This window comes from Belliella filtrata (assembly GCF_022549775.1).
Taxonomy (GTDB): Bacteria; Bacteroidota; Bacteroidia; order Cytophagales; family Cyclobacteriaceae; genus Belliella; species Belliella filtrata.
In genome coordinates, this window is record NZ_JAKZGP010000001.1 from 173015 (window position 1) to 230685 (window position 57671).

Sequence of the window (57671 nt, forward strand, 5' to 3'; positions counted from 1 at the left end):
CAATATCACCAATGTATGAAGTAAAGTTACCTTGCATGTCTATAAAATAAAAGTAAACAGCAATTGCATAATCGTAAAAGCGAATCGAAAGCTCATAGAGTAGCCAACTTGGGTAAAACCATTTCCTAACAGGCTGCCACCACTTTCCAAAAATCGATTTAAGTTGCTTGTTGCCACCTTTCATTTTTTAATCTTTTGGGCAAAATTAATGCAAAAGGAAGACCTGCTATTTGATCTATATCAAATTCGGTTTTTGGGGTTTCTTATTCTACTTAAAGTTTCTAAGGTAATTCCCAAGTAAGATGCAATGTGGGTGAGAGGTATGCGGTTTGTGATGTCTGGGTATATGCTTAGTAGTTGTCTGTATCTATCGTCTGCTTTGTTAAACTGAATGGTGTACAATCTTGCACAGAGCCCCAACATCGTTTCTGTTACTACTTTGCTAATAAAGCGCTCAAAATCATGATATTTATCTGATAATTCATCTATTATCTCTTTGGAATATTCAAGAACTATAGCGTCTTCAACGAATTCGACATAATGAGGGCTTGGGTTTTGACTGAAGAAACTAACTATAGGTGCCATAAATTGATTTTCGAAAGAAAACCAATCTGATATTTCTTTTCCATCTTTCAAGTAATAAGCTCTGGAGCATCCTTGAACAATCAAATACGCTTTTTTAGAAAATTGCCCTTCTCGTACGACAACTTCACCCCTTTTGTAATTGCTTACTTTAGCATTTCCAATAAATTCTTGTCTGCATTCATAAGATAGTGGTGAATAATTTTCTCCTACGGCATTTAAAACTTCTTCTAGATCCATTTTTCTATTCCTCTGTGGCTACATAAAAACTACTTCTGCGATTGAAGGAGTTGGTGCGTTTTCTCCATACACTTCAAAGTCTGTCTTACAAATTCAGTTCAAATCCACCTCCCAAAATTTTCACAATCAGTCCTTAATAGACGACAAATATACCCAAATGATAAAAAGGATTTGTAAAGGTACTCTGAACCACAAATAAGTCAATCCATTTCCTTCAAAAGTCCCTTTTTGATAATCAATTTGTTTGACTGCTGCATATATATTTGACGGAAGGATCATAATAAAAAATATGATTAACAGCCACGCAGTGATTACCCTGAAACTTGGAATAAAAAGTCCTATGGCGGCAATTATTTCTATAATTCCTGTAAGATAAACAACCTCTGTTTTGTAAGGAATAAAGTCGGGAAGCATCATTGTCATTCCTTTTGTAAATACAAAATGTGCAATTGCTGTAAACACAAGCATTGTCGACATGGCAATTCGGCCAGATAAAGCGACCTCTAAATTGCCACGAAAAATTTTCGTAGCCAATAATGAAATAAGAAATACACTTAATAAAACTATTAAAGGTTTCATCCGTCTTTTTTTAACAAAAATCTGGTTAATTGAGAGAAAAAACCATGAACTTGAGTTAATAAATTCGTTTCCGTATTCTGCTCAAAGCCTGAGGTGTAACTCCTATATAAGAGGCGATGTATTTTAAAGGTATGTGTTGCAATAGGTGCGGTTGTTCGACAAACAAATTCCGATATCGTTGTTCTGCTGTTTCATTCAAAAGTGAAAGTTCTCTTTTGGATTTTTTCAGGAACAGGTCTTCACTTGCATATCGTCCAATTGTATTTCCGATTCCTGTTTCGCTGTAAATCTCTTGTAGGTCATTATATGTCAACCGCCAGAGTGTAGTTTTTGACAAGGTTTCTATCTGATAATCTGACACTTTTCTAGTCAAAAATGAGTCATAACCACTTACAAAGTTATTTTCAAATACAAAAGCAAACGTTAAGCTGTTCTCCATCTTGGGAATATAAAAACGAACCATGCCTGTCTCAATAAATGATAGGTAATTCTCAACATGTCCGGCATTTAATAGGACGTGTTTTTTAGGAAATTCCTTTCTTACAAGCTTTGAAGAAAAAACCTTCCAGTCTTGGTCAGTTAACTTAATTGTACTTTCAAAATATTTTCGAATTTGTTCCATTTTTTACTTAAATATTCGGGAGTCATATTTAGATATGATGTTAACAGGTGTTGCGGTACTCTTTGTGTAAATTCTGGAAAGTTCTCAATAAAATGATGATAAAACTGTTCTCCTGAAAAATCATATAGATATTTTGACCGAAGCTGTGAAGCAGAATAGCCCTTTGGTAAATCAGTCTGAATATATTTATTTTTAACTCCAATTATTTCGCTTTTTTGTTTCCGTAATGTGAGCAAGATGATGGTTACAATGCCAAGCATATATACCGATATTCTCATCTACTCTAAACGTTTTGCCTTGTTCAGGATGAATAAATACCCTCTCAAATTGATCGTTGGTTAAGCTTTTAAGTATAGCGGTCCACCTTTCGTGGATTCCTTCTAGCATTTTTAAGGAAGGATGTATCGGCATTTTTTTCGTGTCAGTTAATTCTGCCCAAAGTTCCTCAAAGTAAGGTTTTATTACTGGTTTGTCTTCTGTCAAAGCCAATTTCAACCGAATCAGACTATTCATATGGCTATCAGCACAATGATGAACCACTTGTCTAAGTGTCCACCCATTAGGTCTGTATTGGGTATCAATTTGTGTATCTGTTAGGTGAAGAACCTCACTTGACATCCTCGCTGGGAAAGTAGCAATATCTGCAATCCAAGCTTGTAAATGGTCTACTGTAATTATTGTTGGTTTACCAAACTTACCAATAGGATACTTTAGTTTTTCGATGTTCATATACATTATTTTACCTTATTGATTGAATGCTGAAAACAGCAAAGCATGCTTCATCTGATGATTACCCTCTCAATAATCATCTTGATAGAATCTTATCTACCAAAAGTTTAGTAAAGTGGGCCACGGGTTGATTTTGTGATCTTTATGATGATAGGCCAGTACGCTGAGTCTATCAAGGATTAAGCCTCTCTAATACCTCATTCTCCAGCTGGTAATTAAGCCTTCTCTTACAGTGAATAAAAAGTTAGCCTTGTTTGAATATCCGATACTAGCATATTGACCTTTGACCACCACTTGATTTTCACTTTCTACTGTATACACTGGGTTTTGAAATTTTCCTTTTCTACTGATAATGTCGGACTCCAGCCATTTTGAGGCTGCATCTGGACTTTTCATTTGGCCAAATGTACCGTAGGCTTGTGTAAATTTTGGAGAAAACTGGGACCTAATTAATTCTGCACCTTCCACTTCCATTGCTTCGATAAGTGCTTTTACAGGTTTTATAATTTCTTCTTTATCCATTTCTTCTTTATTTATTAGATTGGAATTTTGAGTTTGAACATCATTAGAATGAGCACAATATGCACAATAACCTAATGATATTACATTCTATTCGTCTAGTACAAGATTATTAAGGCCACCCAATGTTTTTGTCAATTTTTCTTTCAATTGATAAAGTGATTGTTTATCAGTTTTGTCAAATCGAAATAATCATAAGAAAACTCAATCTTAATCATTGGATTTTTTTCCAAACAGTCATTTTTTAAAACCAGCTGTTTCATAATAATAAACTACCTCAATTTAAGAAATTTGGCCCAAAAGGTGTATCATTTATCAAAAATCCTCGGGTTGACTTGAGGCTTTTCATCTTATATAAATAATCGATTGTCCAATAGGTAAAGACCTTCGGGGTTCTTGGAAACCCCAAAAGACTTGTATCTCTAGTTCCTTTACGAAAAAAAAGCCTCTGAAAGATCAGGGGCTTTTTTAGTCTACAATCTTCGTGTCTTCGTGCCTTAGTGGCAAATTCAGTTACCTATGAAAAAGGATACTTCCCTTTCTCGATCATGTAATCTGCTATCTGCCTTCTCAAGGTCTTAGTATCTACCAAATCCATCTTGGTAAAGCGCTTCAAACCCATCAGCATGACTTTCTGCTCATCTCCTTTGGTAAATGAACCTATAGCTTCTTTGGCTGCGGCATTGATCTTATCTACAGCACCTGCTAGATAGACTTGTGCCATAGCAATCTGATGCTTAGCAGCTTCTTCTCCTTTGCTTTTGGCAAGCTTCTCTGCTCTGAGGATGGCAGACTCTACTGCGTAGATCTCTATCATCACATCCGCCAGATTCATCATGATCTCTTGCTCGGATTCTATTTTGTCTTGTAGGGCCATGGCCGCTTTGCCACCGACCATCAAGAAGACTTTTTTCAATCGCTTCAGTACATCTTTCTCCGCAGCAAAAAGCTCTGAAGTATCAATGGTCTCAAAACTCGGCACTGAGGTCAATTCTTGTGATACAGCCATGGCAGGTTCGAAGAGGTTGATCTCGCCTTTCATGGCTCGCTTCAAGACCATTCCTACCATCAGCATGCGGTTGATCTCATTGGTACCTTCATAGATCCTCACAATCCTGGCATCTCTATAAGCTCGCTCCATCGGTGCATCTGCTGAGTAGCCCATTCCCCCATATACTTGGACTCCTTGATCTGCTGCATAATCTAGCACTTCTGATCCGTGTACCTTGGAGATGGCACATTCTATCGCAAATTCCTCCACACCTTTGAGTTTGGCTTCGTTTTCATCCATTCCAGCTGCTACCAGTGCATTGATCTTATCCTCAATGTCCTGACCCACACGATAGGTCAGAGATTCTGATACAAATGTGCGGATAGCCATCTCTGCAAGCTTGGACTTGATGGCTCCGAAAGTATTGATGCTGACACCAAACTGCTTTCTCTCTGTGGAATACTTGATACAATTGCTGATGATATACCTGCCACCATTGAGGATACCAGATCCAAGCTTTACCCTGCCTACATTGAGGATGTTTACGGCGATTTTGAATCCATTTCCTCTCGCAGAGAGCATGTTTTCTACGGGTACTTTACAATCATTGAAGAACACCTGTCTGGTTGAGGATCCTTTGATACCCATCTTTTTCTCCTCCTCATTCATCGTGATCCCTCCGAAGGATTTCTCTACGATAAATGCCGTGAGATTCTTGTCATCTTCGATTTTGGCAAAGACAATGAAAACATCTGCAAATCCTGCATTGGAAATCCACATCTTCTGTCCATTGATTAAGTAGTGATTCCCATCAGCTGTAAGTGTGGCTTTGGTCTTGCCACTGTTAGCATCCGATCCAGCGTCTGGTTCGGTAAGGCAATAGCATGCCGCCCATTCTCCTGTAGCTAGCTTTGGAAGGTATTTAGATTTCTGCGCATCATTTCCGTAGAAAAGGATAGGTAATGTTCCAATTCCTGTGTGAGCACCATAAGTGGTAGAGAATGAACCCGCCGAACCAATGATATCCGCTATCAGCAATGAGGTATTGAAACTCATACCCATGCCACCATAATTTTCAGGAACAGAAATACCAAGTAGTCCAAGCTCTCCTGCCTTCTTGAAAATCGAAGGTACCAGGTCTGGATTCTTCATACTGTCGATCTCTTCGATATTCGGGGTGATCTCCGTATCGATAAAATCTTGGCAAGCTTGTGCCATCATCCGCTGTTCTTCACTAAACTCTTCAAAGATGAAGATATCGTCGGCCTCAGTTTCCTTTATCAGAAACTCGCCGCCATTAATTGATTTTTTGGTTATTGTATTCATAATTAGAGACTTTAGATTCAATACGTAAGACATAAGACAAGCCATAGCCCTACAGATAAGTCATTATTTTTTTTAGATATGAGATGTGAGATATGAGTTGTGAGCTAGTTTGAAATTTTAGTTATAAGAGAATAGGTCATTTTTTGTAATCCATTAATTTCTACATTGAATTCATCAAAATCACTTAGACTCAAAAACTCTTATTCCAATGAGATAATTAATTGAGTTTCTAATTCACATAAAGATCCGTATGCAATTCCAAGAAATTGAAGAAACTTCTTATTTCCTCTTCTTCCTGCTCCCTCAGCAATGTTTGAAGGTACTGAAACAGAACATCTTCTAATTTGAGAAGTCAAACCAAACATTCCCTCTGAAGGAAAAAATTTTGTTGCTTTATATACACTTAAAGCTAGTTTGATGAATCTCTTCCAAATTTTCAATTCTTTATGATTATTCATAATTCTAGAGGTTAAAGTTTGAAAATTAATTATCCCTAATCCATAATTTTACATTACTATTAAATCTTATATAGACCAAAACGGCGTCACTTCTCATATCTCATTTCAATAATTCAAACACTCCTGCTACTCCTTGGCCACCACCGACGCAAGCTGTGACCATGCCGTACTTTTTGTTTTGACGTCTTAGCTCATTGAAAAGCGTAACCGAAAGCTTGGCTCCAGTACACCCTAGTGGGTGACCAAGGGCAATGGCTCCCCCATTCACATTGACGATGTCAGGATTCATATCTAGAGATTTCATCACTGCTAGGCCTTGAGCTGCAAAGGCCTCATTGAGCTCTATCAAGTCGATCTTGTCCAAGGTCAAGCCAGCCTGTTTTAGCGCTTTTGGCACGGCTTCTTTTGGTCCTATTCCCATGATACGAGGCTCTACGCCTGCCACAGCATAGGACATCATCCTGGCTATAGGCTCTAAGTTGAGTTCCTTGACCATTCGCTCTGACATCACTACCACGAATGCCGCTCCATCAGATGTCTGAGAAGAGTTTCCGGCTGTCACAATCCCACCTTGCTTGAAAGCTGGTCTCAAATTGGACAAAGCTTCCATCGAGGTTCCCTTACGTGGGCCTTCGTCTGTATCTACTGTGTACTTTCTGGTTTTTCTTTTGCCATTGTCCAAAAAAGTCTCTTCTACTTCCACGGGCACGATTTCATCTTTGAACCGACCTTCTGCGATAGCAGCAAGTGCCCTGTCGTGTGACCTTACTGAAAACTCATCTGACTGCTCTCTGGTGATATCGTAATCTTTGGCAAGCTCCTCTGCAGTCAAACCCATACTGAGATAATAATCAGGAGTCTGTGAGGCAATCTTCCAGTTCAAGGCAGTCTTGTATCCCATCATTGGTAGAAGTGACATGGATTCAGTACCCCCAGCGATGATACAATCAGCCATACCAGCTTTAATTTTCCCCACAGCCAAAGCAATTGCTTCTAATCCTGATCCACAGTACCTGTTGATGATAAATCCAGGGTTCTCTACACCCAGTGCCAAAAGGGAGATCATTCTTCCCATTTGCATGCCTTGCTCTCCTTCGGGGATAGCGTTTCCGACGATCAGGTCATCTACCATCTTGGACTCAAGTCCAGGAGTATTGGCTACTAATTGTTTGATCACGTCTGCTGCCAAATCATCTGGGCGATAAAATCTAAAACCACCCTTTTTGGCCTTTCCTACAGCCGATCTATATCCATTTATGATGTATGCTTCCATTTTGTTTAATTTAAAAGATGTTCTTTAATTGATAGTATTGCGCTCTTTGATTCGTAAGAATCGAGATACTAGAGATTAGATTTTTTTCTTATAGGGATTTGATTTCACGTTAGATTTAAGGCCAATAAGCATTTTTTGAATTTCGTCAAGATTTTGATTGATAGAGTCAAATTTATCTTGATTCAACAGCCCTACTATTCTAGCAATGATAGTTTGAGTTTCTAGTTCAAAACTTTCACCAAGAATAATATCGAGACAATTTGTAAAAGCCTTCGAAGAATTTCTTGCTACACCTTCAGCAATATTAGAAGGAATTGAAACACTAGATCTTCTCATCTGAGAAGACATACCAAGTTTCTCTTCTCTAGGAAATAGTGCTGTAGTCTCATAGACTTTCACAGCCAAATCAACAGACTTATTCCAAACATGCAGGTTTTTAAAATTATGCCACAATTTCATGAAATATCAGTTTAAAATTTATACCTATTCCATCTACTCGTCACTATCCAAATTCTCGCCTATCGTCTCTAATTCCTCAACGGCTTACCTTTGAACAAGATACTGTGGATCCTTTCTAGGGTTTTTTTCTCACCGGTGAGGCTTAGGAAAGCTTCGCGCTCTAGATCGAGTAAGTATTGCTCACTGACTAGGGTCGGTGAGGAAAGATCTCCTCCAGACATTACCCAGGCAAGCTTTCTAGCAATCTTGGCATCATGATCTGAGATATAGCTTCCATACTGCATGCCTGTGATACCAGCTTCGAAGAGTGCGAGTGATGTTTTTCCAAGTACTTTGATATCCGTGCGCTGAGCTGCTTGCGAGTATCCAGCTTCTGCTAGTAGGAGCACCTTTGATTTGGCTTCAGCGAGTTGGCGCTTTCTATTCAGTGTGATGCCATCCTTAGCCTGTAAGTAACCCAGTCCTCTCGCTTCTTCTGCTGAGGTAGAAACTTTGGCAGTGGCTATGTTCATGAAATATTCCTGTAGCCTATTCAATTCTACATCTCCTTCTTTGATCTCATTCGAGAACCTTAAGGTCATCTCCTTGGTACCTCCACCAGCTGGAATCAATCCCACGCCAAACTCTACGAGTCCCATATACAATTCTGCGTGGGCCTGAACTACATCTGCATGAAGAGACAGCTCACATCCACCTCCCAAAGCCATGTTGTGTGGAGCTACTACTACTGGTACAGAAGAATAGCGTGCCCTCATCATGGTGTTTTGGAAACCCGCAATCATCAAATTGATCTCATCATATTCTTGATCTCCAGCATACATGAATAGCATGGCAAGATTTGCTCCTGCGGAGAAATTAGGTCCTTCATTGCCTATTACCAGACCTTTGTAAGATTTCTCTGCCATAGATATGGCCGTATTGATTCCTTCTATTACTTCTTGGCCCAGTGAATTCATTTTGGTATGGAATTCTAATCCGATCACATCATCACCAAGGTCGTAGATTGAAGAACCTGCATTGCCCCAGATCTTCTTATCTGCTGATTTGAGGGTATCAAGGATGATAAAATCCTCAATTCCTGGTATGGCTTTGTAAGATTTGGTACTGATATCATAGTATTTTTTCTGACCTCCTTCTACCTTATAGAATGTGCTGTGACCAGCTTCTAGCATTTCATGTACCCATGAAGCTGCTTTTTCACCAGCTGCTTCCATTTTGTCTACTGTATCTTTTACACCAAGTACATCCCAAGTCTCAAATGGCCCAAGCTCCCAACCAAATCCTGCACATACAGCTTGATCTATGCGATAGGTCTCATCTGAAATCTCTGGAATTCTATGTGAACAGTATTTGAACAAATCATAGAATGAAGCCCTGTAGAATTCACCTGCTTTATCATCAAAGTTGAGCAGAAATTTGATTCTCTTCTTGAGGTCTTCTATTTCCTTAGAAGCTTCAAGCGCCTTGAACTTGGGTTTTTCGGCATCTTTGTACTCAAAGGTTTTTAGATCTAGTTCCTTAAGCTCTTTGCTTCCGTCTTTGTGACGAATCATTTTAAAGTAACCTTGACCTGTTTTGTCACCCCACCATTTGTTCTCATAGAGAACTTTGACAATGTTGGGAAGCTGGAATTTGTCCTTTGATTCATCATGATCTAAAGCTTTGTAGAGATTATTGGCCACATTCACTGTGGTATCAAGCCCCACTACATCCATGGTACGAAAAGTTGCGGACTTAGCCCTACCTATCACTGTTCCAGTCAATTTATCTACTTCTGATACACCTAAGCCCATTTTCTCTATCGTGTGCATACCTGATATAATAGCATATACACCGATTCTGTTGGCTATGAATGCTGGAGTATCTTTACACAATACAGTCTCTTTGCCTAAAAATCTATCGCCATAATCCATCAAAAAGTCGATCAGTGCAGGGTCAGTCTTTGGTCCAGGGATAATCTCAAGAAGTCTAAGGTATCTTGGTGGGTTGAAAAAGTGTGTCCCTGCGAAATGTTTCTGAAAATCTTCCGACCTTCCTTCACACATCATTTGCATAGGAATTCCTGAAGTATTTGAAGTGATGAGTGTACCAGGCTTGCGGTGTTTCTCTAACTTTTCGAAAAGAGACTGCTTGATATCAAGTCGCTCAACAACTACTTCCATGATCCAATCGTAATCTTTGATCTTGGCAAGATCATCATCAAAATTACCTGTAGTGATCAAATCGACATTTTTTGAATCATACAATGATGCGGGCTTCGTTTTTAGCGTTTGTTGCAGTGCATTGTTTACGATTCTATTTCTTACTTCCTTACTTTCTATCGAAAGTCCCTTTTTAGCTTCCTCTTCTGAGAGTTCCTTGGGAACAATGTCTAGGAGGAGAACTTTCACGCCAATATTTGCAAAATGGCATGCTATCCTAGATCCCATCACACCCGAACCCAAAATCGCTACTTTCTGAATGCTTCTTTTCATCATTTTATGTTTGATTATTTTAATGGTTTTACTTTTTCACAACTCCTATAGAAAACAAACTCCCCTTAACGAAAGATTGTTGACTTCACTTCTCAGCTTATCGACAGCTCCAAAGTGAACGAACTTATCAATGTTCATACACATTTTCCTGCTGTGAATCAGGGCTAATTGACTCCGATTGGTTGTACTCTATTATTAGATTTAATTTTTCAAAGACTTTAAAAAATGTCTGCAATTCTTCATCGCTGACTTGCTCTCTTACTTGCTGGTTGAATGCCTTTATAGTGCCAACGGAAATTTCCTTTTTACGTTTACCTTCTTCGGTCAAATATATTCTGACAGACCTTTTGTCCACAGCATCTGGCTTTCTATAGATAAGATTTTTTTCTTCCATGGTTTTGAGCATGCGGGTGAGGCTTCTTGCTTCCAATCCCATCATAGGTGCTATCTTCGTTGCTGGTGTGCCTTCTTTGGAGTTGATATTAATCAAAACATAGCCAATAGCTGCTGTAAAATCTTCCTGAGCTGCTTTTTGGTTGTACATTCTAGATATGGCATGCCAAGAACTTTTAATATGAAAATCTACCGTTTCTTCACGTTTCATAGGCAATCACTTTATTTTTCATGCCTAATTTACAAAAATTTGTTATGCATACATACTATTTTCGGAAAAAAGTTATGCATGCAGCATAAAAGGATTGGAAGATTAATGAGTAGTAAATAGATGAGCGTTTAGAATCGAGAGACAATGAATGAGGAAGAGCGAAATAAAGTAGAAGTATGCCTGCGGCGAAACATGTAAGCCCTAAGTTAATTAAAACAATTCAGTTCATGAGAATGAAAGTTATTAATAAAACTACGGGATCACTTCTTAATTCGATAGATCGATCAGGCACAATCCTTTCATTTTTCCTAAAGCTTCATATGTAGAGCCTTTCAATCTCTTTGGCAAATTTGCTGTGGATGACTTTTCGTTTCAATTTCATGGTGGGTGTAAGTTCTCCAGATTCAACCCCCCAAGGTGTGTCTAGCAATTCAAATCGCTTGATCTGTTCCCATTTTCCAAAATACTTGTTCAAAGTTTCAATTTCCCTTTGATATTTTTCAATTATCTCAGATTTACCAACCATTTCATGATCCGAAGTGTATGGTATGTCTTTGTGCTTACAGTATTCCCGTAATCCATCAAAACTTGGTACTATCAAAGCTGCTGGATAGTTTTTTCCTTCACCTACGATGATGATTTGCTCGATAAGTGTGGATTCTTTGAACTTGTTTTCCATAGGTTGAGGAGCTATGTATTTCCCTCCAGAAGTTTTGAACATCTCCTTTTTCCTATCTGTGATCTTCAGGTAATTCCCTTCACTTAATTCGCCAATATCTCCTGTATGAAACCAGCCATCAATGATCACTTCCTGCGTCAGTTCAGGCTGCGTATAGTAGCCTAGCATGACATTTGGTCCTTTTACAAGGATTTCCCCATCTTCAGCAATCTTCACTTGTACCTCCTTGACTAGCCTACCGACATATCCAATTTTGATTTCATTCAAGGTACAAATAGAAGTAGATACCACAGGAGAAGTTTCTGTCAAGCCATATCCTTCACAAACGGGAATTCTTGCACCCCAAAATACCCTGGCTAGTCTTGGCTGAAGTGCTGATGCTCCTGAATTAATTTGCAAGATATTTCCTCCCAAAGCTTCCCTCCATTTGCTAAAAATCAACTTATTGGCTATGCTTAGCTGTAGATCATACCAGAAACCTTGTGATTTACTAGGTTCAAATTTTAATCCTAAGTTCAAAGCCCAAAAGAACAACGATTTTTTTAAACCTTGGAGCTCATAGCCTTTGGCTACAATCTTATCATATACTTTTTCCAATAATCTAGGTACCGTATTGAAAACTTGCGGCTGAATCTCTTTTAAGTTGTCTCCTAGCTTCTCCATACTTTCTGCATAGTAGATAGATACGCCCATATACATAAAGCAAAAAGAACCCGTACGCTCATAAATATGGCAAAGTGGTAAGAAACTCAGAGCTTTAGATTTACCTCTTGGTACCATCATCCTATCTTCCACTGCGAGAAGGTTGTGAATTACATTTCGATGAGTAAGCATGACTCCTTTTGGCCTTCCTGTGGTTCCAGAAGTATAGATAATGGTAAACATATCATCGATTTTCACATTATCTTTTAAGCTTTCTAAGTCAGCTAGATTTCCAGATATTCCTTGTTTCGATATTTCTTCCCAGTATCTACATCCTTCAAGTTGGTCAAAAGATAGAAGTTCTATGGAAGTTCCTGCAGCTGCTTCTTTAGCCTTTTCAAAAATCTCTTCACTTCCTACAAATGCCATTTTCACAGAAGCGTGATCAAAAATATAGCGATAATCTTCCGCAGATATTGTCGGATACATGGGTACTGATATGGCTCCTATCTGTTGCAAAGCAAGATCAACAAAATTCCATTGAGGTCTATTCTCAGATATAATGGCAACTTTATTACCAGGTAAAATCCCTTCTGCTATCAATCCCAAACTCAAATTATCGACAATTTCTTTGAAATTTTTTGATGAATAAGTTTTCCATTTTTCATTGACCTTTTCTGCTAAAGCAACTTCGCTATCATAAGTAGCGATCTGAAAAGGAATGATATCAAAGAGTCTGTTGATTTGCATGATTATTTTGGTTTTTGATCTAGGTTATCAAATTATCAAAAATGTATGAGTAATCCAATTAAAGATTTTGAACTCAATAGAATGCTTTTGAAAAATAGAGGACAAAAGAAAAGGAAGTGAAGAGTTATCCACTTCCTATTTTAATTAACAGGTTAATTTTTTAAAAGATCAAGTTAAGGTTATTATAGTGTGGATTTGTGGACAAATATGTGGAGATATTTTACGCACAGGGCTAATTGATAATTTTAACTGTTTATCCACTTTTTATACACAGTCTTTTTGATCTTAACTTACTGATTATGTATCTATTCGATTTTACTTTTCAAATTGGTGTGTATAATCTTATTTGAGATAATTGTCTGTAACTTTTTGTGTTTAGAATTGTGGATTACTGTTTATGATTTATCAGTTATCCTCATATTTCTCTAAAAGTGGGATAGTTCGTTTTAGCTTTTGGGATAAGTAGGTAGATATGCTCATGTTATCTACACTTATCCACACGTTTTTACATGCTTATCTACATACTTGTTTCCTCTTCTTCTACAGGTTCTTTAACATCAATTTCTGTAGCTGATTCGTTTTCATCATCTGTTATGATTGGCTCGGAGATGACTGGTCTCTTGGTTCTTGGTATTACTGTTATTTCATTTGTCCATCCTGCTTTCAATGGTATATCGTAGGATTTTGGATCATCAGGATTGGTATAGTACCATACTTGTTCTGCTTGTCTATTTTCTCTCATGTTTGAAGGATCCCACTTTCTGTTTTTATTTTCATCTACTATTACTCTAAGTTGATAAGTAGCTGGTTCTAAGTTTAGGAAAGAGTGTTTGTTTGTTTCAGTTAAATATACAGTTTTGTATATTTTACCTGATTTATCTAATAATTCAAGTATTAGAGGTCTTTTTTCAGAATCTATAGTAACCAATAGCTCTGTTACTAATGTCTCTGGATTTAGTTTCTTATAATTTGCCTCTATTTTCTTTTCATTGAACATATTCTCTATGTCAAAGAATGTAGAGTCAGCTGCAAAGATTTGAAATGTACTATTGCTGATGCTATCTGGTATAGGAATATCTATTTTGATCTTTGTGAATAGACTACTATCTGGAAGATATACCCATTTGGGTTCAATGGGAATTATAGATGCTGAATCATACTTGACAAACAGTGAATCATATTTGATCTCTTTGATTGGTTTGTTGAAGCTAAATTCTGCTTGAATTTTTTTGAGAAAAGATGTGCCAGTATTAGTAGTGGTTTCGAGTGCTTCTTTTCTTCTATCACTTTCTTCAAATTTCAGGTATATCAAAGTATCTACTTTGAAGCCGACAGAATCTCTTAGATTTAATGCTATCTGAATGCTGTCGTTCCTAAGTGAAGTATGATAGAATCTTAAGTTCTTTTCATTTTTTCTGTAGAATAGCTCGTTTCCAAAATCTTTATGATCCACCTGTATAGATACTGGGTCTTTACTTAATACTACATCATAATTTTCCCCTGTAGTAGATGCCCTATTAATTCTTAGATCGCTTAAGTCTGCTTTTGATAAGAGGAATTGTACATCGTTGATATCATCATTGATAGTGATAGTGTCCCCAAAAAATGCATAAGCCTCTGATTTGTCTTCGGCCTTCAATGTATTGTTTGAATCATGCCATGCATATGCCCTGTATTCTCCTGCTTTGATATTGGTGATCTCGAATCTACCTGCTGTGTCTGCAGCTGCTATGTAGTATGGTGGTGCTAGAAGTACGTCTGTGGTATCATTTTTTTCATATAGTCCTATGAGTACATCTTTGATGAATTTATCCTTTTGAGGAAATACATAGGATACCCTTCCAGTGAACTTTAGACTATCTATTTCATTTCCTGTGGAGAATACCAATTTTAAGTTTTCTGCTGGATTTCCTTCAGTAATGTCTTGTATGGATTTTTGAAAATTGAACACATAAGTCGTGCTATCTTCTAGTTCTTGATTTAGTTTGATATTGACTTTATTTTTAATAGCTGTCGCTACCATTTCGTCCTTATTGATTCTAGGTGTGACTATGATTTGTTTATTGGCATTTTCCAGTTTTATGTACTCATTGAATTCAAGCTCTATAGTTGTTGGCTTTATATTTATGGACTCATTAGAAGGCTTCATACTTATAAGAATGGGTGGATCTTCATCTTTTTCCCCTCCCATGGGTGTACTTACCTTTGCACAAGATTTTATGCAAATTATGATGATAATTGCCAATATATATTTTATGAATTTCATTTTTTCTTTAAAATAAACATTATGCTAGAGTAATTATTATCGCTTTTGGCTGTTGCATTAGATTTCCAGCCATTCATGAATGCGTTAAGTGGTGCTAGTATCTTATTTTTTGAATCGTAAGACGCTGATAGAAGTGATACATAATAGCTATCAAATAGCATTGGTTTTTGTGCTATTATTTCTAGCTGATGAATTGATGCGAAGTTCTGCATGCTTACTTGATCAAAGTGGTACAAGTGTCTCGGGACATCCCATGCTGCCCAATTTTCTTGATATGCATTAGCATCATGTGATTGATGATTGGGTACTGCTATGAATAAAAGACCATTATAATTCAGTTTTTGAATGAGATTCTCAATAGTCGAATTGAGATTGTGTATATGTTCTAGGACATGAAATAATGTAATGGTATCATACCTGTTATTATCATCAAGCTTTTCTATCGAATCAAAGACATTGATATCAAATTTATTGGCTATCGCTCTGGCATCTTGATTGGGTTCAATACCGGATACGTTCCAACCATTGACTTTAGCTTCTTTCAAGAAATAACCAGTACCACATCCATAGTCTAAGAGACTTCCTTTTGAAGGTGTGTACTCTTTGATCCATCCAATCTTTGTTTTGAGTGTAATTTTTCGAACCTGTTTGTATATAAGGTTGATGAGGTTGTTTCCTTTGTCTTTGTGTGAAACGTAATTATCGAATTGATAGTACTTCCCTATATCATTTTCGCTTGGTCTTGGATTGGTAAAAATAAGTTTACAATCTTCACATTTGCATAAAGTGAATGTTTCCTCAGATACAGCGTGATCTTTGATAGTTTTAAAAACATGAAAATGCCCACTCAAGCAAAGTGGGCATTTGGTTAATTTTTGATACATTTTATCTTCCTAAGTAAACAGTCAATATAGATAGGTCAGCTGGAGATACTCCAGAGATTCTTGAAGCTTGACCGAGTGTTTCTGGCCTGATTTTATGGAGTTTTTGTCTTCCTTCTGCGGATAATGCTGATACAGTTAAGTAATCAAAGCTCAATGGAATTCTATAGTTCTCCATGTTGTTCAATTTTTCCACCATTTGTTGTTCTTTGTCGATGTAGCTTTCATACTTGATTTGTATCTCAGCTTGGTCTATTACATCTTCCTCATATTTGGCTACGTATGATTTCAGCTCTTCATCGAGAGTTGCAATATCTCTAATACCAAGTTGTGGTCTTTTGATTAGCTTATCGACAGTTACTTTTTCTTTGATTGTAGCTGTTTCTAAGTTTTCTAAGCCATCATTGATGAGGTCTGGACTCAATCTTTTTTGTTTGAGATCGTTGATTAATTTTGCTGTATTTTGTTTTTTTGACAACACTTTTTCTAATCTTACATCATCAGCAAGTCCTATATCATGCCCTATTTGAGTTAATCTAAGATCTGCATTATCTTGCCTCAGTAGAAGTCTGAATTCCGCTCTAGAAGTAAACATTCTATATGGTTCTTCAGTCCCCTTATTGATTAGATCATCTATAAGTACGCCAATATAGGCATCTGATCTTTTTAGCAGAAATGGATCTTTTTCTTGTACTTTCAAAGAAGCATTGATTCCTGCTACTAAGCCTTGTGATGCAGCTTCTTCATATCCTGTAGTTCCGTTTATCTGACCAGCAAAATACAAGTTCTCAATCAATTGAGTTTCTAGTGTCAATTTCAATTGTGTAGGTGGAAAGAAATCATACTCTATTGCATATCCTGGTCTGAACATTTTTGCATTTTCAAAACCAGGGATTTTCCTCATTGCTTCGTATTGCACATCTTCTGGAAGTGAAGTCGAAAATCCATTGATATACATTTCTACAGTATTCCACCCCTCTGGTTCTACAAAGATCTGGTGTCTTTCTCTTTCAGCAAATCTATTGATTTTGTCTTCAATAGAAGGACAGTATCTAGGCCCCAAACCTTGAATTCTTCCATTGAACATTGGAGACCTATCGAATCCTGTTTCTAGTGTTTGGTGTACATTTTTATTGGTATAGGTAATCCAGCAAGTATGTTGATTTTTTAAGGGTTGTGTTTCATCAGAGTATGAAAATTTTTCGGGTTTTTCATCTCCATATTGAATCTCCATTTTTGAATAATCAAGTGATCTACCATCCACTCTTGGAGGTGTACCAGTCTTCATTCTACCCGCTTCAAAACCCAATTGTACCAGTTGTTCTGTTATTCCCTTTGCTGCTCCTTCACCTGTCCTCCCTCCTCCAAATTGCTTTTCACCTATATGAATAAGTCCATTCAAGAAAGTACCATTTGTTAGTACAACTGACTTTCCTTTTACTTCAAGTCCAATACTTGTCCTTACTCCTATTACTCTTTTGTCTTTGGTAATTAGTCCAGTAATCATCTCTTGCCAAAATTCTACGTTTGGCGTCTGTTCCAATGCTAAACGCCATTCTTCTGCAAATCTCATCCTATCATTTTGCGTTCTTGGAGACCACATGGCAGGACCTTTCGAACGGTTTAACATTCTAAATTGTATCATAGATTTGTCAGAAATTATACCTGACATCCCTCCTAAGGCATCAATTTCCCTTACAATTTGTCCTTTAGCGACACCTCCCATTGCTGGATTGCATGACATTTGCGCTATGGTATTCATATTCATAGTACACAGTAATACCTTAGAACCCATCTTTGCCGCGGCATGTGCAGCTTCACAGCCTGCATGCCCCGCTCCTACTACTATGACATCATATTCTGGAAACATATTATATTTATTGAAGTGTTCCACGTGGAACACTGTATTTTTAATTTTTATTTTACTATAAGTGTTCCACGTGGAACACTTTATATCTCTTGAAAGATAGATATAGATTGATCTTCTTTTAATCTCATTTCTTTGGCTTCACTTTTGGTTTTATCTTTATATCCCATAAGGTGAAGTAATCCGTGGCTTAGTACTCTTAGTAATTCTATTTCGAAAGGAGTTTTCTCGTCTTTGGCGTTGTCTTCGACTCTGTCCAGACTTATGAAAATATCTCCTTCTATAGTATTTTCTTTCTCAGAATTATCAAATGTAATGATATCTGTATATGTGTCGTGATCGAGATATTCTACATTAATCTTATGTAAATATTCATCTGAACAAAAGATATAATTCAAATCTAAGATTTTATAGCCTTCTGAAATTGCTATTTTTTTTAGCCAACTTTTATGTTTAAGCTTTTGAGTTAGCCTGAATTTTCTGTCCTCATTAAAAAAAGAAATAGCCATACTTACATATAAAATGTTAAAATGGTTTTTCTTCCCTCATCTTCGAAAGTAACATCATCTGATAAATGCTTCATGATGAAAATGCCTCTTCCTCCTGCTTTTTCTAAGTTTTCAGGTTCTGTCGGATCTTGTAATTCATTGTAATCAAATCCTTTACCTTCATCTGTTATGATAAACTTAACTTGATCATCTTCAAAATGAAGTTCCAGATCGACTGCCTTGCTCGAATTGCTTTCATTGCCATGCAATATTGCATTACTGACACATTCGGTGACTGAAATCATAATATTTCCATAGATATCGTCATCGATATGGAACCTTTCTCGGGCATTGTCGATGAAGCTCTCTATGATTTTTATGTTCTCAATCAGAGATGGGATTGAAATTTTAATAGATTTCATTAAGCTTTTGTTGATGAATGAATATTTTTTTTGATTATTTCATTTTTGTAATTCTATCATTATCGGACAATGATCCGAGTGCATTGCCTCTGGTAATATCAATGCTTGCATCACTTTATCTTTGATTGGATCTGTGACCATATGGTAGTCTATTCTCCAACCTAGATTTTTTGCTCTTGCCCCTGCTCTATAACTCCACCATGTATATTGATGTGGTGAATCGTTATGTTGCCTGAAACTATCGTGGAATCCATTTTCAGTAAACTTATCCATCCATGCTCTTTCCTCTGGTAGAAAGCCTGATGAATTTTTATTTGATACTGGATTATGGATGTCTATAGGTTTGTGACAAATGTTGTAATCACCACTGATGATCAGATTTGGTATCTTTTTTTTCAAATCTTGAGTATAGCCATATATATCATCTAAGAATTTGTACTTGAAGTCTTGTCTGATATCTCCAGTCGTACCGGATGGGAAATATGCGCTCATAAAGGAAAAATCTTCAAAATCAGCTCTGATGATCCTTCCTTCATCATCATAGACTGGAATAGAAAGTCCATGTTCTATGTGCTTCGGTTTGATTTTACTTAATATTGCTGTACCACTATATCCTTTTTTTACTGCTGGATTCCAGTATATATGATATCCCATGTCTTCGAATATGCTTTTGTCAATTTGATTTTCTAAAGCTTTTACTTCTTGAAGACCAATAATATCTGGATCAGTAGCTGTTAACCATTCAGCAAATCCTTTATTGAGAGCTGCTCTGATCCCGTTTACATTGTAGGATACGATTTTCATGGGTTTAAGATGTTTAATTTTGTGCTAATAAAGAAGCTTATTAGGTTATTTCGATTTCAAATTCTTGTTCAAAGTATTCTATTACTTGGATTTTTAGAAATTTTTCTTGGTCTATAGCATTCAAGTGCGGTAATTTCTTTAGTAACTTCCAATGAGGCCAACCTTCTTGGTCTATATATTCTAACTCATAAAAACCTGCAAGACTTAATACTTTACATATTGCAATGTGCATTAGATCTTGTTTTTGCTCTTTTGTAAAGGTTTTATTTCCTTGACCTAGTTCTTGTACTCCTATCAAGAAAAGTACTCCATTTAGATCAGCGGGTTTTTTACCTATCAATTCATGTATACCCTGAAGTAGTTTGTTCCACCGTTTTTCTAAATCCAGTTCTTTTTTAAACATTCTTGTGTTGTTTTTCTAATTCTTCCCAGTATTCTACTGCTCTTCTTAAATGAGGAATTACTATAGATCCACCTATCAAAGTAGCTATAGAGAATACTTCAAATACTTCTTCTTTCTTCAGGCCAGCTTCAAATGACTTTCCTAAATGATATTTGATACAATCATCGCATCTCAATACCATAGAGCAGGCTAAGCCTATCATTTCTTTGGTTTTGATATCAACAGTACCTTCTGCATAAGCATTGGTATCTAGGTTGAAAAAGCGCTTGATTACTTTATTGTCAGCTGACATGATTTTTTCATTCATGCGGCTTCTGTAATCATTGAATTCCTCTATTAAATTCATTATATTCCCTTGGGTTTTATTTAACTAGCAAATATAACAGGTATTTTGCTGCCATGATGATCTAACAAGCCTTTTTGGATATGCGTTTCACATTTTGGGAAGATTTTTTAGCATTGGTTTTTCCAAAAACCTGTGCAAGTTGCAATCAGAGTCTATTTGACTTTGAAAATACACTGTGCAATTCATGTATTGCGACTTTGCCAAAAACAAATTATCATCTTCAGCCAAAAACAATGATTTGGTAGTCAAGGTGATGGGTTTGACAAAGCCTAATCTGGTAATGTCTTTTCTTAGATTTTCTAAAGAAGATATGAGTCAAAGACTTTTGTATCAACTGAAGTATAAAAACAAGCCCGAGATTGGGATTGAATTGAGTGTATTTTATGGTTTTTTGTTGAAAGATGCTGGCTTAGATTTACAATGGGATGTGATCACTGCAGTACCACTTCATCAAACTAAGCTAAGAAGAAGGCAGTATAATCAAAGCGAATAATTTGGTGTAGGCTTATCCAAATCTCTAGTGAAACCATACGTGACTTTGATTGAAAGGCACACTTATACGCAGACACATACGAGCAAATCAAGAGTAAAGAGACTTGACAATGTAGCATCAGTTTTTGGTGCCAAAAAATCTGAGAATGTAAAGGATAAAAGAATCCTGCTAGTAGATGATGTGATGACGACTGGTGCTACATTGACAGCCTGTGCTAATGTGTTGCTAGATGCTCAAGCTCTAGTCGTTGATATGGCTGTGATAGCTGCGGGTAGATACTAGCCAGACATTGTAAAGATTTTTAATTCGCTTTTACCAACTTCCACCAGCTCCACCACCACCAAAACTTCCTCCACCAAATCCTCCGAATCCGCCACCGCCGCCAAATCCACCTCTTCCTGATGAGAAATCTCCAAATTTTCCTTTACTTCCTCCTTTGAGCATATTTGCCAATAATATGGTTGTGAAAAGATCAACTCCTCCACCTTTACCTCCCATGTGATTGTCATTATCTTTTCTGTTTCGGATCAATGGAAGGATCACAAATAGAAAGATAAAAAACATAAACATGATCAATGCACCTCCAGAATTACCTGATGAAGCTACTTTATTAGCTTCATATTCACCTGAAGCCAGTTTGAATATCATATCTGTTGCCTTATCAAAGCCTGTATAATATTCTTCCATTCGGAAATTGGGTACAATGAGCTGTTCTACGATTCGCTTGGCTAGTACATCTGGAACTACACCTTCCATTCCATATCCTGTGGCAATGAATACCTTTCTATCTTTTATAGCGGCTAAGATCAGCACACCATTGTCCTTGTCTTTTCTTCCTATACCCCATTTATCTCCAAGCTGGAATGCATAGTCACTTATATCATAAGGACCCACTGAATTGATTAATACGATACTCACTTGAGATGAGGTACTGTCATTGTAAGCCACAAGTTTATTTTCAAGTCGCTGAACTTCGGCAGTGCTCAAAGTATTTGAAAAATCATTTACTAGTCGAGGTGGATTGGGTTTTTTTGGAAAATCATCTTGAGCGTAACTGTTGAAAGTTAAGCAAATCAAGGTTAAGATGATTAAAATAAGGTTTTTATTCATGTTTTTATCCAAAGGATATTTCATCAGGTAGTTCGTTGATGTCTCCCTTTTGATCAAAAGGGAAATGATGCTGAAGCTGTTTGCCAGCCATTTCTATTCCCATACAAAGCCCGTCTGTATAATTTGATGCTTTGAAATGTATGGTCATGTTCTTTTTAATGTTTTCCCAGAAATCATCGGGCACCACACTATTGATGCCTGCATCTCCTAGGATGGCAAATTTGTGATCTGCTACAGCAAGATAGAAAAGCACCGCGTTGCGGTGCTCTGTTTGGTGCATCTTGAGTGTTTCAAATACTTCTGCTGCACGATCTAGGACATCTTTACAGTGATTTTCTATATGGACTTGAATTTCTCCAGAAGTTTTTTGTTCTGCTGCTTTGATTGCATCGATGATTTTGGATCGGTCAGCTTGACTGAATAGTTTTTCGGCCATGTTTATTTTTTTAGAATTCTACAGCAGGAGCATTTTCAGCCCCAGCGGAAGCTTCGAAATAACCTTTTCGCTCAAACCCGTACCATCCAGCAAACAAGTTATTTGGAAACTGTCTCAGGTTTGAGTTATAGCTCTGCACAGATTGGTTGAAGTTTCTTCTTGCTACAGCTATCCTATTCTCTGTGCCTTCTAGTTGAGCTTGAAGTTCTAGGAAGTTTTGATTGGCTTTGAGCTCTGGATATCGCTCTACTGCAACCAGTAACCTGCTTAATGAACCACTCAATTGATCTTGAGCTTGCTGAAATTTAGCAATATTTTCTGGAGTCAAATCATCAGCTTGTAAGTTGATCGAAGTGGCTTTCGCTCTTGCTTCTATCACTCCAGTCAAAGTTTGCTGTTCAAAGTCAGCATAACCTTTCACGGTATTTACCAAATTTGGGATTAGGTCAGCTCTTCGTTGATACTGAGTTTCTACTTCAGCCCATTGCCCATTGATGGTTTCTTCGGTTTGCACAAAAGTATTGTATACGCCTACTGATTTTGTGTACACAAATAGCCCAATCAGGGCAATGATAATAATAGGAATTAATGCTTTTTTCATAGTTGTTTTATCAAACATTGCAGGATATTGACGTAAATTTACTAAGGATGTTGCTTTTAATTTGCAATATTGTCAATAAATAATCCCTTCGGTGTTGATAATGAGGTTTTTTAGGTAGATATAAAAAGTAGTTCCTTTGCCTACTTCGCTTTCTACGAAAAGATTTCCATCATGTGCTCGTATCTGCTCCCTGATGAGGTAAAGTCCTAGCCCTTTTCCTTCTACATGAGAATGGAATCTTTGGTACAATCCAAACATCCTATCTCCATACCTTTTCAAATCTATCCCTATGCCGTTGTCTTTGAATTCTATGACTGTAAACTCATTGTTTTCATAGGTTTTGATTTCAATCTGAAGTTGTCTATTTGGGTCTCTGTATTTGATGGCATTTGTTGTAAGATTTGTAAGGAAGTTTTCCAGATGCGAATAGATATAGTTAATGCTATCTGTATTAGAAAAATCTTTGGTAATCAAGGCCCCTGATTCTTCGATTTGCTTGCTTAGACTAGTTTCGATATTGTTACTCAAAAGGCGAAAGTCAATTCTATCGATTTTGGGCAGTTTATTCTTTTTGATTGCTACTACATCTATAAGGTCTTGAAGGGTGTTGTTAAGGATATTGGTGGCAATTTTCAGGTTGTCGATGATTTCCCTATTTTCTGGATCTTCTGGTTCAGTTCCATTGTACAGATCAAGTAATGCAGTGATGTTGACTATCGGTGCTCGTAAGTTATGAGATATGATATATGCAAATCTTTGAAGTTCCTCATTTTGTGATTTCAGGTCTTTTATCAGCTGACTGCGTTCTTCCTCGGATTTTTTTGATTCTGTTATGTTTTGTGTCACAAGCAAAATTCTATCTATTTCTTCTAGTTCGTTTCGTAATGGTACTGCATTTTTAAGGTAATGTTGATTTTCTATACTTATTTCAAAAGTCACCGAAGTGCCTTCTAATGTTGGTGACAATTGATCTTCGATTTTGTGTGCTATGTCTGTAGAATACCTGTCAAGAATAGATTTTTCTAAGAGATCAACAGGATCAATACCTTGTTGCATATATTCTTTTCCATCTGTGTATACACATGTAAAATCAGTGTCTAAAACTTCAATCGTTCCATTTGGAAAGTTGATAGCTATACTTCTATACAATAGCTCTGAAGTCAAGAGTTTTTTCTCATAGCTAAGTCTGCCCAACTCTGCCCCAATTCGGTCAGCTAGTATTTTCAAAACAGATTCATAGACTGGACTATAGTGCATCGGTTGGGAGTCCATCAATACTAGCATACCAAGATTTTGACCGTTGATATCGGAAATGGTAACTCCCATGTATGTATTGATGTTTAAATTTTTTAACTCAAGATCATTTGGAAATTTTTTTGAGGCGTTAGTCAAAATAATTAGTGGTTCCGATGAATCGATACAAACTTCACAGGGACTATGTGTCAATTTATAGGAGAAGTTTGTTTGCTTTTCCCCATTGCTATGAAATGAAATAACATTAGCTTGATCATTGTCGCTATCTATTTCGGCAATGAAACAATACTCCGTACCTAACTTCTTTGATAAAAAGTTAGTTAAAATATCAAAGAAATCTTGACCATTATATTTTGAGGTTTTTTCAGTAAGTTCTGCTAAGATATTATGAACAAACTCTTGGTCAGGTATATTTTCTACAATTGCTTGGAAACTATTAGCGTCTATAGATTTAGAACTAAATCTGATTTGAAAAACCTTCTGATTAAAATAGCTATAGTAGACGCCTTCAAAATTAGCAAAACCTTGAGCTATACTATCGATTAATGCTTTTTGAATTCTCTGACCATCTACAAGTTCAAATATATTTTCGCCGATCAGCCTAGATTCGTCTTCTAACCCTAAATTGGAGAGAAATGCTTTATTTGCTGAAAGGATATTTCCCTCTATATCATAGTGAAATATGGAAACTGGGTTTTCGTTGAAAAGTAATTTGTATTTTGCTTGTTGTTGGAAAGCTTTTTCTTCATTAAGTTTACTTTGTGTGATATCGATAAATAGGCCAGCCCAAATAGATTCATTTTTATATTTTTCCAACTTATTTGAGGCTCCATGTATCCATTTGATCTGACCATCTTTGGTTTGGATTCTGAATTGAGATTCAAATTTTTGATTATTTAGGTAAGCATTTTTGTCAGCTTGAATAACCTTATCTAAATCATCTGCATGAATAAGGTTTTCTAAAGCCTTTTCATCTAAGAGTATCTCGGAGGGCTCAATTCCAGCGAGCTCTTTACTGCCTTCACTGACAAAAATATATTTATGCTTTCCACCTGGATAAGCTTTGAGCATGTATACTATCCCTGGAACTACAGCGGTGAGCTCATCTAAGACAGACTTGTGATCTAACAAGTTCTTTTCTATCTCTTTTAGTTCAGAAATGTCGCCGAGAACACCAATGATGATTTCGTCTTGGCTTTCTTCTTTTTGAATTTTTTCTACTTCATCTTGCAAAAATACATAATGTCCATCTGCATGTAAAAACTTGTAAATAAGTAGGTTAGTCTGTTTGAAGCCGTGATTGTAAGCTTTTTTGTCTTCAGGGTGTATAAGTTTTTTCCAATTTGAATGAGTAAAATTTTCAAATTTTGAAGCTTTATAACCTAACACTTTCTCAATAGCACCACTAAGTTCCATTTGGCCCGTTTTGGTATCAATCTCATAGTATATAAGATTGCTTCGGGAAGGTTTTGGCAGTCCAGCGTGACGTGATGAGACAGGATCATGATACTCCAATTGAAACAGGCTCACTTTGTTTGCCAATATTTCTTTGGTTAGGTAAAGTCTGTCTGGAAAAATACAAATACTTTTTGAAGCTGAATCTTGGATAAGCTCTTGAAGTGAATTTTCGGCTATGAATGGAAATCTATTTAGGATAAATTTTTTCCAATCAGTTTCTTGATTTTTGTTTTTAGAAAGGTGAAATACATTGTCTGCAGTGATCAACCAAGCATAAGGTATATGGTTTGGGTTCGCTTGAGGAGAAATCAAAGCTGTAATAAGATAGGTATCATCTTCTTGATTGATGATATAACCTTCAATTTGTACAAATTGAAAGCTCCTGTTTTTGATGATTATGGGGCATAAAATCTTTTCACCAGTACCCAAAGCCTCAAATAAAAACTCAAAAATTGAGCATGGCAGCGTTGGAAAAAGACTTCTAAAGAAGCTTTCCTGATAAAATTTTTCGTCGCCATTGATCAATTCTCTAACTTCAGAAGAAATATAAAGTAGCTCAAAGTCTCCTTCTTTATACCTTTTCAAGGTAAAGAGTATATTGTCAAAGCTATTTTTAGTTGAGTTATTTTTCATTGCTGCAACATAAAATAGGATAAATTTGGATTGGAATTGGGTGAATGTAAAAATAAACAAACTTATCTACAATATTTATTTTTTGAAGAGTTCATGGTTTTCACTTACTTAAATCATCCGTCTTAATTTAAATGTGAAATTTAGCTCTTTTACATTTGAATTATCATTTGAATCAGGTCTTAAAATTGTAATTTTGATTTCTCTACCAGCTTCAGATTTGAAATATTTTATGATTTCTGACAATTTCCAGAAATCGATTGGGACATTATTTATTTTAATAATTTCATCAAACTCTTGGAGACCTGCACTACTGGCTGGAGAAGAATCCCTGATTTTGGCTATATAGATTCTTCCACTTTCAAGAGACAATTGCTTGGGGGTGATACCACTCATGTCAAACTCAAAAGAATTAGAGAACGATGCTGACCTTCTGTACAAAAGTCGTTCCCTTTGATAATCAAAGATCATTTCCATTCTGCAGAGAATTTCTGACCCAAGACTTCCTTGTCTACCAGATTCTTTGATAATATAACTGAAATCACTTTCTTCCGGAAATGAAGTAATCAAGTTATGGAACTTTAAACCATTGATATTGAGTCGTTTTGACCTTCCGACAAGCCCATATAGATCACCGCCCAAAGATCGCCCAAGATCTGATTCCAAATGATTTGGAGGAATCCTTATAATGCTTGAAGTTTCGGAGTTGAGCAATAGTCCGTGATTGGCGCCAGTATCGATAAGGAGCTTTGCATCTAGTTTTTCTCCTAATACTTGTGTTATGTCACTTTGGATATATGGTTTGCTATTTTCAATTTTTAGCGGTGTTTTTCGAAAACCAATCGGACGCCATTTTAGCCTATTCTGCTTGTAAAAGGTTAATTGACTTTGATCGTAATTGACCTTTATGGGATTATTTTTGAAGAACTCATATCCTACTACCCCATAGATAGGCACACCTGTAAGTTTCTCAAGTTCAAAGAAGTCTTCATCCAGCACTAATACTGTTTGATATTGGCCGAGTATATTTTCCATATCTAAGCTGTTGCTTATGGACACAGATGCCGTCAGTACTGTTTTGCCATCAGCACCTACCAGATTGAGTTTCCTACTGTATTGTAGGCCAAGCTCATCACCAATTTTCTTACTGAATAGGATATTACTTCTGATTCCTGTGTCCAAGATAAAATTCAAGGGCTCGCTGCCATTGATTGATATAGGAATAATGATTAGGTTATTATCACTTAAAAATTTAACTGTGACTTTTTTCTTATCTTCTTTCATAAAAAAACCAGGCAGTTGTGCTGAAGCAACTGCACTTATCATAAGGTAGCAGATCGTTACGATATGTTTTAAGTATTTGGTCATGGGTTTATTTCGAAGTTCTTATTCTCTTTTAAGATAAGAATAATAATTTGACTTAATTGTTTACGACAGATTTTTATAGTTATGATTCTATCTTTTCCATTTACTGACCTTCTGCTTTTCAATTAATACCTTCTGGATAGTTTTATTGCGATGTCTTAATTTAGAATATATGGCTAATGATTAAGTTTTAGGGAAAATACCGATAAAGTTAAAGAATAGTGTAAAGGTGGATTGAAATCAATCTAAATTATCATAGATAGAATCTATAAAGTTGAAAAAATCTAAAAAATCATGCATCTTAGTTCTTTAGATTCAAAAAAGCATGGCAGAAAAGACGGTAGTAGAAAAAGCAAAGAAGATTTTTGAGAATTTCTTGTTGAGGCAAGGCAGTAGAAAGACACCAGAAAGGTACTCTGTTATGGACGAATTGTATGCTTTACCACAAGACGAACATATAGATGTGGAGGGTCTTTTTCTATTGATGAGAAATAAGGGATATTCTATCAGCCGTGCTACAATATACAACACACTGGACTTGCTAGTCGAATGCGGACTTGCTGTTAAGCATCAATTCAAAGATAAGGTAGCCTTGTATGAGCAGGCGCTTACCTATAAACATCATGATCATCACGTCTGCAATCAGTGTAGAAAAATCCGAGAGTTTTCAGATGAGCGGCTGAACCTTATCAAAGAGGCAATGGGTAGGGAGTTTGAGTCTGCTATTTCAAGCCACTCATTGGTACTATATGGGGACTGTCAGATTCAAGATTGCGATAACTTACAGTTTTGATTCTTTTTTGAATACCTTTTTGTAAATGGGTTTTCTATACAAAAACTGTAGGTATAGGGCTGGATAAAGGAGGAGAGTCAGCCATGCATAAGGCGCTTGGTATGATATTTCATCAAGGATGATACTCCCATTTTTAGCCTTGATTATCCGATGCTTATGTTTCCATTTTTTTAAGAAAAATGGCAGTTTAATTCCTTGATCTATAAAATAAAACTCCTTGCTATCTGTATGATCTTTTGTGATTTCTGAAGTCCATACTTGCTTGAAAAATATAAAATTCAACTCCATTGAGACTATATCTCCTTCCACAGAACCATCGAATCTTATCAGCTTGACGGGAGGAAAAGGAGGGCTCAATTTTTTGAAAAGACTTTGGTTGAAGCCTTCTTTTACGGTCAAATAGGATTGATCTACTTTTGTAGAAATACGGATATGCTTCATGCAATTATAAATCTAAATTCAAGTGAAATGTTTGAATATTAATGGATAAAAAAAGCCTCATCAATTTACTGATGAGGCTTTGATAAAGGTTCTGCTTTATTACAGATTATTTTTTGTTTTTTACATATTTTTCCAACCACTGATGTTGCTCCCATAAGGTGTGAAGGATAGATTCTTCAGCGGCATAGCCATGTGACTCATGTGGAAGGAATACAAGTCTGGTAGTTGCACCATGTCCTTTGAGTGCATTGTAGTACCTTTCTGACTGAATAGGGAAAGTACCAGAATTGTTATCGGCTTCACCATGGATCAATAGGATAGGAGTTTTTACTTTATCAGCGTGCATGAAAGGAGCCATGTTGAAATATACTTCTGGAGCTTCCCAGAAAGTTCTTTGTTCATATTGGAAGCCAAAAGGTGTCAATGTTCTGTTATAAGCTCCAGATCTTGCAATCCCCGCTGCGAAAAGATTGCTATGTGATAGTAAGTTAGCAGTCATAAATGCTCCATACGAGTGACCGCCTACACCTATTCTATTTCTATCTCCGATTCCAGATTCTGAGATGAAGTCTATGGCAGCTTCTGCATTTGCTACTAGCTGATCTAGGAAGAAGTCATTTGGCTCAAGATCGCCTTCGCCGACAATCGGCATTTCTGTCTGATCCATGATTGCATAGCCCTGAGTCACCCAATAGATTGGTGATCCCCAGCTTAGTCTTGTGAACCTGTACTGAGAGCCTCTCACTTGAGCGGCAACTTCGGCTGATTTGTATTCACGTGGATATGCCCACATTACTACTGGTAGTGGCCCATCAGTAGCTGAATCGTAACCTTCTGGTGTATATACAATAGCGGATAGATCAAGTCCATCATTTCTTTTGTATTTCACCAATTGCTTGGTGATACCCTTGATGGATTCATATGGGTGATCAAAATTGGTGATTTGAATAGGGGCTATTCTTTTCTTGGTATTCACAAGCCAATAGTTCGGCTGAATATCAGTACTCTCTTTTACGGTAATGAATTCTGTCGCATCTGCATTCAAGACTTTAGCAACTCTCTCATAGTAAGGAGCCTGAGATCTCCATAAAATCTTCTCAGTTTTAGTTTTGGCGTTGAAAATAGATAAGTATGGCATGCTGCCTTCTGGAGACCCACCTTCGCTTGTCATAAAGATATCGTCACCTTTTCTCATAATTACAGACCTGCCATAATCGTTGGTTACGAAAAGTGGACTTCCTGGATCATTATAAATATCGTCAGATGATCTTTCGATGATTGCACGCTTTTCACCGGGTTTGGATGGGTTGATTACATTGACAATTTGCTTTCTAGTGGCTGACCATCTTTCATTGAATATGGCAAAGCTGTCATCTGACCAGTAGATTCCACCATATCGATAAGGTGTACTGATAAGTTTGGTCTTTGAGGCTGTAAAAGGAGCATTGAGTGTATATACTATATCTCTCTCTTCCATTTCTACTCGACCATCTCCACCATCTTGAGTTTCTACCCAATACAGCATAGCTGGCTTGTCTGCTCTCCAGTTGATAGACCTCGGGCCAGTTACTGTAGCATCAAATCCTGTAGGTCTAACTTCATCAAGTGGCAATTCAGCAATAGTTTTTACGTTTTTGCCAGCCATGTCCCAGACTTCAACATTGTAAGGAAATCTAGAAGCGGGAACTAAGTAAGAGAATGGTTTTTTGATGATATCTACCATTATATATTTACCGTCAGGTGATACGCTTACAGATTTGAATAGCCCAGGTGTACCATATGGTGTCGCTTGTCCATTGATATCAATTAGCATAAGCTGCGAATCAGCAAAGTATTCGAATAAACGCTCGTCATGTGCATTCGTTAGTAAATCTTGGTAAGTTCTTGAAGGAGCAGCATTACCTGAAGTTTCTTGAATGGTAGGACCTACTGGTGCTAATGGTGCTTTTGGCACCTCCCCTCTTTTAGGGTTGACAGCTTTAAGTAAAATTTTGTTATCAGGAGTCCAGCTGATAGTGCCACCCATTACATCATTAACAATCTCATCAGTTAATTTTTTTGCCTCATAGCTTGTCAAATCAACTAACCATAAGCTAATTCCAGTATTTGTGGTATTGGTCACAGCGGCAAACTTTTCGTCTTTACTTATCGCAAATCCTCCAAGCCTAGCATTTTCTGGAAGGCCTTTGATTGCAAACTCATCACCAGACTTGGTGATTTTGACTTTTACATTCTCAATTGCTCCAGTTCTACTCGGACCATTAGTTGCAGGATTGATTCGCATGCCGGCGATACGAAGTTCGGGTTGCGCCAAGTCTTCTATGGAAGGGTTTCCAGATCTTTCGAGCAGAAGCATGAAGTCTCCCGTACGGCTAAAACTTACCGATGGAGTGGATGGTGCCTTTACCAAATCAGCGATTTCCTTTGGAGGTGTCTGGTAAGTTTGGGCATTTTGAGCCAATGATTGTGGGGCATTGATCCATAGACCAAAACATACAATCAATGATGAACAAATAGTTTTTCGTAATGAATATAGCATATCGTGAATTCTTTATTTAAGAAATTTACTACTTAATCCACAGTTTCGCTATTCTTTTTGATTTTGAGATCGATGAAGCCCATAAGCGGTCATATATATGGCTAAAAATAAAAATGGGGATCATTTCTGAACCCCATTTTCTTTAAACATTGATTTTACATTATTTTCCTGTAGCCCCTACCGAAATCATCGCACATCTAAAACCGATGTGATTCGTTGCCGAATCTTGGTGCATGAATCTTCTCGTGCCTGGTGAAAGCCAATACGCTACATCTCTCCAAGAACCACCTTTGTATACTCTGTAGTTATCATCTATGAGTGTGGTGCCGTAATCTTTAGCTTCATCATAGATTCCATCTTTTCTCAATGGGTTGAGATCATCAAAATCAGTGAAAGATAGTGGTCTATATACATCTTGAACCCACTCATTCATATTGCCTGCCATATTGTAAAGACCAAAATCATTTGGTGGATAATCGTAAACATTTGCTGGAATGATATCTCCATCATTTGACACCCCACCTGCTATACCAGCGTAGTCACCTCTTCCTCTTTTGAAGTTGGCAAGCATTTCACCTTGTTTTCCTCTTCTTTTGATATTGTATGGGTTTCTTACTCCTCTCCCATCCCAAGGATAAATTCTTCCATATTCTTGGTTTTCATCCATGTATTGGGTTCCGATCATTGCTTTGGCTGCATATTCCCATTCTGCTTCGTTTGGAAGTCTGTATTCAGGCATAGCTACACCTCTTTCGATCAGTTGATTTTTGTTTAATGTACTATCTATGCCTTGTTTTTGACGCATCAATTCATTGACATATTCTGTTCTCCACTTGGTGTAGGCATTGGCTTGACTCCATGTAACACCTGCTACTGGGTAGAAATTAAACCCTGGAAACCTGTAGTAATAAGTGTCATAAACATCATTGTAAGACATTGCACCTTCCCATACCCTATCAGATGGCTCAAGCTTGCTTATTGAATCTGCACTAACATTTTTTCTCATGTTGAAGATGAATTCTTTGTAATCATTGTTAGTGATCTCTGTTTCATCCATATAAAAAGAGGCGATGGTAACTGTACGTTCTATGTTATCTCTAAATGCCATGATGTCTTGCTCTTGAGAACCGATCACAGCCCTTCCACCTTGAATGTATTTCAAGTTGGGTCCTACTACTTGTTTTGCCATTCTAGTGACTACAAAGTTGGTACTGTCGTTTGCATCAAAGCTAAACTGTGCACCTGTAGTGGCACTTGTTTTTCCTGGTTTGGCGGCAGTCCTTCTGCCATATCCAGGTGTTTTATTACAAGAAGACAGGATGCAAACTGCTACAAAAAGCAGAGCGGTAGCAATTAACCCGAATTTATTTTTTCCAAAAACCATAAACTTGATCGTGTTTTTTGTGCACAAATAGAACGCTAATATATAATGTATAATATCTTATCACAATATTATTTTTTTTATCAAACGATTAGTTTGAGCCGAATATCCCCTTTTTTGACCATATGATGCAAAATTTCAATTCGAAGTAACAAAATTAGTTCTATTAAAATATTTTCATTTTTTTTCAATTTTCATCTCACTCAGCCATTGTTTGGCCTTTTTGATGGTGGTTACTCCATTGATAGTGAGGATCAATCGGTTTTTGTGCTCTTTCATTTTACAATACTTGGGCTGTGTGCTTACGTATCTTAAAATATTACCAAATATTTCTGACTTGAAGTATTTTTCTTTGTGGGACGGTAAGAAATAACATTTCATGATACCGTTTTTTAGCGTAAGCTTTTCAAAACCCAGTGCTTCAGCATGCCATCGTAACCTGACTGTCTCAAATAGATCATTGACCACCTCAGGTATAGGCCCAAATCTGTCTTGGATAGATTGGATATGCTTTTCTAGTTCTGTTTCTTTTTTGATATTGTCAAGCTTAGAATATAAGCTTAACCTTTCTGAAATGTTGCTTACATATTCCTCAGGAATCAATATTTCCATGTCTGTTTCTATCACGCAATCTTGTACGAGGATTTCAACTTTTTCTGCCAAATCTACCTCAAAGAGTGCCGCAAACTCATTTTCCTTCAGCTCTTGTACAGCTTCATCTAATATCTTATGATACATGTCAAAGCCTAGGTCAGTGATAAAGCCACTTTGTTCAGCTCCCAGCAGGTTACCAGCTCCACGGATGTCCAAATCCCTCATGGCCACTTTGAAACCATCACCTAGGTCAGAGAACTCTTCTAGCGTCTGCAGTCTTTTTCTTGCTTCAGAGGTTAGTCCTGAAGTGGCAGTAGTAAGCAGGTAGCAGAATGCCTTTTTATTGCTTCTACCTACCCTACCTCGCATCTGATGAAGATCACTCAACCCAAACATATGTGCTCGATTGATGATGATGGTGTTGGCATTGGGAATATCAAGACCTGACTCGATGATGTTGGTAGACACCAATACATCGTATTCTCCTTCGATGAATTTGACCATAATTTTTTCCAAAGCTTTGCCGTCCATTTGACCATGTGCACCAGCTACCCGAGCATCTGGAACTAGCCTCATGATCATATTGGCAATAGTGTCAATCTCACCGACTCTATTATGTACAAAAAATACTTGACCACCCCTTCTCAACTCAAAAGCTACTGCATCTCTGATCACTTCTTCTTCAAAGCTGTGAATCTCCGTGGTCACTGGCTGCCTATTGGGTGGAGGAGTAGCGATCACAGAGAGGTCCCTGGCTCCCATAAGTGAAAAGTGTAATGTCCTTGGAATTGGCGTAGCTGTAAGGGTAAGCACATCGACATTAAGTTTCATTTCTTTGAGTTGATCCTTGACTTTTACGCCAAACTTTTGCTCTTCATCTATGATCAAAAGTCCGAGGTTTTTGAACTTTATGTCCTTGTTCACAATTCGGTGAGTACCGACCAGGATGTCTATCTCTCCAGAAGTGACTTGCTTAGTTATCTCCTTGATTTCTTTGGCAGTTCTGAAACGATTGATGTAATCGACTTTTACTGGAAATGCAGCCAGTCTTTCCATGAATGTCTGGAAATGCTGCATGGCCAAGATAGTCGTTGGTACTAATACTGCTACTTGTTTTCTATCGTTTATAGCCTTGAATGCTGCCCGTATAGCTACTTCGGTCTTTCCAAAGCCCACATCTCCACAGACCAATCGGTCCATTGGGTATGGTTTTTCCATGTCGACTTTGATATCTGCTGTAGCTGATGCTTGGTCTGGAGTATCTTCGAATACAAATGAGCTCTCTAGCTCTACTTGTAAGACAGAGTCTAGAGAAAATTGGAATCCCGGTGCATTCCTTCGTTTGGCATATAGGGCAATCAGGTCTTTGGCAATGTCTTTGACCTTGCTTTTTACTTTTTTCTTTTTGTTATCCCACTCTGGAGAGCCTAGCTTAGACATGGATGGCGCAGTGCCCTCTTGTCCAGAGTATTTGGAAATTTTATGTAAAGCGTGAATGTTCACATAAAGCAAATCATCATCTCGAAAGACCAGCCTCACGGCTTCTTGAGATTTTCCATTGACATTGACTTTTTCTAGTCCTGCAAATCTTCCCACCCCATAATCTATGTGTACGATATAATCGCCAGGATGTAAGGCTTTGATTTCTTTCAAGGTCAAAGCTTTGGATTTGCTAGACCTTGGTTTGGTTTTGTACCTGTGAAATCGCTCAAATAGCTGATGATCAGTATAACAAGCGAGTTGAAGAGATTTGTCCACAAAGCCTTCTCTAAGACCAATCATCAGAGATTGGGTTTGTAATGTGGGGTCAAGTTCTTGAAAAATATTATTTAGCCTGTTGATCTGCTTTTCATTTTCAGAACAAATGATATTGATCCAGCCTAGTTTTTCATTTTCTACTAGGTTTTGGACGAGTAGGTCGAAGTTCTTATTGAAAGAAGGCTGTGGCTGAGCCTCAAAGGTGAATACTTCGGCATCTTTATTATAAAACTTGTGCCCAAACTCTACTTGTACAAAGGACTGGCAGATCTTCTCAAAGCTGTCAGCGTGATCAAACAAATCATCAGGCTTGGGAAGAAGTCTGTCCGATTTTGCTGTTTCTTGTTCATATAGCTTTTTGGCCTTTTCAAAGTTTTCATCAATCAGGTCAAATGTAAGTTGAGTATCTTTGAACCATACAGTGGTGTCGTTTGGCAGAAATTCCAAAAAAGATTGCCTTACTTCTTGGAGAAGTCTAGTTTGTACATTTGGGATGATGCTAATGGCATCAATGGGATCTACAGAAAGCTGAGTCTCTGGGTCAAAAGTCCTGATACTTTCAATCTCTCTTCCAAAAAGTTCTATCCTGTAAGGAAGGTCGTTGGCATAGGAATAGACATCGAGGATACCTCCCCTGATCGAAAATTGCCCCGGCTCATAGACGAAATCAGTTTTTTCGAAATCATAGGTGGACAAAAGTTCAGAGATAAATTCCATGTCTACATTTTCACCTACACTTGCAGTGAAAGTGTGCTCTTTGAGTGAGCGCTTATTGATTACTTTTTCGTATAATGCTTCCGCATAAGTGATTACCACCTCATTTTTATCTTGTTTCTCAGAGATTTTATTAAGAATCTCTGCTCGCATGAGGATGTTTGCATTTTCTACTTCTTCAAAATGATAAGGCCGCTTGTAACTCGAGGGAAAAAGTAAGGTGTTGTTTCGTCCAAGGAGTTCTTGAAGGTCAGAGTTGAGATAGGCCGCCTCTTCTTTGTCGTGTGCGATGATTAAATGAAACCCCCCAAGCTGCTTGAAAATGGTGGTAAACAAGATCATGTCAAGACTACCCGCCAGACCTTTGATTTGGAATCTTCGGTTTCTTCGGTATTTTAATTTTTCAGAAAAGTGCTTTACAAAAGGGTCATTGTTGTAAAGCGAAAGGAAAGCAGATTTATCCAAAACGATTGTGGGTTTCGATGTTCAATTCTTTGGCAAGTTAGGAAATTGAATCGTTTCTTGCCACAGGATATTTTTGATACGATAGGATACAAATATCCTGAACCTAAGTTGAGTTAAAATGTTTATGGAGTAAGATCAATTTTGTCATGAAAGATAATCAACAAACCTGGTTCCAGAAACTTGAGAATTTGCATCCCTATCAGACGATGGTATATTTGGGAATGATAGGCAGTGGATTAATTTTTCTATTTCTTACTGTTGCTTTTTTGGCTTCAGGATATGGAGGGTTTCCTTCTATGGGAATCAAGCTTCCTAAGTCGTTTGTGATCAGTACTTTTGTGATTATGCTTTCAGGGTATACCGTATCAAATGTTTCTTTGTATTTTAGAGAAGAGCGATTGAGGAAATTAAAAAATAATTTATTCACTACTTTTTTGCTCGGAGTGATATTTACCGTATTGCAGTTTGTGGGTTGGCTAGAGCTGAAGCAAATGGGGGTAGACTTTAGAGGGCTTCCTAGCGGTAGCTTTTTATATGTTTTGAGTGGTATTCATGTCTTTCACTTAGTAGGAGCGATGATTTTTGGGTTGATCATGGTGCTGCAGTATAGTCGCAGAGAAAAGGACCAAGTAGGTCAGTTGATCACACTGACCAATCCTTTTGAGAAAATGCGCATTTCCTTATTTGCGACTTATTGGCATTTTATGGACTTGATATGGTTGATACTCTTCTTGGTTTTTGTATTGTCATTTTGATCATTTCAGTTTCTTTTTAGGTAATTTAGCCTTATTCTTAAGAAAATAAACCGAATTTCTATCCGAAAACGTACAGTTTCGATATGGACTAAACAGTGGAGTATATATTATGGAGAACAAAAACTACGAAATCAACATTAACCCAGACTGGATCAGGAAGTATCTCAAGAAGATCATTTTAGGGATCGCTTTGCTGGTGCTATTTGCTACAAGCTTACGCACCGTAGGTCCAGAAGAGGAGGGGGTGGTTATACAGCTTGGAGAGTATAATAGGACAGTACAACCAGGGTTAAATTTTATCATGCCTTTTGGGATAGAGCGAATGTATAAGATTCCTGTACAACGGCAACTTAAGCAGGAATTTGGATTCAGGACGACCAATTCGAGTCAACGCTCTGACTATGCCAAATCAGCATATGGGGATGAAAGCATGATGCTTACAGGAGACCTTAATTTAACTGATGTAGAATGGGTGGTACAGTATAGGATCACAGATTCTTATAAGTTCTTGTTTAGGGTACGCAATGCTGAAAAGACACTTAGAGACATGTCCGAATCTGCCATGAGAAAGATCGTAGGGGATAGAACGGTCAATGAAGTCTTGACAGTAGGTAGACAAGAAGTAGCTTCCAGTGTAGAGGTACTACTACAGCAGATGTGTGATGAGTATGAAAATGGCATACGCATAGATCAAGTAGTCCTACAAGACGTAAATCCACCAGAGCCAGTAAAACCTTCTTTCAATGCTGTCAATCAAGCACAGCAGGAAAGAGAGACACTGATCAACCAAGCAGAGGCAGAATACAATCGGGTAATCCCACGTGCCCGCGGTGAAGCAGAGGAGACTATACAGCTGGCAGAAGCTTTTGCCCTGAATCGGGTCAACCGAGCTATTGGTGAAGCTGAGAGATTCAATGCACTTTATGATGCATATGTAAAAGCCCCAGAGGTGACCAAGCAAAGGATTTACCTGGAAACTATGGAACGTGTGCTTCCAAAGATTGGAAACAAGATCATCGTAGATGAAAAAGGTAATAATGTATTGCCACTATTGAACATTGACAAAGTAAAAGCCCCAACAAAATGAGAAAGAATAGAATTGGATATATAGTACTAGGAGCTATTGTGGCTTTGCTGCTTTTCAATAGCTATTTTATCCTTGATGAGACACAGCAAGCTATCGTAACACAATTTGGTAAGCCAGTAGGTGAGCCAAGAACTAGCCCTGGAATTAACCTGAAGACACCGTTCCTTCACAAAGTACAATACTTTGACAAGCGCTACCTTGAGTGGGATGGTGACAAGAATCAGGTTCCAACCAAGGATAAAAAATTCATCTTTGTTGATACTTATGCCAGGTGGGAAATTACCAATCCACTACAGTTTTTTATCAGGCTTAGAGACGAAAGATCTGCGCAATCAAGGCTAGATGATATCTTGGATGGTGAGACTAGGAATGCTATCGCTAGTCACGATCTTCTTGACATCGTACGTTCTTCGAATAGAGATCCGGAGATCACAGAGGATTTTATGGAGGAGATAGAAGTGCTAGAGGATATCTCTGTGGGAAGGGACAAGATTGAAAAGATCATCCTAGAAAAAGCCAATCAGCGAACCACAGATTTGGGCGTGAGGATACTGGATTTCAGGTTCAAAAGAATGAACTATGTGGATGAAGTAAGAGATAGGGTTTATGATCGAATGATTTCAGAAAGAAATAGAATCGCAGATCAGTTCAAATCAGAAGGTCAAGGCCGTGCCAGAGTCATAGAAGGGAATAAGGAGAGAGATTTGGCACAAATACAATCAGAAGCATTCAAAGAGGCAGAGGAGATCAAGGGTCGTGCAGATGCAGAAGCTACCGAGATCTACGCCAGGGCTTATAACAAAAACAGACAATCAGTTGAGCTATATAAATTTGTCCGCTCGATGGAAAGTTTCGAAAAATCTATGGACGAAAACACCAGCTTAGTGCTTTCCACAGACTCTGAGTTCTTCAGGTATTTGAGGCGGTTAAATTAATCGTGTGATGAAAAAATGATTATCTGCAATTATACTTCGGGCTGCTATAGCTTGAAGCAAATTGCGGATAATCTTTATTTGATTCTTTTTGTGTTTTTACCTTTATAGTGCCATGTTTTGTGGTATGTTCCAAAATGGAACTAACCACTTTTTCCTCAAGCTCCCCTGACTTAAAAATGTTTCCATTATGTTTTGTTATAGCGGGTCGCCGAGTACCGAATAAATCGGCTATTTTCTGTTGTGAAAGCCAAAACGTTTCCTGTTCAAATTGAATCTCAATTTAAGTATCTGTATCAATTGTTTGATATATAACTATTTCACTCATGTTCCAAATGTTTTTTGACTGTCAAAGATTCTTTACAAACAAAATTTGGTTTCAGGTCACATTTTTTACAACAATGATTTACTAGAAAAAAATCTTGTTTTTGCGGAGTAAATGAGATCTCCTATTATTATGTCTTCTTCTATAAAACCTTAGATATGAATCCCTTAAGCTTTCTGAAAACCATTTATCAATCACTTAAAATAACAAAAAAAACCTTAGACATTCTATAAACATCTAAGGCTTTATCAAGAAGAGCTCACTTCTTTTTAAGTCAACAATATTCAATAATCATTGTGCTACTATTCCATTCAAATTACCTCCTACCAAATTCAGCATTTGCTTCATCTAGGAAGTTGACGAAGTTTTGGATGTTGGTATCGTATGCTTTTGGTCTTACTAGAAGCTCCTCATTATGATCCAGGATCACATAGTATGGCTGGGCGTTGTTGTTGAAGCGTGTGATTTGGAAGTCAGCATTTTGTTTGCCAATGGTCTTTTTTTCCTTACCGTCATATTCAGAAGTGTACCACTCAGACTCAGGTAGCTCAAAACGTTCGTCAATATATAGCGCTACCACTACGAAATCTTCATTTAATCTTTTCAAAACCTGTGGGTCAGACCATACACGGGCTTCCATTTCTCTACAGTTCACACAGCCGTGACCAGTAAAATCTATAAAAAGCGGCTTGTCCGCTCGTCTTGCTGCTACTAAGGCTTGCTCATAGTCAAAGTAACCTTGTATTCCGTGAGGTAGGTGCAGAAGCTCTGCATATTTAGGAACCTCGTCCAAGGTAACAGCTTCAGATACCGTTAGTCCTTTGGTCGCTGTGATGTCGAAATCGTGAGTGGCCATGGGCGGAAGATATCCGCTTAGTCCTTTGAGCGGAGCGCCCCATAATCCTGGGATAAGGTACACCACAAATACAAACGTACTTATGGCGAGCATCAGCCTTGGTACACCAATATGATCCATAGGTGAGTCATGTGGTAGCCTGATTTTTCCCAATAGATAGAATCCAAGAAGTGCAAATATCACGATCCAGATGGCCAGATAGATGTCTCTGTCCAAAAGTCCCCAATGATATACTTGATCTGCTACAGAAAGGAATTTGAAGGCAAGCGCTAGCTCTAAGAATCCCAATACCACTTTTACAGAATTCAACCAGCCCCCTGATTTTGGTAAGGAGTTCAGCCATTCTGGAAAGATGGCAAATAGTGTAAATGGTATGGCAAATGCCAAAGAAAATGCAAACATGCCCAAAATAGGCTTGAGCAATGCACCACCCGCAGAGCTTATCAAAATCGAACCAACGATAGGTCCTGTACAAGAGAATGAAACTAGCACAAGTGTAAATGCCATAAAAAAGATGCCCGAAAGACCACCTTTGTCTGCTTTGGCGTCTACTTTATTAACCAAGTTACTTGGTAATGTAAGCTCGAACATCCCTAAGAACGCGAAGGCAAAGAAGATGAATACCAAGAAAAAGAAAATATTCGGCACCCAATGTGTAGAAAGCCAATTGGCAAACTCGGGACCTTGTATCGCTGCCACGGCAGTCCCAGCAATGGTGTATATCGCAATGATCGATAGTCCATACACAAAGGCGTTTTTGATTCCTGCAGCTCTTGACTTTGATCTTCCTGTAAAGAAAGTCACTGTCATGGGGATCATTGGAAATACGCAAGGTGTCAGTAATGCCGCTAGACCAGCAAGAAACGCCAAAATCATAAAGCCAATTAAGCTTTCTTGATCCTCATCGGCTGCTAGGTCTATAAAGCTTCTTTCCTCAACCTTATCTTGCTGCACCTCATTACCAACTGTGGAGGTGGTGTCAGCCTTTTCATCGACCTCCGTAGTGTCGGTTTTGGTTAAATTAGGTGCTTGTTCCTCTGATTCAGAAGTAGAAGCTACTGAAATGGTAGTAGCTTTGGAGCGAATGGAAAAATCTTCATCAAACGGTACACACTGACCTGTGACATCTGTACACATTTGATAGCTCAGAGCTCCGATTATGTTGATTTCTTCGCCTGTGATTTTGATGATTTGTTCGAAAGTACCGTTTACTTCAAAGTAGGTGACATCACCTTCCCAAATTTCATCATACTTTTTCTTAGGATTGATTGCTTTGAGTTTATTGACCAAAGTAAACCCCTTTGACTTCTGCTCATCGATGTCTAGTTCTGTGAGCATAGGGCCTAAGTCTGGATCAAAATCATTGGAGTAAATGTACCAATCTCTTGGAATCTGGGCTTTGAATACGATTTTGACTTCATCTCCTACTTTGAGTTCCTTTTCATTCAACTGTATCGACCAGCTAGGTGGAGATATCATTTGTGCAAAAGATAAAGTGCTTATCATCAGAAGAAATGATAAGATCAGAGATGATTTAAAGCTTTTTGACATGATAATAGATGAAATGCTAAACTGAATCTAAAAATAAGAAAATTGACAAGAAAGTTCAGTGTTTAATGATATAGGTGGTAAAATTTGAAAAATCCTCCATGATTTTCATGTGTAACATGGAGGATTTTCAGGATTATTTGCTCGCCTCGTCTTTGAAATATTTGAAAAACAAAGCAATGGTTTCTATTCCCATGTAATAGTTTTTTACACCATAATGTTCGTTTGGTGAATGTAGTGCATCAGTATCCAGTCCAAACCCAAGAAGAATAGGATCTAGCCCAAGTTCTTTTTGGAACAGTGAACAGATAGGTATGGATCCGCCTTCTCTTGTAGGAATGGCTTTTTTTCCAAATGCCTCTTGAATGGCCAAATCAGCCGCTCTGTATCCGGGGGTCTCCGTAGATACTACTGCAGCTTGACCTCCGTGATGAGGAGTGACTTTCACTTTTACTGAAGCTGGGGCTATGGCCTTGAAATGTTCTTCAAATAGCTTAGAGATTTCTTTATGGTCTTGATTCGGGACAAGTCTCATGGAGATTTTTGCGTAGGCTTTGGAAGGTAGCACTGTTTTGGCACCTTCTCCTGTGTATCCACCCCAGATACCATTGACATCGAGCGTAGGTCTGATACCTACCCTTTCGATGGTAGAATATCCCGCTTCACCATGCACATCATTGATATCTAGTTCTTTTTTGTAAGCTTCTAGGTCAAATGGGGCGTCATTTAGTGCTTTTCTGTAATCATCAGCATAGGTCTCTACTTTATCATAGAACCCTGGAATGGTGATATGATTGTTTTCATCTTGCAGAGAAGCGATCATTTTGCACAAGATATTGATCGGATTAGCTACTGCTCCGCCGTATGTTCCAGAGTGGAGGTCCCTATTTGGGCCTGTGACTTCAACTTGCATGTAAGCCAACCCTCTTAGACCTACTGTTACAGAAGGGTTTTCCAAAGAAATCATGTGGGTGTCTGACACCAATACCACATCTGCTTTGAGTTTTTCTTTATTTTCTTTGACAAAAATATCCAAATGCTCAGAGCCTACTTCTTCTTCACCCTCTATCATAAACTTGATGTTGCAAGGAAGCTCATTATTTGACATCATGGCTTCGAATGCTTTCACATGCATGTAGAATTGTCCTTTGTCGTCGGCAGATCCTCTAGCAAAAATAGCTCCTTCTGGATGTCTTTCAGTTTTCTTGATCACTGGTTCGAAAGGAGGAGAATCCCATAGCTCATAGGGATCAGCTGGCTGTACATCATAGTGACCATAGACCAAGACAGTAGGTAGCTCAGGATTGATTATTTTTTCTCCATAGACAATAGGGTATCCAGCGGTTTGACAAAGTTCCACTTGGTCTGCACCAGCTTTTTCCAAACTTACTCTCACAAATTCCGCTGCTGCAAAGACATCGTCTTTGAACTTTGGGTCTGCACTTACAGAAGGTATTTTCAATAAGTCTATGAGTTCATTTAAAAACTTCTCTTGATTGTCTTGGATGTACTTTTTTACTGACATACTTGGGTTTGTTTTAGTTTATTTCAAAACATCATAAGTCTGATCGTCTTATGATATTTGGTCTCATGAACCAAAGATCTCCGCATGGATGTATGATTCAATGATTGACTAATTGCCTTCAAAATTACGTGATATATCAGGATTTGCCTATTTTAGTCAAAACTTTTATCATGAAAGCTATCATTTGTCAAGCCCATGGATTACCCAGTACCCTAATCTATGATGAAATTCCTGAACCTCAGATTGATGATCACGAAGTATTGATCCGTGTGGAGGCATGCGCTTTGAACTACCCAGATATCTTGATGATCCAAGATAAGTATCAAGTCAAGCCAGATTTGCCATTTTCTCCAGGTGGAGAAGTTTGCGGGATTGTGGAAAAGGTGGGTTCAGAAGTTACTCATCTTTATGTAGGACAGCGTGTATTGGCACTTTGTGGATGGGGAGGATTTGCAGAAAAAGTGAAGGTAACTGCCGAAAGGGTTTTCGAAATAACAGAAGAGATGGATGCTGTATCAGCAGCAGCTTCTTTGTACACTTTTGCTACAGCATATCATGCGTTGAAAGATAGGGCAATGTTAAAAGCTGGAGAGAAGATGCTGGTTTTGGGTGCTTCGGGTGGTGTTGGATTGGCAGCAGTTGTATTGGGCAAGTTGATGGGAGCGCATGTGATGGCAGCTGGGTCTTCTCTGGAAAAACTCGAAATATGCCAAACCTATGGTGCAGAGGTATTGATAGATTACAACAAGGATGATTTCAAGGAAAGGATAAAAGAAGCTACGAAAGGAAAAGGTGTGGATGTGGTATTGGATGTAGTAGGAGGAAAATATGCTGACCCAGCCATGAGGGGAATGGCTTGGAAAGGTCGGTATCTCATTGTAGGATTTACCTCGGGAGACATTCCAAAGATTCCCTTCAACCTACCCTTACTCAAAGGTTGTGCAGTTCTTGGGGTGTTTTGGGGTAGGTTCTCCAAGGAAGAACCTGAAGCTCATCGACAAAATATCAAAGCACTTACTAAGCTTCTTCAGGAAGGTAAAATCAAGCATCATGTCTATAAGACTTATAAGTTAACAGAAGCTCCTCAAGCCATGGAAGACATGATGAATAGGCATATCGTAGGAAAAGCAGTGGTGCAGGTTTCAGGAAATTAGACTTAATAGAAGATCACGGTTTTATTTCCAAATGCGAGCACTTTGTGTTCTAAGTGATATTTTATAGCTTTTGAAAGAACGACTTTTTCGATATCTTGACCCATTTGGACCAGGTCCGAAATGGTGTTGTGGTGACGTACCCTTGCCACATCCTGCTCAATAATAGGCCCTGCATCCAACTCTTCTGTGACATAATGCGCTGTAGCACCGATGATTTTCACACCTCTAGCATAGGCCGCATGGTAAGGCTTAGCGCCTACAAACGCTGGCAAAAAGGAGTGGTGAATGTTGATAACTTTGTTCGGGTAGGCTTTTATGAAGTCTTCGCTCAGAATTTGCATGTATCTGGCCAAGACCACAAAGTCCACATCGTGTGTTTTGAGGAGTTGTAATTGTTTTTTTTCAACTTCCTTCTTTTTTGACTTATCCACAGGTAAGTGTACAAAAGGAATGTCAAAAGCTTCTACTATAGCCTGAAGATCTTTGTGATTTGAGATTACCAAAGGAATCTCTACATCAAACTGACCAGCATGGTACCTGCTCAGAATATCAAAGAGACAATGAGAAAGCTTGGAGACAAAAAGTGCCATTTTGGGTTTTCTGTCATTGAAGTAGAGTTGAAAGTCCATAGCAAATTTTGAGGCTATTTCTTTTTCAAAAGTTTCGTGGATTAGCTCTTTTTTCAAAGCAAAAGTATCTAGCTCCCAAGATGCACGCATGAAGAACATGCCCAGTTCTTGATCTACATGTTGATCTATTTCTAGGATGTTTCCTTTGTTAGAATATAAAAATTCAGATACGGCTGCTACGATGCCTTTTTGGTCGGAGCATTGAATGATAAGCGTTGCGCGATTCATGATGGATTATTTTCGAGTTCGAAAAATAATGTAAAATAATATAAATCCAGAAACCGGGATTGGAATTTCTGGGTTAAACTAATTTTACAAAATAATTTATGGTATTTTCGGATAATATTAATTGTAATAAAGCTGTCCAATTGAAGGCAATTGGATTCACAGATGCCTGTATGAACAGCTTATTACAAGTTTTCAAAGTTTAAAGCAAGATGATCAATAGGATCAAAACCACAATCAAAGCTCCTGTCGAGATGTAAAGACCATTACCTCTGTTTTGAGCTTCTTTTTTCAATTCTCTCAATTCTGATCGTACTTCTTTTCTTTCTTCTTTAGTCAACTCTGTAAAATCCATTGCTTTAATTTCATTTACCCTAGATTCGATCTCCTCTAATCTGATTTTGTCTTCAGCGGATATTTCTTCTGTTTTGATGGCAGATTTTTCTTTGGCTAAAGAGACGCTGGTGTTCAAACCCAAGAAAAGTAGCGTAACGAATGCGATTTTTAGTATTCTATTCATATGTAAATAATTTGTTTTTAAAGATGATATAAAATAGCCATGTCAATTTCATCGGGATTTGCCCAGCGTGCTTGCATGGCTATTTCATTAATACAAAGTTTGAACTATCACTTCAAACTCCCAATCATATCTTCAGGTTTCACCCATTCGTCAAACTGCTCATTGGTTAAGAGTCCAAGCGCGATGGCAGCTTCCCTCAAGCTAGTTCCTTCTCTATGTGCTTTCTTAGCAATGGCTGCTGCATTTTCATAGCCAATATGTGGATTAAGAGCCGTTACGAGCATCAATGAGTTTTCTAAGTGTTGCTTGATAAAAGGTGTGTTTGGCTCAATTCCTATCGCACAGTTGTCATTGAAAGATACGGCTGCATCACCTATAAGTCTAGCAGATTGTAGGAAATTAGCAATCATCATTGGCTTAAATACGTTCAGTTCAAAATGTCCATTGGACCCACCGACAGAGATAGCAACATCATTACCCATTACTTGAGCAGCGACCATGGTCATGGCTTCCACTTGAGTTGGGTTAACTTTTCCAGGCATGATAGATGATCCAGGCTCATTCTCTGGTATTAGAATTTCGCCTATTCCAGACCTTGGACCAGATGAAAGCATTCTGATATCATTGGCGATTTTCATGAGACTTACTGCGATTTGCTTCAATGCACCATGAGCTTCTACGATTGCATCATGAGCTGCTAGTGCTTCAAACTTGTTTGGAGCAGTGACAAGCGGTTGTCCAGAGAATTCAGCTATTTTTTTCGCTACCAGCTCTGCATATCCCTTTGGAGTATTGAGTCCAGTACCTACTGCGGTTCCTCCGAGTGCAAGTTCGGACAAGTGCGGCAGGGTATTTTTCAATGCTCGTAATCCATGATTTAGTTGTGCTACATATCCAGAGAACTCCTGACCAAGTGTAAGTGGAGTGGCATCCATAAAGTGAGTTCTACCGATTTTGACCACATTCATGAATTCTTCCGATTTGGCCTGCAAGGTATCTCTGAGTTTTTCAATACCCGGAATGGTGGTCTCCACGACCATTTTGTAGCCTGCGATATGCATGGCTGTAGGGAAAGTATCATTTGATGATTGAGACTTGTTCACATCATCATTTGGGTGGATTTTTTTCTTTTCATCTTCTAGTGAACCTCCCAAAAGCACGTGAGCCCTGTAAGCGATCACTTCGTTGGAATTCATATTGGACTGTGTACCAGAGCCTGTTTGCCAGATTACCAATGGAAACTGATCATCCAGTTTTCCTTCTAAAATTTCATCACATACTTTAGCGATGATCTCGGCTTTATCTTGTGCCAATACACCAAGCTCTGCGTTGGTAAGAGCTGCTGATTTTTTCAAAATAGCAAAAGCACGAATGATTTCGATAGGCATGCGGTTTCGCTCACCTCCGATTTTGAAATTATTGATAGATCTCTGTGTTTGTGCTCCCCAGTACTTGTCAGCAGGGACCTCTACAGCACCCATGGTGTCTTTTTCTATCCTAATACTCATGATGTTTTTAAAATTTTTAGTTTGATTTCAATTACTTCTGATTCAACAAAAGACGGTAAATTAAAAGTTCTATGTTTTCTGTCTTGATCAGTAGATTCATTAGTCCTTTCTCTTCAAGGGATGTGGAAAACATGGAGTTGCTAAATTACTATCTCGTTGGGATAATCCATAGCGTTTGTTTGGATTTCCTCAAGAGATAAGTTTAAATGATATCTATACTTTCCTATTGCAGCTACCCAGAAGAGAGAAGTTCTAGGCAAGTGTGCTTCCCCACCTATCCAAAAACTTTTAAAAGCGCTATTTGTTCCATGCTATTGAATACTCTTGATTAACGCCCTCAGGCGCTATAAAACTATAGTTGCTTTCGAAATTAGGATCACATGGAAGAAGATTCCGTGTAAAAGATTTTTTCCAAGATTTTTTTGCCAACTAGATTCCCTTGTTTTTGCCCTTCTACTATACCATCCATATAGTGAATTCCACCATAAAACCTTGAAATAGCAGCTTCTTCGGCAGCTTGAGTAAAGGAACTGAAGCTTCTGGCTGGAAGTCCATATTTCATTTCCACGGTATCTGTATAGGCAAAACCATCTCCAAAATAGTTTGTCAGGATAACAGCAGAAGCGGTAGAAGCCACAGAGTGCCCGCTGAGATACTCAGGAAAAGGAGGGGTCTGTAGCAATGGAACATATTTTGGATCAATGTGTTTACGGATGGCTGTCTCAGGCCTTATTCTATTACTTCTGTATTTTTCATCCCAGCAGGCCATAAATGCATCTTGTAGCGTTATTGCTAGGATGGTGTTGATTTCCATCACTTTATTGAACTCTAATTTGGCATCTTTGCAGGCAATATTGGCAATTCCCATCCAATGGGCTCCGGGTGAGATTTTTTTTAAACCTATCATCAGGTGCCCCCTATCTTCCAAAGCAAAGGGATTACAGTCCCAAAATGATGCGATTATCTTTTTTTCTTCTGTAAGATCCTGAGAGTAAACTTCTTCTGCCAACTTTAAGAATTCAGAATCTCTCTGATCTGAAAATGCAATAGGGGGTATTGGGGCGAATTGGCTTGCTGAATCTAGAAAAAATGGGCGAATAGTGTGAAAATAGGGTTCTACAGGAGGGAAATATCCTGGAGGTGTTGGATACCAGCTTCCCTCTGTTTTTATAGGGGTATAGCGTGGTAGGTTGCTGGTTTGGTTATATTTATCAGAAAGTGCAAATGTCAAAATCTCTTTGCTAATCGATATGGCATAATTTTCCGAATCAAGGATTGTCTGTGGAGAAAACCCCAAATCGATGTGTTTGGCTTTGAAAATTTCTATATGTTCTGCATGTTGGAATCCAGATGGCTGAATAGAAGATGCAGTATGCAGCATTGCCAAAACAGCACTTATCTGAGGATGAATATGGGGATAGCTGGTGTTTTCCACAGATATTACTGGGTAATCATTGATTTTGGATAGAAGAATATTTGTAGTAGAATCATTCAATGCCACTAATCCAGAAAGACTTATATAGGCAAAAAACCTCGCCGCCAATGGAGGGTTGGTGACATCATGTACCATGACTTCAGTTACTTGGCCTATGACCTGAGAGATTTCATAAGGAGAAATACTTACGGGCTCATTAGAAGAAGATTGGCAAGATAACTGGGCAAGCAGTATCAATCCTGCGAGGTTAATATTGAATGCTGTTTTTAGTAATTTATAAAGCATACTTCGTTTTGGTTATTTCTGTTCCTTTTGATAGTAGCTCGTAGCTTCAAATATTTTTTTGTTGAGATCATAAATGTCTAGGCAAGCCAATTCCAACTTCTATTCTTTTGCATCCCAACTTGGGAAATCCATAACTCAATCTTTAAATTCATAGCGGACAATTCCTCGTCCAATTATATTGAACAAGAATGTATTTTCATTCTTTTTGACGATATTTCTCGTATCTCCTATCAATTGTAGCCCTGATATGTTTTGGGGAATATATTTCAAATCTCCATTTTGATCTATTTGAAACAATAACCCATGATTGGCATCTATTTTTCCGATTCTCAATCTACCAGTTTCTGTATTTCCAGCCATCAATAGATATTTTATTCCTGTATCAGGGCTTTGAAAATGGTGAATAGCATGAACTGGTGCAAACTGAGCCTCTATTGGGATTTCTTGAGGTCTAAATTTGCCATCAGTGCCCAATTTGAACACAGCAGTTTTTAGGTAATTTGCCATCAGGTGCCCAGCTCCTTTCATTTCTTCCTTATCAAATATATCTTCAATCTTGGCAGAGGAAAAACTTTCATAACTGGGGAATTTAGCTCTTTTGTTCGTAAACTGTTCCAATAATTCATCTCTTGTCAAGAAGGGGTATGATTCTCCCTGTATATAAAACGTAAGTATGGGATCGACTGATCCATTTTGGTCAAAATCTTTGTAAAATAGCTCAACCGGCTCACTTGGGTTAGCTTTTACTTGACTGTTTGACCCATAATTTCCCACGATAATCTCTTGGTTTCCATTTTCATCTATATCCTGAATGGTCAATGTGTTCCACCAACCTTTATACTCTTGGTCAAAGTAGTCTTCTGTAGCAAATACAAGTTTGTTTCCTTTGTTCAAAAACACAGTGATAGGCATCCATTCTCCCACCAGCACCAAATCCTCTTTACCATCTCCATCCAAATCTTTCCAAGCAGCATCTGTTACCAAGCCGATTTGCTTAAGTGCAGCATTGTATTGCTCAGTCTGATCTTGGAATTTTCCACTACCATCATTAATCAGGATATAGCTCCTAGGTAATTCAGGGTATTTTCCTGGGATAACCCGACCACCGACAAACAAATCGGGATGACCGTCACCATCGATATCAGAAACCCTAACGCAACTTGTGCTGCTGAGCATTTTTGGTAGGTGAGATGGAGAAGGTGTCAGATGGCCGAGTCCATCATTGAGGTAAAGCATGTCTTGAAGATCGGGATCTTCTGGGGAAAAATTCCCGTAGCCACCTCGTGCAACATAAATATCCAAGTGTCCATTGCCATTGGCATCGAAAAACAATACATCAGTATCCTCAGCGTTTTTTTGCTGATCAAATATGTCTGTTTGAGGATGTAGCGTGTATCCTCCTGATTTTTTTTGTAGATATATCTTGGCGGAATATCCAGCCAATCCACCAATAAATACATCATCAAGCCCGTCACCATTGATATCAGCCATTCCCATGGCCGTTTTTGATGCTGAGAGTGGATTGACCAGCAATGCCTGTCTCTTAAAATCATTGGTCACCCTTACTTGTTGGTCAGGGAATGGTGAATTGATAAGGTTGAAAAGTTTTTTGAGGTTGTTTTTTTTCGATAAGACAGGCTTTTTAGCTTCTTTTTCGTAGATAGTCAGTTTTTGGTTAGAAGCTATAGCCTTTAGTGTTTGGGTATTGCCATTGAGCCACTCGATGACCAAAGAATCTACTTTTTCTGAATCTCCAAGTCCAAAGTGAATGACAGGAGATACACTTGATTGGTAACCTCTGGTAGGCATCTGTTCGATGACCTGAAATTTACCGTCATGATAGACACTTACCTTTGAGCCTAGTCCAAACCTGTTTTTGCCTTCACCCTCTAAAACAACTTTCAAGTATCTGTTACCTAAGTGAATCTCGGATGTATTTTTGAATATCGAGGCTGGAAGATTGACATTATTGACTATGAGTTCAAGATCTCCATCATTGTCTAAATCAGCATAAGCAGCCCCATTGCTATTAGAGACATGATTTATCCCCCAATTTTTGGTTGTATTTTCGAAAGATATCCCAGATTGGTTTTTGAAAATATAATTGACAATGTCAGAGGCAGGGATTTTATTGACCAGCTCCAATACATTTTGCCTTTTGAGGTTTCCCTCATGTGTTTGTACATAATCCCCCATGTATTTGAGGAAATCTAAATTTGTATAGTCCCTCAAATATCCATTGGTGATGAAAAGGTCTTTCCAACCATCGTTATCAAAATCGGCAAACAATGCCGCCCAGCTCCAATCCGTATTGGATATACCTGCTAGCTGACCTATTTCACTAAAGTACCCATTTCCGTGGTTGAGATGCAGCATGTTTCTCATGTATTGGTGGTGAAAACCAGCACCTACCATGAAGTCAAATTTTTCATAATTATCAGGAGCCATCAGGAGTTTTTGCCTTTTATTACCTTCCGGAAGCATGTCTATAGTAAAAATGTCCAAGAGCCCATCATTATTGATATCAACCACTTCATTTCCCATAGAAAACTGACTGATGTGTCCCAAAGATTCTTTGATCATGTCTTTGAAAGTTCCATCTCGATTATTGATGTATAAGTAGTCAGGTGCCATGTAATCATTACTGACATATATATCCGGCCATCCGTCTCCATTGAGGTCCGCAATACCTACTCCTAAACCATAGGAAAGTGCAGAGTTTTGGATTCCTGCTTTTTGGGTAACTTCTTTAAATTTCCCATTATCATTTCTGAATAGTTGAGAACCTGCCGGATCTTGATGTTTCAATAATTCCGCTGTACTTGCTTCATCTAGGACGGGTAGTGACTTGGGATTGTGGTTTAATAAAAACAGGTCCAAATCTCCATCTTTATCATAATCGAAAAACACAGCTTGAGTGGAATAAGAGTCAATGGCCAAACCATAATTTTCCGCCTCGTCTTTGAATATTGGAATGCCTGAATCATTTATTCCCTGATGGATAAACAGTTGGTTTTTTCTTTTTTCTGCTGCGACACTACCAGAGTAGCATATATAAATATCCAAAAGTCCGTCTCCATTGATGTCGACCATAGTGACTCCCGTGGTCCAAGGGCCTGGCCTGCCCGCTACCCCTGAGGATGTAGTAATGTCTTCAAACTTAAGTTTTCCTTTGTTGAGGTAAAGCCTGTTGGGAACCATATTTCCCGTGAAATATATATCATCGAGACCGTCGCCGTTGAGATCTCCTACAGCTACGCCACCACCATTGTAAAAATATTCGTACATCAGTACGTTTGTATTCAGCCCTTCGGTCAGTTCATTGTTGAAATCTATGCCCGTATACTCAGTACTTAGCAATTCAAACAAAGGTTGTGCAGGATCATCGGAATTATTGTTTTCAGCAGAGTCAATAGATTCAGAACATGCGTTTAATAAAAGCAAAGCACAGATTTGTATAATAAAACGGTGGAATTTTGGCATAAGGCAATTTATCAAAACATCACAAATAAAAAAGCAACTTAACCAAAAAACCTATGTTTCTTGTTTAAGTTGCTTACTTGAGGGTTAATAGGTTATTAGTATCCTGGATTTTGCATCAGTTCTGAATTTCTGTTGATTTCATCAAAATGTATAGGCATCCAGTACATTTTGTCCAACCATAATCTATTTTCTTTGCCAGGATCAATATCAAACACCTGATAATTATAGTCATAGATTTCTGGGTCGTATCTGTATAGCGTATTGGATTGGCCTGGCTTTAGCGTTCCACGGATTTGTATTCCATTGGCTTGGCGTCCCAAAGTCTGTGGAGCAATCATCCATCTTCGGGTATCGTAGTATCGCTGCTCTTCAAAAGCAAGCTCCACTCGTCTTTCATTGATGTATTTCTCTCTCAGTTCTTGTCCAGAAGCAGTAATTGCAGGCATACCTGCCCTAAACCTGATCTTGTTCAACCATGATCTTGCTTCATCCTCTTGACCAAGTTCAATACATGCTTCGATATAATTCATGACGACTTCCGTTACCCGAATCGCTGGCCAAGGGATTTCTTGCCAGGTATTTTGATCAACATGTGCAGGGTCTGGTTCTATGAATTTTCTGACATAATAGCCAGTATAACTTCCGTTCCAATCTTCTATAGGGCTACTTCTGGTATCTAGACCCCAGTGGGTAACTTTGGCACCTGAAGCGTTGGTCACTTCATAGCTACCAGTCTGGATTTGCCCGAGGGGATCTCGGGACTGATTGGCGGGTGATCTTGGCTTCCACTGTGCACCATCATAAAGGAATGTGGCATACAACCTTGGGTCTCTGTTGTCATATGGAGCACTGGCATGTTCAGGATTGCTCCAATCGAAATCACTGCCATCCATCATTTCATAATCATCGATCATCAATTGTATTGGCGTATTACCTGCCCAGTTGTTGTAACCATTTGGGCCATTGAAAAGACCTTGTCTTCCTCCCCACTCTGGTTTGGAATTGAGATAATACCTGCCAAAGATCATTTCATTTTCTCCACCATTTCTTGATAAGGAGTTGTTGTTGTATACAGTAGCGGCTTGTTCTGCGCTGAGAGGGGTGGTCAATTGCAGCTGGTTTCCTGGCATAAGATCCATGGCTGCTTTTGCTGCGTCCTTTGCACGTTGCCATCTTTCTATTCTATTTCCACTAATGTAGCCTAATAATTCTTTGTTGGAGTAGCTGGAAATAATAGGGGAATTGGCAGATGCGGTAGGGATGTCGTGGAGATCACTTGCTGCATATAGCAAGACTCTTGCTTTGAGTGCCAGGGCGGCTACTCTGTTTGCTCTTCCTCTTATCAGGTTATGCCCATCAAGGAGTTGAGCAGCTTTATCAAGATCTGCAATGATGAAATTGACGCATTCTTCGAAAGTGTTTCTAGGAATCTCATAAGTTTCTTCACCTAGCTTATAAGTTCTGTCAGCAATAGGAAATGCAGCATAATTTCTCAGCAATTGATGAGAGAAATATGCTCGCATAAATGTTGCCTCACCCAACAGCCGGTCTACAATACCTCCAGTATTTTCAAATTGCGGATCAGATAATTTTTCGATGGCAATATTGGTGGAGCGCAGTCTTGCGTACATATTTGACCATACTCTAGAGTCATCGATCCATCCAGGGTTTTCGGGATTGGACCGGGCTTCTGTCACCACTGTGATACCTCTACCAGGATGGGTAAATATGGCTTCATCAGTCAAGGATGCAAGAGCTTGTTCATTGAATCCACCCCAAACTAATCCACCATAAATATCCGTAACAAAAGCTTCTGCCAAACCGGCATCGCTCCAAACTGCAGATTCTGCTACTTCCCCAAGAGGAGAGGTGTCAAGAAAATCATCATTACAGCTTACCAACCATCCTGTTAGCAAGAAAGTGAGTAGGTATATTCTATTATATTTTTTCATGTGTTTATATTTTGTTATTTAATGGTCACATGGAATCTTCGCATAGGTATAATCATCTCCCTATGTGACGCTCTAATCATAAACGTCTGCTTCAGAAAAGCCCACTTGTATCAGACAAGCTCGATTTCATAACAAAGCTCAAATTTTAGAATGTGACTGAAAAGCCACCATTGATTACTCTAGCTTGTGGATAATATTGTCCTGTGGAATTATTAGATTCAGGATCAAATACCTTCAGCTTGTCCCATGTTATCAGATTGAGTCCATTTAAGTAAAACCGGAGGTTGTTTACTCCTATCTTGGAACCAAGCTGTATAGGTAGTGTATAGCCAAACTCAATGTTTTTCAGTCTGATGTAGTCAGTTTCTCTATACCAATAGGTATTGTTGTTATCCCCATCAGAATAATATTGATCTCCTCGATTGGCTATTCTTGGGTGTACGCTGCTTGGGTTTTCTACAGTCCATCTGTTTTCATAGAAATCCAAAAGGTAGTTTCCGATATTTCCAGATTCTCCAGCACTCACAAGAGTGATTGCACCAGTGGCACCTTGGAAAAGTACAGATAAATCAAAATTCTTGTAACTTCCATTGAGTATCATACCTCCTTGGAATCTTGGGATGTCATTTTTGTCTAACCTTACCCTATCCAAAGGTGAAATGATACCATCTCCATTTACATCTTTGAACTTCATGTCTCCTGGGCGCAGTTCATTGGTAATTGCAGAATAGTCTAGTGTATTGCGTGCAATATCTTCCTGATCTCTGAATACACCATCATATATATATATAGGCCCTGGCGCATTCATAGGCCTACCAGTACTTCTCTGCCATTCCTCAGCTCCTGGAGGTTCGTCCCAGAATAGGATTTTGTTTTTGGCATATCCGCCATTGACACTTATACTGTACTTCAATTCTCCCTTGGAACCACGATATCCTAAGTTGATATCAAAGCCCTTGTTCTCGATTTCGCCGATGTTTTCTGCTGGTAACAATGAGGACAGTCCTGTGCTTTGTGGGATCGATGCGTTTCTTCTCCATAGGATGTTTGTTCTTTTGTTATAAAAAACATCAAATTCGAAGAATATACGACCTTGTAGCAATTGGCCTTCAATTCCAATATTGCTGTTGTTGGCTACTTCCCAGGTAATCATATTGTTAGGTACTCTGGTTTCATATAAGGTTTTTGTTTCTTGCCCTTCGAGTATATGACTCCTAAATCCGTAAGTGGACAGGAATTGATATTCCTGAAGTGCATCTTCATAGAAAATCTGGTCATTCCCCATTTGTCCCCAAGAACCTCTTATTTTGAAAAAGTCAAATGCAGGGAGTGAGTTTTTCCAGAAGTTCTCTTCGGAAACTACCCAGCCTGCCATCACACCAGGAAAGAACCCATATCTCGTATCTCTTGGGAAAATGTAAGAAGCATCATACCTCCAAAGAAACTCCATCAGGTACTTTTCCTTAAAGTTGTAAGCTACCCTACCGAAGTAGTTCAGCCTAGCGCGCTCGAAGGCTCCACCTCCGTTGTCTTTTTCTTCATCACCTCCTGCAAACATCTGATCTATTGCTGTAGAAATAAAGAATCTTCTATATGCAAAGAAATCGTCTGCATTCACGGTTTCTTTATTGGTACCTGCTAAAGTTTGGAATCCGTGGTCACCGAATTGCTTCTCATAAGTGAATACACCGCCTAGCAAGATGTTCAATTGGTTGTAGTTGGATTGTCTCAATCTTGGTTCTGCAGGACCTCTTTCTGTAGGAACGAGTATAGGTGTAGTTCCGTCAGCTTCGAAGCCACTACCTCTTTGGTACAGAATCCAAGGGGTTTCCCACCTTTTGTTAAACTGACTCAGGTTATCCACCGCAGCAGTACCTGTGAATTTCAGTCCTTCTACTCCAGGTATTTTTATATTTAATGCTCCATTTGTTTGGAAATAGTCTCTTATTTCTCGGTCATAACCAGTAGCATTGGTAGTGATTACTACTGGGTTTTCTCCATTCTCTATATCGGGACCAGGTCTTCCATCAGGCCAAAAAGCTGGTTCATTGGGCTTGCCGCGCATCTGCATTCGGAAAATTGCCGATGCAGGTCTTGTAGGGAAGAATCTTTGTTCTCTTCTTCCCATTACACCTATTTGCATGTCGATGTGGTCGTTGATCTTTGCATCAAGGTTGAGGCGCATATCGTACTGCTTGTATCCAGTTGCTGAGTTTTTATAATATGCATCTTGATTTTGATAACCAATGGAAGCCATATAATTGATGTTCTCACTGCCACCGTTTAGCTGGACATTGTGTCTGGATTGTGGTGACCAGGTCTTCAGGGTGGCGGCATACCAATCTGTATCTGGATAGTTCCATGGATCAGTGCCTGCTCTATGCAAAGCCAATGCTTCTGGACTGAATGGAGCATTTCTGATTTGTCCATTAGGTCTGGTATAGGTGCCAGAAGTGGCAAATCCTGTAGTAGCAGCCTGCCACTCAGAAACAGGCAGTTCGTAAACACTCAAGTCATTGAGCATTTGTCCATATTGGGCAGCGTTGGCAAGTCTAGGAACGACAGTAGGTTGAGCAAAACCTTGGTTGAATTGGTAGGAAAGTTCAGGCTTTCCACTTTTTCCCCTTTTGGTAGTGACTAAGATTACCCCATTGGCAGCCCTTGCCCCATAGATCGCAGCAGAAGCATCTTTCAGTACAGAGATAGATTCTATATCATTGGGATTCAGTCTTTCTATACCTCCAGCCCTTGCAGGAATCCCATCTATGACTATCAATGCATCATTGTTACCTAGGGTATTTGAACCTCTGATCCTGATTCCAGAGCCATCATAGCCAGGCTCTCCACTCCTATTGACTGCCACTACACCAGACATTCGTCCAGCGATAGAGTTTGTCAGGTTCAAAGCTGGTGATTTGACTAGCTCAGAGCCTTTGACAGTGGCGACCGATCCCGTGATGGTTTCTTTCTTTTGTTCGCCATAGCCTACAACTATGATTTCGCTTAGGGATTGAAA

The 57671-nt window shown here is 38.4% G+C and carries 46 protein-coding genes (2 of these 46 running past the window's edge); 7 read left to right on the forward strand and 39 right to left on the reverse strand.

Annotated features, from left to right (window positions below; all coding sequences use genetic code 11):
• The 21 genes from MM239_RS00730 to MM239_RS00830 all read right to left on the reverse strand — a co-directional run.
• A protein-coding gene (locus tag MM239_RS00730; RefSeq protein ID WP_241345845.1) for a hypothetical protein crosses the window boundary here: on the reverse strand, positions 1–184 show its 5' portion. It extends 155 nt beyond the left edge of the window; only the first 184 of its 339 coding nucleotides appear in the window; it begins with the start codon at positions 182–184; its stop codon lies beyond the left edge, outside the window.
• A gap of 56 nt (positions 185–240) precedes the next feature.
• Positions 241–822, reverse strand: coding sequence for a Crp/Fnr family transcriptional regulator (locus MM239_RS00735; protein WP_241345846.1), 582 nt, complete (start codon positions 820–822; stop codon positions 241–243).
• A gap of 126 nt (positions 823–948) precedes the next feature.
• Positions 949–1401, reverse strand: a complete 453-nt coding sequence (locus MM239_RS00740; protein WP_241345847.1) for a DoxX family protein — start codon at positions 1399–1401, stop codon at positions 949–951.
• A 55-nt stretch (positions 1402–1456) separates the two neighbouring features.
• On the reverse strand, positions 1457–2023 hold the full coding sequence (locus MM239_RS00745) for a Crp/Fnr family transcriptional regulator (RefSeq protein WP_241345848.1): 567 nt from the start codon (positions 2021–2023) through the stop codon (positions 1457–1459).
• A 192-nt stretch (positions 2024–2215) separates the two neighbouring features.
• Positions 2216–2752 (reverse strand): YfiT family bacillithiol transferase, encoded by a 537-nt coding sequence (locus MM239_RS00750; protein WP_241345849.1) that lies wholly within the window; start codon positions 2750–2752, stop codon positions 2216–2218.
• 189 nt (positions 2753–2941) lie between these two features.
• The gene (locus MM239_RS00755; protein ID WP_241345850.1) at positions 2942–3274 is read right to left on the reverse strand and encodes a nuclear transport factor 2-like protein; all 333 of its coding nucleotides are present in this window, start codon (positions 3272–3274) and stop codon (positions 2942–2944) included.
• Positions 3275–3788: 514 nt separating this feature from the next.
• Positions 3789–5588 (reverse strand): acyl-CoA dehydrogenase family protein, encoded by a 1800-nt coding sequence (locus tag MM239_RS00760; RefSeq protein ID WP_241345851.1) that lies wholly within the window; start codon positions 5586–5588, stop codon positions 3789–3791.
• Positions 5589–5788: 200 nt separating this feature from the next.
• On the reverse strand, positions 5789–6046 hold the full coding sequence (locus tag MM239_RS00765) for a four helix bundle protein (protein WP_317235584.1): 258 nt from the start codon (positions 6044–6046) through the stop codon (positions 5789–5791).
• 100 nt (positions 6047–6146) lie between these two features.
• On the reverse strand, positions 6147–7319 hold the full coding sequence (locus MM239_RS00770) for a thiolase family protein (RefSeq protein WP_241345852.1): 1173 nt from the start codon (positions 7317–7319) through the stop codon (positions 6147–6149).
• Positions 7320–7394: 75 nt separating this feature from the next.
• Positions 7395–7778: a four helix bundle protein gene (locus tag MM239_RS00775; protein WP_241345853.1), complete on the reverse strand. Its 384-nt coding sequence runs from the start codon at positions 7776–7778 to the stop codon at positions 7395–7397.
• 68 nt (positions 7779–7846) lie between these two features.
• Entirely contained in the window at positions 7847–10252 is a 2406-nt protein-coding gene (locus MM239_RS00780; protein WP_241345990.1) for a 3-hydroxyacyl-CoA dehydrogenase/enoyl-CoA hydratase family protein, read from the reverse strand.
• Positions 10253–10379: 127 nt separating this feature from the next.
• Positions 10380–10856, reverse strand: a complete 477-nt coding sequence (locus MM239_RS00785; RefSeq protein ID WP_241345854.1) for a MarR family winged helix-turn-helix transcriptional regulator — start codon at positions 10854–10856, stop codon at positions 10380–10382.
• A 316-nt stretch (positions 10857–11172) separates the two neighbouring features.
• On the reverse strand, positions 11173–12927 hold the full coding sequence (locus MM239_RS00790) for an AMP-dependent synthetase/ligase (RefSeq protein WP_241345855.1): 1755 nt from the start codon (positions 12925–12927) through the stop codon (positions 11173–11175).
• A 517-nt stretch (positions 12928–13444) separates the two neighbouring features.
• Positions 13445–15193, reverse strand: coding sequence for an Ig-like domain-containing domain (locus MM239_RS00795; protein WP_241345856.1), 1749 nt, complete (start codon positions 15191–15193; stop codon positions 13445–13447).
• Complete coding sequence (locus MM239_RS00800) at positions 15190–16077, reverse strand: class I SAM-dependent methyltransferase (protein ID WP_241345857.1); 888 nt, start codon at positions 16075–16077, stop codon at positions 15190–15192. The genes MM239_RS00795 and MM239_RS00800 overlap by 4 nt, the downstream gene beginning before the upstream one ends.
• Before the next feature lies 1 nt (position 16078).
• Positions 16079–17944 (reverse strand): tRNA uridine-5-carboxymethylaminomethyl(34) synthesis enzyme MnmG, encoded by a 1866-nt coding sequence (mnmG, locus tag MM239_RS00805; RefSeq protein WP_241345858.1) that lies wholly within the window; start codon positions 17942–17944, stop codon positions 16079–16081.
• 80 nt (positions 17945–18024) lie between these two features.
• A complete protein-coding gene (gene ybeY, locus MM239_RS00810) occupies positions 18025–18450 on the reverse strand; it encodes an rRNA maturation RNase YbeY (protein WP_241345859.1) in 426 nt (141 codons plus the stop codon).
• A 2-nt stretch (positions 18451–18452) separates the two neighbouring features.
• Positions 18453–18851: an ATP-binding protein gene (locus MM239_RS00815; protein WP_241345860.1), complete on the reverse strand. Its 399-nt coding sequence runs from the start codon at positions 18849–18851 to the stop codon at positions 18453–18455.
• 39 nt (positions 18852–18890) lie between these two features.
• A complete protein-coding gene (locus MM239_RS00820) occupies positions 18891–19655 on the reverse strand; it encodes an exodeoxyribonuclease III (RefSeq protein ID WP_241345861.1) in 765 nt (254 codons plus the stop codon).
• A 40-nt stretch (positions 19656–19695) separates the two neighbouring features.
• Positions 19696–20058, reverse strand: coding sequence for a hypothetical protein (locus MM239_RS00825; RefSeq protein WP_241345862.1), 363 nt, complete (start codon positions 20056–20058; stop codon positions 19696–19698).
• Positions 20051–20404: a carboxymuconolactone decarboxylase family protein gene (locus MM239_RS00830; protein WP_241345863.1), complete on the reverse strand. Its 354-nt coding sequence runs from the start codon at positions 20402–20404 to the stop codon at positions 20051–20053. The genes MM239_RS00825 and MM239_RS00830 overlap by 8 nt, the downstream gene beginning before the upstream one ends.
• Before the next feature lie 184 nt (positions 20405–20588).
• On the opposite strand from MM239_RS00830, the gene MM239_RS21060 reads away from it, so the two are divergent.
• Positions 20589–20897 carry a ComF family protein gene (locus MM239_RS21060; protein ID WP_317235585.1) on the forward strand — a complete coding sequence of 103 codons (309 nt, stop codon included), beginning with the start codon at positions 20589–20591 and terminating at the stop codon, positions 20895–20897.
• A gap of 27 nt (positions 20898–20924) precedes the next feature.
• Positions 20925–21179 carry a ComF family protein gene (locus MM239_RS21065; RefSeq protein WP_317235586.1) on the forward strand — a complete coding sequence of 85 codons (255 nt, stop codon included), beginning with the start codon at positions 20925–20927 and terminating at the stop codon, positions 21177–21179.
• A gap of 30 nt (positions 21180–21209) precedes the next feature.
• Here MM239_RS21065 and MM239_RS00840 read toward each other — a convergent pair whose 3' ends face one another.
• From MM239_RS00840 to MM239_RS00860, 5 genes are all read right to left on the reverse strand, one after another.
• Positions 21210–22007 (reverse strand): TPM domain-containing protein, encoded by a 798-nt coding sequence (locus MM239_RS00840; RefSeq protein WP_241345864.1) that lies wholly within the window; start codon positions 22005–22007, stop codon positions 21210–21212.
• 4 nt (positions 22008–22011) lie between these two features.
• Positions 22012–22443: a TPM domain-containing protein gene (locus MM239_RS00845; RefSeq protein ID WP_241345865.1), complete on the reverse strand. Its 432-nt coding sequence runs from the start codon at positions 22441–22443 to the stop codon at positions 22012–22014.
• Between the two features lie 10 nt (positions 22444–22453).
• Complete coding sequence (locus MM239_RS00850) at positions 22454–23044, reverse strand: LemA family protein (protein ID WP_241345866.1); 591 nt, start codon at positions 23042–23044, stop codon at positions 22454–22456.
• 72 nt (positions 23045–23116) lie between these two features.
• A complete protein-coding gene (locus MM239_RS00855) occupies positions 23117–26389 on the reverse strand; it encodes a PAS domain-containing protein (RefSeq protein ID WP_241345867.1) in 3273 nt (1090 codons plus the stop codon).
• A gap of 108 nt (positions 26390–26497) precedes the next feature.
• Entirely contained in the window at positions 26498–27754 is a 1257-nt protein-coding gene (locus MM239_RS00860) for an aspartyl protease family protein (protein ID WP_241345868.1), read from the reverse strand.
• Between the two features lie 322 nt (positions 27755–28076).
• On the opposite strand from MM239_RS00860, the gene MM239_RS00865 reads away from it, so the two are divergent.
• Complete coding sequence (locus MM239_RS00865) at positions 28077–28544, forward strand: Fur family transcriptional regulator (RefSeq protein WP_241345869.1); 468 nt, start codon at positions 28077–28079, stop codon at positions 28542–28544.
• Here the strand turns inward: MM239_RS00865 and MM239_RS00870 are convergent.
• From MM239_RS00870 to mfd, 4 genes are all read right to left on the reverse strand, one after another.
• Complete coding sequence (locus MM239_RS00870) at positions 28533–28985, reverse strand: SRPBCC family protein (RefSeq protein ID WP_241345870.1); 453 nt, start codon at positions 28983–28985, stop codon at positions 28533–28535. The two genes, MM239_RS00865 and MM239_RS00870, sit on opposite strands and share 12 nt — an antisense overlap.
• A gap of 106 nt (positions 28986–29091) precedes the next feature.
• Positions 29092–31524, reverse strand: a complete 2433-nt coding sequence (locus MM239_RS00875; RefSeq protein ID WP_241345871.1) for an alpha/beta hydrolase family protein — start codon at positions 31522–31524, stop codon at positions 29092–29094.
• Between the two features lie 160 nt (positions 31525–31684).
• A complete protein-coding gene (gene gldJ, locus MM239_RS00880; RefSeq protein ID WP_241345872.1) occupies positions 31685–32908 on the reverse strand; it encodes a gliding motility lipoprotein GldJ in 1224 nt (407 codons plus the stop codon).
• 174 nt (positions 32909–33082) lie between these two features.
• Positions 33083–36436, reverse strand: coding sequence for a transcription-repair coupling factor (gene mfd, locus MM239_RS00885; RefSeq protein ID WP_241345873.1), 3354 nt, complete (start codon positions 36434–36436; stop codon positions 33083–33085).
• A 146-nt stretch (positions 36437–36582) separates the two neighbouring features.
• On the opposite strand from mfd, the gene MM239_RS00890 reads away from it, so the two are divergent.
• The 3 genes from MM239_RS00890 to hflC all read left to right on the forward strand — a co-directional run bounded on the left by MM239_RS00890 (position 36583) and on the right by hflC (position 39213).
• Positions 36583–37191, forward strand: a complete 609-nt coding sequence (locus MM239_RS00890) for a cytochrome c oxidase subunit 3 (protein ID WP_241345874.1) — start codon at positions 36583–36585, stop codon at positions 37189–37191.
• 109 nt (positions 37192–37300) lie between these two features.
• Positions 37301–38278 (forward strand): FtsH protease activity modulator HflK, encoded by a 978-nt coding sequence (hflK, locus tag MM239_RS00895; RefSeq protein WP_241345875.1) that lies wholly within the window; start codon positions 37301–37303, stop codon positions 38276–38278.
• Positions 38275–39213, forward strand: coding sequence for a protease modulator HflC (gene hflC, locus MM239_RS00900; RefSeq protein ID WP_241293874.1), 939 nt, complete (start codon positions 38275–38277; stop codon positions 39211–39213). Before hflK ends, hflC begins: the two co-directional genes overlap by 4 nt.
• Positions 39214–39851: 638 nt before the next feature.
• Here the strand turns inward: hflC and MM239_RS00905 are convergent.
• Both MM239_RS00905 and MM239_RS00910 read right to left on the reverse strand, forming a co-directional pair.
• Complete coding sequence (locus MM239_RS00905) at positions 39852–41897, reverse strand: protein-disulfide reductase DsbD family protein (RefSeq protein WP_394801471.1); 2046 nt, start codon at positions 41895–41897, stop codon at positions 39852–39854.
• Between the two features lie 178 nt (positions 41898–42075).
• A complete protein-coding gene (locus tag MM239_RS00910; protein ID WP_241345877.1) occupies positions 42076–43464 on the reverse strand; it encodes a dipeptidase in 1389 nt (462 codons plus the stop codon).
• A gap of 170 nt (positions 43465–43634) precedes the next feature.
• Between MM239_RS00910 and MM239_RS00915 the strand changes: the two genes are divergently transcribed.
• Positions 43635–44618 (forward strand): NADPH:quinone oxidoreductase family protein, encoded by a 984-nt coding sequence (locus tag MM239_RS00915; protein WP_241345878.1) that lies wholly within the window; start codon positions 43635–43637, stop codon positions 44616–44618.
• A gap of 2 nt (positions 44619–44620) precedes the next feature.
• On the opposite strand, the gene purU is transcribed toward MM239_RS00915, so the two are convergent.
• The 7 genes from purU to MM239_RS00950 all read right to left on the reverse strand — a co-directional run.
• Positions 44621–45475: a formyltetrahydrofolate deformylase gene (gene purU, locus MM239_RS00920; protein ID WP_241345879.1), complete on the reverse strand. Its 855-nt coding sequence runs from the start codon at positions 45473–45475 to the stop codon at positions 44621–44623.
• 199 nt (positions 45476–45674) lie between these two features.
• Positions 45675–45992, reverse strand: a complete 318-nt coding sequence (locus MM239_RS00925) for a hypothetical protein (protein WP_241345880.1) — start codon at positions 45990–45992, stop codon at positions 45675–45677.
• 107 nt (positions 45993–46099) lie between these two features.
• A complete protein-coding gene (gene fumC, locus MM239_RS00930; protein WP_241345881.1) occupies positions 46100–47500 on the reverse strand; it encodes a class II fumarate hydratase in 1401 nt (466 codons plus the stop codon).
• Positions 47501–47876: 376 nt separating this feature from the next.
• Positions 47877–49220: a vanadium-dependent haloperoxidase gene (locus tag MM239_RS00935; protein ID WP_241345882.1), complete on the reverse strand. Its 1344-nt coding sequence runs from the start codon at positions 49218–49220 to the stop codon at positions 47877–47879.
• 135 nt (positions 49221–49355) lie between these two features.
• The gene (locus tag MM239_RS00940; protein ID WP_449495058.1) at positions 49356–52508 is read right to left on the reverse strand and encodes a VCBS repeat-containing protein; all 3153 of its coding nucleotides are present in this window, start codon (positions 52506–52508) and stop codon (positions 49356–49358) included.
• Between the two features lie 290 nt (positions 52509–52798).
• Positions 52799–54655, reverse strand: coding sequence for a RagB/SusD family nutrient uptake outer membrane protein (locus MM239_RS00945; protein ID WP_241345884.1), 1857 nt, complete (start codon positions 54653–54655; stop codon positions 52799–52801).
• 145 nt (positions 54656–54800) lie between these two features.
• Positions 54801–57671, reverse strand: the 3' portion of a protein-coding gene (locus MM239_RS00950; protein WP_241345991.1) for a SusC/RagA family TonB-linked outer membrane protein. 237 nt of this gene lie beyond the right edge of the window; 2871 of the gene's 3108 nt are visible here — the last part of the coding sequence; the start codon falls outside the window, past its right edge — the gene reads right to left on this strand; its stop codon occupies positions 54801–54803.

Coding starts and splice junctions, on each gene's coding strand:
- MM239_RS00735 (WP_241345846.1), bottom strand. CDS start 822: ATGGATCTAGAAGAAGTTTTAAATGCCGTAGGAGAAAATTATTCACCA.
- MM239_RS00740 (WP_241345847.1), bottom strand. CDS start 1,401: ATGAAACCTTTAATAGTTTTATTAAGTGTATTTCTTATTTCATTATTG.
- MM239_RS00745 (WP_241345848.1), bottom strand. CDS start 2,023: ATGGAACAAATTCGAAAATATTTTGAAAGTACAATTAAGTTAACTGAC.
- MM239_RS00750 (WP_241345849.1), bottom strand. CDS start 2,752: ATGAACATCGAAAAACTAAAGTATCCTATTGGTAAGTTTGGTAAACCA.
- MM239_RS00755 (WP_241345850.1), bottom strand. CDS start 3,274: ATGGATAAAGAAGAAATTATAAAACCTGTAAAAGCACTTATCGAAGCA.
- MM239_RS00760 (WP_241345851.1), bottom strand. CDS start 5,588: ATGAATACAATAACCAAAAAATCAATTAATGGCGGCGAGTTTCTGATA.
- MM239_RS00765 (WP_317235584.1), bottom strand. CDS start 6,046: ATGAATAATCATAAAGAATTGAAAATTTGGAAGAGATTCATCAAACTA.
- MM239_RS00770 (WP_241345852.1), bottom strand. CDS start 7,319: ATGGAAGCATACATCATAAATGGATATAGATCGGCTGTAGGAAAGGCC.
- MM239_RS00775 (WP_241345853.1), bottom strand. CDS start 7,778: ATGAAATTGTGGCATAATTTTAAAAACCTGCATGTTTGGAATAAGTCT.
- MM239_RS00780 (WP_241345990.1), bottom strand. CDS start 10,252: ATGAAAAGAAGCATTCAGAAAGTAGCGATTTTGGGTTCGGGTGTGATG.
- MM239_RS00785 (WP_241345854.1), bottom strand. CDS start 10,856: ATGAAACGTGAAGAAACGGTAGATTTTCATATTAAAAGTTCTTGGCAT.
- MM239_RS00790 (WP_241345855.1), bottom strand. CDS start 12,927: ATGCAAATCAACAGACTCTTTGATATCATTCCTTTTCAGATCGCTACT.
- MM239_RS00795 (WP_241345856.1), bottom strand. CDS start 15,193: ATGAAATTCATAAAATATATATTGGCAATTATCATCATAATTTGCATA.
- MM239_RS00800 (WP_241345857.1), bottom strand. CDS start 16,077: ATGTATCAAAAATTAACCAAATGCCCACTTTGCTTGAGTGGGCATTTT.
- mnmG (WP_241345858.1), bottom strand. CDS start 17,944: ATGTTTCCAGAATATGATGTCATAGTAGTAGGAGCGGGGCATGCAGGC.
- ybeY (WP_241345859.1), bottom strand. CDS start 18,450: ATGGCTATTTCTTTTTTTAATGAGGACAGAAAATTCAGGCTAACTCAA.
- MM239_RS00815 (WP_241345860.1), bottom strand. CDS start 18,851: ATGAAATCTATTAAAATTTCAATCCCATCTCTGATTGAGAACATAAAA.
- MM239_RS00820 (WP_241345861.1), bottom strand. CDS start 19,655: ATGAAAATCGTATCCTACAATGTAAACGGGATCAGAGCAGCTCTCAAT.
- MM239_RS00825 (WP_241345862.1), bottom strand. CDS start 20,058: ATGTTTAAAAAAGAACTGGATTTAGAAAAACGGTGGAACAAACTACTT.
- MM239_RS00830 (WP_241345863.1), bottom strand. CDS start 20,404: ATGAATTTAATAGAGGAATTCAATGATTACAGAAGCCGCATGAATGAA.
- MM239_RS21060 (WP_317235585.1), top strand. CDS start 20,589: ATGTATTGCGACTTTGCCAAAAACAAATTATCATCTTCAGCCAAAAAC.
- MM239_RS00840 (WP_241345864.1), bottom strand. CDS start 22,007: ATGAATAAAAACCTTATTTTAATCATCTTAACCTTGATTTGCTTAACT.
- MM239_RS00845 (WP_241345865.1), bottom strand. CDS start 22,443: ATGGCCGAAAAACTATTCAGTCAAGCTGACCGATCCAAAATCATCGAT.
- MM239_RS00850 (WP_241345866.1), bottom strand. CDS start 23,044: ATGAAAAAAGCATTAATTCCTATTATTATCATTGCCCTGATTGGGCTA.
- MM239_RS00855 (WP_241345867.1), bottom strand. CDS start 26,389: ATGAAAAATAACTCAACTAAAAATAGCTTTGACAATATACTCTTTACC.
- MM239_RS00860 (WP_241345868.1), bottom strand. CDS start 27,754: ATGACCAAATACTTAAAACATATCGTAACGATCTGCTACCTTATGATA.
- MM239_RS00865 (WP_241345869.1), top strand. CDS start 28,077: ATGGCAGAAAAGACGGTAGTAGAAAAAGCAAAGAAGATTTTTGAGAAT.
- MM239_RS00870 (WP_241345870.1), bottom strand. CDS start 28,985: ATGAAGCATATCCGTATTTCTACAAAAGTAGATCAATCCTATTTGACC.
- MM239_RS00875 (WP_241345871.1), bottom strand. CDS start 31,524: ATGCTATATTCATTACGAAAAACTATTTGTTCATCATTGATTGTATGT.
- gldJ (WP_241345872.1), bottom strand. CDS start 32,908: ATGGTTTTTGGAAAAAATAAATTCGGGTTAATTGCTACCGCTCTGCTT.
- MM239_RS00890 (WP_241345874.1), top strand. CDS start 36,583: ATGAAAGATAATCAACAAACCTGGTTCCAGAAACTTGAGAATTTGCAT.
- hflK (WP_241345875.1), top strand. CDS start 37,301: ATGGAGAACAAAAACTACGAAATCAACATTAACCCAGACTGGATCAGG.
- hflC (WP_241293874.1), top strand. CDS start 38,275: ATGAGAAAGAATAGAATTGGATATATAGTACTAGGAGCTATTGTGGCT.
- MM239_RS00905 (WP_394801471.1), bottom strand. CDS start 41,897: ATGATAAGCACTTTATCTTTTGCACAAATGATATCTCCACCTAGCTGG.
- MM239_RS00910 (WP_241345877.1), bottom strand. CDS start 43,464: ATGTCAGTAAAAAAGTACATCCAAGACAATCAAGAGAAGTTTTTAAAT.
- MM239_RS00915 (WP_241345878.1), top strand. CDS start 43,635: ATGAAAGCTATCATTTGTCAAGCCCATGGATTACCCAGTACCCTAATC.
- purU (WP_241345879.1), bottom strand. CDS start 45,475: ATGAATCGCGCAACGCTTATCATTCAATGCTCCGACCAAAAAGGCATC.
- MM239_RS00925 (WP_241345880.1), bottom strand. CDS start 45,992: ATGAATAGAATACTAAAAATCGCATTCGTTACGCTACTTTTCTTGGGT.
- fumC (WP_241345881.1), bottom strand. CDS start 47,500: ATGAGTATTAGGATAGAAAAAGACACCATGGGTGCTGTAGAGGTCCCT.
- MM239_RS00935 (WP_241345882.1), bottom strand. CDS start 49,220: ATGCTTTATAAATTACTAAAAACAGCATTCAATATTAACCTCGCAGGA.
- MM239_RS00940 (WP_449495058.1), bottom strand. CDS start 52,508: ATGTACGAATATTTTTACAATGGTGGTGGCGTAGCTGTAGGAGATCTC.
- MM239_RS00945 (WP_241345884.1), bottom strand. CDS start 54,655: ATGAAAAAATATAATAGAATATACCTACTCACTTTCTTGCTAACAGGA.